Consider the following 55,480-nt stretch of genomic DNA (forward strand, 5'->3'; position numbering starts at 1 on the left):
GGAGCTGACCCTCGACCCCACCCGGGACTACCAACCACAACCGCGACCGTGAACGATGTCGCGCGACACCCGTGCACGGTGTCCCGCGACATCACAGATGTGCCCCCGGCAGGATTCGAACCTGCGACACACGGTTTAGGAAACCGATGCTCTATCCCCTGAGCTACGAGGGCGTACCCGGCAGATCCTAGCCGCGCAGCGGGGGGTGCGGCCCCTCGGCCCGGGTCCTGCGGGGTTGCCGGCCGGAGGCCTGTTCTCGGAGCCCGACCCCCCGCCCGCCGAGGTGGGATGATCGTGGGTGTGGCTGCTCAGGCAGGCGGCACGGGAAGGTCGGAACGCACGTGGATGTCAAGACGCTCGCCGAGGTCGCGCCCCGCGACCGGTTCACCCGGGTCTGCGCGCTGACGGGAGCGGGGATCAGTGTGGCCGCGGGTCTCGGCACGTTCCGCGGGCCGGACGGCCTCTGGCGGCTGTCGCCGGAGATGGAACGCGCGATGCACGTCCAGCTGCTGCCCGGCAACGTCGACGCCCTGTGGTCGGTCTGGGGTGGCATGTACGAGAAGGCCAGCCGCTCCGGGCCCACGGTGGCCCACCGGGCACTCGCGGACGCGGGGGCGTCGGTGATCACCCAGAACGTCGACGAGCTGCACCAGCAGGCCGGGTCGGAGAACGTCGTGGAGATCCACGGGTCGGCGGGCCGGGCGCGGTGTCTCGACGAGGCGTTCTGCGGCTGGACGGGCCGGGCGGACGAGGTGGTGCGGACCGATCCGCCGCAGTGCCCGCAGTGCGGGGAGCCGGCTCGTCCGGCCGTCGTGCTGTTCGGCGAGATGCTCGACCCGGACGACCTCGGCACGGCGCGGGATCTCGCGGCGGAGTGCGACCTCTTCCTCGCCATCGGCACCTCGGGGCGGGTTGCGCCGGCGTCCTGGCTCGCTCCCACCGCCCGCGCGGCCGGCGCCTACTGCGTGAACGTCGACCTCTACCCCGACGGCGAGCTCGACCCGGCGTTCCACGTCCGCGTGGTGGGCGACGCACAGGACGTGCTCACGGACTGGGTGCGCTGACCGTCGGCGAGGTGCGGGCGGCGAGGACGCCTGCCAGCCCGTCCAGGAACAGTGTGAGGCCGTAGTCGAAGTCGGCATCCGCGTCCTGCTCCTCGATCAGGGAGTCGACGTCGAACACCCCGGCCGCCAGCACCCTGCCGAGTGCCGGCATCCGGTGGGGGTCCACCACGCGCGTGAGGACGGCGGCGTACTGGCGGCTGAACGCGTCCGGGTTCTTCGCGTGTCCCGCGGCCAGCGCCGAGCTGAGCCGGACCTGACCGTGCACGTACGTCAGCAGGCCCATCACGACTCCGACCTTCTCGTGCTCCTCGAGCGCGGTGCGGGACAGGGCGGTGAGTGCGCACTCGAACCACGCGAGGTTCTGCGGCCCGACGGGCGGGCCGCCGAGCGGTAGCTGGGCGTACCACGGGTGCTGCTTGATCGCGGCCAGCACGCCGTGGGTCCAGAGCGTCAACCCCGATCGCCAGTCCGCGTCGCCGGGCAGGGCCGGCGGCTCCTCCAGCGCGGCGTCCAGCATCAGGGTGAGCAGCTCGTCCTTGCTCCTCACGTGGCGGTAGAGCGCCATCGTGGAGTTGCCGAGCTGCGCCGCGACCCGGGACATCGACACCGCCGCAAGCCCTTCGGCGTCCGCGAGCTCGATGGCCGCGCGGGTGATGTCCCCGGCGGTGAGGGAGGGCTTGGGTCCCTTCCGCGGCGCCTCGCGCAGGCCCCACAGCAGGGCGACCCCGTCCGGTAGGTCCGTCTGGTCGGCCATCCTCGCCCTCTCGTCGTCGACGGGAACCAGTTTAGGAAGGGGGCCTTCCGCTCCTTACTGCGTAGGCTATACGCTTTATAGCGTAGATCATACGCAGTAGGGAGGAGAGGCAGTGATCGTCGAAGCATCGGGCCTGCGCAAGGCCTACGGATCGACCGTGGTTCTGGACGGGGTGGACCTGCAGGTCGAGGAGGGGTCCGTACTCGCACTGCTCGGACCGAACGGGGCAGGGAAGACGACCACCGTCCGCATCCTCACCACGCTGTCCCGGGCGGATGGCGGCCGCGCGACGGTCGCGGGGCACGACGTCCTGCACGAGCCGGCGAAGGTGCGCGCGGCGATCAGCCTGACCGGCCAGTACGCCGCGGTCGACGACGAGCAGACGGGCCGGGAGAACCTCGTCATGGTGGGCCGGTTGATGCACCTGGGCCGGTCGGGCGCACGCAGGCGGGCGCTGGAGCTGGTGGAGCGGTTCGACCTCGTCGAGGCGATGGACCGGCGGGTGAAGGGCTACTCCGGCGGGATGCGCCGCCGGCTCGACCTGGCGATGAGCCTGGTGGCCGCGCCGCGGGTGATCTTCCTCGACGAGCCGACCACCGGCCTCGACCCCGCCAGCCGCGTCACGATGTGGGCGGCGATCACCGAGCTGGTCCGGGGCGGGACGACGATCATCCTCACCACCCAGTACCTGGAGGAGGCCGACCGGCTCGCCGACCGGATCGTGCTGCTCGACCACGGGCGGATCGCTGCGTCGGGCACGGCGGACGCGCTGAAGGCGCAGGTCGGCGGGGAGCGGCTGGACCTGCAGTTCACCGACCCCGTCGAGCTCTCCCGCGCTGCCGGTCTGCTCGCGGGGCGTGGCTGCGTGGCCGATCCGGAACGGCTCGTGCTCGGCGTCGCGTCCGACGGGAGCGCGGACCACCTGCACCAGGTGCTCGACCACCTGCGGAGTGCGGGGGTCCGGGTCGGGCGGGTGACGTCCCACCGACCGACGCTCGACGACGTGTTCCTCACCGTGACCGCCCCGACCGGTGGGCGGGTCCCCGCCGCCGTCCCCGCATGACCACCATCGACCCCGACCGGAGGACCGCCATGACCACCGCCACCGCCGCCCTGGAGCGCACCCACGGCGGTCTCGGAAACGCCGTGGGCGACGCTCTGACCATGATCGGGCGCAGCGTCCGCCTGTCGCGGCGCAACCTCGACACGCTCTTCATGTCGATCGTCCTGCCGCTGCTGATGATGGCTCTGTTCGTCTACGTGTTCGGCGGCGCGATCGACACGGGGACGGCCTACATCAACTACGTGGTGCCCGGGATCATCCTGCTCTGCACGGGCTACGGGGCGTCCTCCACGGCGATGTCCGTGGCCGCCGACATGACCAGCGGCATGATCGATCGACTGCGGTCACTGCCGATCCGCAGTTCCGCGGTCCTCACCGGGCACGTCACGGCCAGCGTCGCGCGCAACGCGCTCTCCACCACGATCGTCGTGCTGACCGCGGTGGCCATGGGCTTCCGCCCGACCGCCTCCTTCGGCGACTGGCTGCTCGCCGCCGGGCTGGTGCTGCTCTACGTGCTCGCGCTGTCCTGGTTCGCGGCGGGGCTCGGGGTCATCGCGAAGAGTGTGGAGTCGGCGAGCGTGCTCGGGTTCGTGATGCTGTTCCTGCCGTATCTCAGCAGCGCGTTCGTGCCGACCGACACCATGCCGTCGTTCCTGCAGGGGATCAGCGAGCACCAGCCGATCACCCCTGTGATCGAGACGGTGCGCGGCCTGCTCACGGGCACGCCGATCGGCGACAGGGGCTGGGTGGCACTGGCCTGGACGGTGGGGATCCTGGTGGTGGCGTTCGCCGGCTCGACCTGGCTCTACCGCCGTCGCAACCACGCCTGACGCCCACCGTGAGCACCGGAAACACATGGTGCTCTGCACAAGTACCTCTCAGGCGCGTCTCAGACGCGCAGGTCACACTAGGTGCCATGCGCATCCTTGTTGTCGACGACGACCGGGCCGTCCGCGACTCGTTGCGCCGTTCGCTCGCGTTCAACGGCTACCAGGTCGAACTCGCCAACGACGGCCAGGCCGCACTCGACGCCGTGCTCACGCAGCGGCCGGACGCGATGGTGCTCGACGTGATGATGCCGCGTGTCGACGGCCTGGAGGTGTGCCGGCGGTTGCGCAGTGGTGGCGACGACCTGCCGATCCTCGTTCTCACCGCCCGCGACGCCGTCTCCGACCGGGTGGCAGGTCTCGACGCGGGCGCCGACGACTACCTGCCCAAGCCGTTCGCCCTCGAGGAGTTGCTCGCGCGGTTGCGGGCGTTGCTGCGCCGCCGGACGCCGGAGGAGACGGACGGGATGGACGGTCCGAGCAGGTCGCTGCAGTTCGGCGACCTGACTCTCGACCCCGACACCCGCGAGGTCCGGCGGGGGGACCGGCCGATCAGCCTCACCCGCACCGAGTTCTCGCTGCTGGAGTTGCTGCTCGCCCACCCCCGCCGGGTCCTCACCCGCGGTCAGATCCTCGAACAGGTGTGGGGCTACGACTTCCCGACCACCGGCAACGCGCTCGAGGTGTACATCGGGTACCTCCGCCGCAAGACAGAGGCGGACGGGGAGTCCCGGTTGATCCACACGGTGCGGGGGGTCGGGTACGTCCTGCGTGACACGCCGCCGTGAGCGAACGGGCGAGAGGGCGCATCGATGCCGGCGGCCGCCGTGTGTGGTCGCGCATCGCTGCGCTGCGTGAGCGCGGCGGCGTCGTCGGCCGGAGAGTGAACGCTCCGGACGAGCCCGAGGGCCCGGCCCCGCATCCCGAGGCCGAGCAGACGAGCCCGGGCATCCCGCCGGCACGGCAGTCGCGGCAGGGTCGCCCGGACGGCTCCACGCCACGCATCGAGGCACTCGACCACGTCTCGCTGCGCGCCCGCATCGGGATCATGGCCGCGCTGGTGGCCGCGCTCGCCGTGGTGCTGGTGTCGGTCGCGGCGTTCGTGACCGTGCGCGTCAACATCCTGCAGACGCTCGACGCCAACCTGCTGCAGCGTGCGTCCGCCGCCGCCCAGAGCGAGCTGGCCGACCCGCGTCAGCTGGCCACCATCCCCACCGAGGTGCTCGGCGCGGGCGACATCCGCCTCGCCCTCCTCCTGGCGGACGGCCGGGCGAGCTCCGCGGAGGGCCAGGCCTCGGCGCCCCCGCTCGGAGTCGACGAGCTGGCCGTGGCCCAGGGTCTCGAGACGTCCTCCACCCGCACCGCGTCCGAGGACGGCGTCCAGTACCGCGTCGTGGCCGTCCAGGCCGGCGCCGACCAGGCCCTGGTGATCGCGCAGCGGCTCGACTCCACCCAGCAGGTGCTCACCAAGCTGGGCGTCGCACTGCCGATCGTCGGGGGGATCGGCGTGGTGCTGGCCGCGCTTGCCGGCGTCGTCATCGCACGAGCGGGGCTGCGCCCGGTGGACCGGCTCACCGCCGCCACCGAGCGGGTCGCCGCCACGGGGGAGCTGCGGCCGATCCCCGTCGACGGGTCGGACGAGCTCGCGCGGCTCACCCGCAGCTTCAACGACATGCTGGGCGCGCTCGCCGCGTCCCAGGAGCAGCAGCGGCGCCTCGTCGCCGACGCCGGACACGAGCTGCGCACCCCATTGACGTCCATGCGCACCAACCTGGAGCTGCTCGCCGCGGCCAGCAGGCCCGGCGCCCCGACACTCCCGGACTCCGACCGCGCCGAGATCCTCGACGACGTGCAGGCGCAGGTGGCGGAGCTGTCGACGTTGGTCGGGGACCTCGTCGAGCTGGCGCGCGACGACGCGCCGCTCGTGGTGCACGAACCGCTGGAGCTGAACGACGTGGTGCTGCGGGCCCTCGAACGGGCCAGACGGCGCGCAGGCGACGTGGAGTTCGTGCCGACGCTCGTGCCGTGGACGCTCCTGGGTGACTCGACGGCGCTGGAGCGTGCCGTGCTCAACCTGCTCGACAACGCGGCGAAGTGGAGCCCGGCCGGCGGCCACGTCCGGGTGCAGCTGCGCCCCCTGGACGAGTGGTCCGTCGTGCTCGAGGTGGCCGACGCCGGGCCCGGGATCGCCGATGAGGACCTCCCGCGGGTGTTCGACCGCTTCTACCGCTCCGCCACCTCCCGGACCATGCCGGGCTCGGGGCTCGGGCTGGCGATCGTGCGGCAGGTGGCGGTGCGCCACGGGGGTGCGGTGTGGGCGGGCCGGGCCCCGGAGGGTGGCGCGTTGCTCGCCATGCGGCTGCCCGGCCGCCAACCACGCTTCTGAACCGGTCCTCACGAACCGCTCCGACTAGGCTCACCTGACTGAATCCCGGCAAATTCGGACACGGTGAATGGCATGGCGAACGAGACCCCTGACGACCCCGACGCGACGCCCACCGGCCCGAACCCGCGGGTGACACCGGACGGGGCTGCCGGTTTCGGGGCCGCGCCCTCCTACCCGGGCGGCCCTTATCCCGGCGCGTACAGCAGCACCGGCTATCCCCTCGGCAACCCGGGGTACGGGCCGCCACCCCCGGCGGCGGCGCCCGGTCGGCGGCGGTCGGCCCGGATGGCGGCGATCGGTCTGGTCGCCGCGGTACTGGCCGGGGGCGTGGGCGGCGCCGTCGGCTACTCGCTCGCCGAGAGCAGGAGCACCACCGGCGGTTCCATGGGCGTGCTCGGCGTCCCGCTCCCGTCGGTCGAGGAGGCCGCGCTGCCTGCCGGCGCGGTGGAGGCGGTCGCCGAGCGCGTGCTGCCCGGCGTGGTGCAGCTGCGCGTCGAGGGCGTCGGTTCGTCAGGGGAGGGGTCGGCGCTGGTGCTGAGCACCGACGGCCTCCTGCTCACCAACAACCACGTGGTCGAGGCGGCGGCGAACCGCGGCCGGGTCACCGCCGTGTTCCAGAACGGCGACACCGCCCCTGCGGCCATCGTGGGCCGCGACCCCAGCTCGGACCTCGCCGTGATCCGGGCGCAGGGCGTGTCCGGGCTGACAGCCCTCGAGCTCGGCAACTCCGACGCGGTGCGCGTCGGTCAGCAGGTGGTCGCGTTCGGCTCCCCGCTGGGCCTGGGGGGCACGGTCACCACCGGCATCATCAGCGCGCTCAACCGTCCGGTCAGCGTGGGAGGCGACCAGGAGGCCAGCGAGGCCACCGTGCTCAACGCGCTGCAGACCGACGCCGCGATCAACCCGGGCAACTCGGGCGGCCCGCTCGTGGACATGCAGGCCCGGGTCATCGGGATCAACTCGGCGATCGCCACCACGGGGCAGCAGGGCGGTTCGATCGGCGTGGGCTTCTCGATCCCGATCAACCAGGCCAAACGGGTGGCCGAGGAGCTCGAACGCACCGGCAAGGCATCCCGGGCCGTCCTGGGGGTCACCGTCGGGGACGACCCGCAGGTCTCGGGAGCGCGGATCCAGGGCGTCACACCGGGCAGCGCGGCCGAGGCCGCCGGGATCAAGGCGGGCGACCTCGTCGTCGCGTTCGACGGGCAGCGCATTCTCGCCGGTGACGGCCTGCAGGCCGCGGTGCGGTCCAGGGCGCCAGGTGAGGTGGTCGACGTCCAGCTCGCCGACCGGTCGGTTTCGGTGACATTGGGCGCGGCGTCCTGACAGTGACCGCTCATGTGCTCGCAGTGGTTGACGAGAGCGGTCTGAAGATGATTCCGTTTCGAACGTCCCGCCTGCGGTGCCCCGCGGGTAGGGACTGATGGATCGCGTCGGCGCCGGCACCCCCTCCCAGCGCCGGCGCGATTCAAGACCGGGCCACCAGCTCCGCGAAGGTGCGCTGCCCGCGGTAGAGCACGGTCGGCCGTAGGGCGGCCCGGCGGGCGATGCCGGGGAGCGCAGCCACGCCGGCGGCTGCCCACGGGAACGGGTTGCTCAGCTCCGTCCGGCCCGCACCATGGTCCCAGCGCAGCCGCACCAGTCCCTGCCACAGCCCGGGCTCGGTGGCATCCAGCTCGACGAGCACGGTGCCGTCCGGTCCGATCAGCGAGGCGGTCCGCCGCAGCAGGGCCACCGGGTCGCCACCGATGCCGAGGTTGCCGTCCGCCAGCAGGACGTGCGACCACGTTCCCTCACCGGGCAGCGGACCGAACAGGTCGGCGTGCAGCACCTCGGCCCCGCGGCGGTGGCACTGGGCAACCGCCTCCGCCGCCACGTCCACGCCGAGCGCGGGAACGCCGCGGGCGGCCAGTCCCTCGATCAGCCTGCCCGGGCCGCAACCCAGGTCGAGCGTCGGCCCGTGGCAGCGTCCGAGCAGCCAGCTGTCCTCGCCCGCCGCCGCGCTCCGCCAGCGATCGGTGTCCAGCGTCGCGCTGCCACCGTCACTGCGTAGCAACTCGACCCCGGGCCTGGCGAGTGCAGGCGCGAACACCGCGGTCGTCATGCCGGGCGCCGCTCTGTCGGCTCGGCCGACGTCCCGCGGGCCAGCAGGCCGGGCGGCAGCCCTGTGACGGCGGCAGCGAAGCGGGTGTGCGGGGCCGCTACGGCCATCGCGAGCGCGTCAGCGGCGGTGTCGACATCGGACAGCTCGGGGAGCAGTGACACGGTGAGGCCCGCGCCGCGCAACGCCATCTCGGTGCGTTCGCCGGTGTCGGCGCGTGAGGTCGGCACCGCGGCCACGAGCGCGGCGTCCGCCGGCCTGCGCAGGCCGAGCCCCCACCAGCCCCCGTCCACGGCGGGGCCGAGCACCGCGTCCACCCCGGGCCGGGCCAGTGCGGCCGCCGCTGCCGCGAGCCGCGGTGCGTCGAGTTGCGGGGTGTCCATTCCGATCTGGAGGGTGGGCTGCCCGGGGAACAGCGCCGCGGCGTCGCAGTGGGCAGCCGCGATCCGTTCGCCGAGCCCGTCGCCGCGTTGCGGGAGCACAGCGACCTCTCGCAGTGCCGTGGCCAGTTCGGTGCCCCGCGCGGCCCGGTGCAGCAGGCCCGTGAGCACGACGACCAGCCGGGCGCCGGGCACGGTCGCCGCGGCCGTGATGGTGTCGAGCAGCGCGGCAGCGGCCAGCTCCGCGGCCTGCTCCGGACACAGGGGCGGGCAGAGCCGCGTCTTCACCCGGCCCGGCTCGGGAGCCTTGGCGAGCACCAGGATCGCGGTCATCGCAGCACCGACGCCATGTCCCGGGCGGCCCGGAGGGTGCCCCGCACCGAACCCGACACCTTCGACCGGCCGCCGGTGCGCGGCCGGTAGCCCACGTCGACCTCGGTGAACCGCCAGCCGGCCGCGCCCGCCCTCAGCAGGAGCTCGAGGGGATAGCCGAACGCACGGTCCGCGATACCCAGATCCAGCAGGGCGGTGCGGCGCGCCACCCGGATCGGGGCGATGTCGTGCACCGGGACGCCACGGCGGCGCAGCAGCGCGGCGATCACGACGTTCCCGGCGCGCGCGTGCCACGGCCAGGCGCCCCGGCCGACGGGACACCGGCGCCCGACCACGAGGTCAGCGCCCGGTCCGTCCACATCGAGCAGCGCGACCATCGCGGGGAGCGCACCGGGGTCGAGGGAGCCGTCGGCGTCGAGGAACGCGACGACCTCAGCGGTGGCCCCCACAAGTCCGGTGTGGACGGCCGCGCCGTACCCGCGGCGCGGCTCATGGAGCACGGTGGCGCCCAGGGCCGCCGCGACCTGCGGCGTACCGTCGGTGGACCCGTTGTCCACCACGATCGGGTGGAAACCCTCCGGTAGCGCGGCGAGCACACCGGGGAGCGCCTGTGCCTCATCGAGACACGGGAGGATGACATCGACCGGACGAGGCATGCCGTTGACGGTAGGGAGAGCCGGTCAGTCAGGCGGGCCGTTCCCGCTTACCGATCGGTGACGTCGTCGTCGTCGCCGTCTGTGCAGGATGTGCGCGGTTAGCCTCGTGAGGTGCGGAGACTGCGATGACAGACCAGCCGTTGGCCCTGGTCGTCGACGACGACGTGACCGTGCGGGACGTGGTGACGCGCTACCTCGACCGCGCGGGCTATCGCATCGAGGTGGCGGGCGACGGCGAGCAGGCGCTGCGCGCCGTGGCGGGGCGCGTCCCGGACGTCGTGATCCTCGACCTCATGCTGCCCCGCCTCGGCGGCCTGGAGGTCTGCCGCCGGCTGCGCCGAGAGCGCACCGACCTGCCGATCGTGATGCTCACCGCTCTCGGCGAGGAGGAGGACCGTGTCCTCGGCCTCGAGCTGGGCGCCGACGACTACGTGACGAAGCCGTTCAGCCCCCGGGAGCTGGTGCTGCGGGTGGCGTCGGTGCTGCGCAGGTCCCGGGAGCTTCCCGGGCGGGAGGCCGGCACCGCGCTCGTGGTGGACGGTGACCTGAGTGTCGACGTCGCGGGCAGGCGTGCCTTCCTCGGCGAGCGTCCGCTGGCGCTGACCGTGCGGGAGTTCGACCTGCTGGCGTTCCTGGTGCGCAGGCCCGGTCAGGTCTTCACCCGCGCGGAGCTGCTGGAGCAGGTCTGGGGCTGGAACTTCGGCGACCAGTCCACGGTCACCGTCCACGTGCGCAGGTTGCGGGAGAAGATCGAGACCGACCCGACGAAGCCCACGCGCATCGCCACCGTGTGGGGGGTCGGCTACCGCTACGACGGGAACACGCCGGCATGACGGAGCAGCTGCACGCGGTGGTTCCGGTGGCACTGGCGTTCTCCGTGCCGGTGGCCGCTCTCGGTGCGCTGCTGTTGCACCGGATGCGCCGCCGCTCGATCACGGCGGCGGTCACCGTGCTCGTGCTCGTGCCGGTGCTCGCCGCACTGGTCGGTGTGATCGGGGTCAGCGGCTTCATGTACTCCCCGCAGCTCGCAGGCGCCGTCGTCGTGTGCGGTGCGGTCGCGGTCGTCACGGTGCCCGCGGCGATGATGCTCGGGCGAGGGATCGCCAGCGACGTCATGTGGCTGCACGAGGCCCGCGACGCCGAGCGGGCCGCCGAGGCGTCCCGCCGCGAGCTGGTCGCCTGGATCAGCCACGACCTGCGCACCCCGCTCGCCGGCATCCGGGCGATGAGCGAGGCGCTGGCCGACGGCGTCGTGGCCGAACCCGACGAGGTGGCCGAGTACGCCCGGCGGATCCGCGGGGAGACCGTGCGCCTCTCCGGGATGGTGGACGACCTGTTCCAGCTCTCCCGGATCACCTCCGGGGCGCTGCAGCTGACGCTGTCGGCGGTGCCGCTGCAGGAGGTCGTGTCCGAGGCCGTGGCCGTCGAAGGGGTGGCCGCAGCCCGCAAGGGCGTCGTCGTGCGGGCCGAGGAGCACGGCATGTGGCCGGTGGTGCTGGGCAGCGACCCCGAACTGGCGCGCGTGGTGCGCAACCTGCTGTCCAACGCGATCCGGCACACACCTCCCGACGGCGCCGTCGTCGTGGCGGCCGGGGTCACCGGCGACAGGGCCTGGCTGCGCGTCGACGACGCCTGCGGCGGCATCCCCGAGGAGGACCTGGAGCGGGTGTTCGACGTCGCCTTCCGCGGCGTCGTCGCCCGTACGCCGGAGGAGCGGTCCGGCGGTGGACTCGGGCTCGCGATCGCCCGCGGGCTCGTCCAGGCGCACGACGGGGTGATCCACGCCCACAACCACGGCCCCGGCTGCCGGTTCGAGGTGCAACTCCCGTTGGCGTCGGTGGGCGGCGGCCGCTGACCGCGGTCGCCCGCCACCGACGGGGTCAGGCCGGAGCGACGGAGCGGCGCAGCGGCTCGCCCGCGAACGCCCGCACGCCGTCGTCGAACGAGACCGCGGCCCGGAAGCCCAGCAGTGCACCGGCGCGGGCGGGGTCGGCCACCACGTGCCGGACGTCGCCTGGTCTGCTGCCCCCCGCGATGATCGGCGGCGGACCGTCCACGGCGGCGGACAGGGTCGTGGCCAGGTCACCGATCGTGTGCGGCTCGCCGGAGCACACGTTGACCGGCACCAGCACGCCGTCGCCCGCCGGGCGTCCGAGAGCCAGCGCGTTGGCCGCCGCCACGTCGGTGACGTGCACGAAGTCGCGGCGCTGGCGGCCGTCCTCCAGCACCCGGGGGGCCTCCCCGCGCGCCAGCGCCGACCGGAAGATCGACGCGACGCCCGCGTAGGGGGTGTCGCGGGGCATCCGGGGGCCGTAGACGTTGTGGTAGCGCAGCGACCACACCGAGCCGCCGGTCTGCCGGGCCCACGCGGCCGCGAGATGCTCCTGGGCGAGCTTGGTGGCCGCGTACGTGGAACGCGGGTCGAGCGGAGCGTCCTCGGGGACGAGGCCGGGCGCGAGCGCTCGCCCGCAGAGCGGGCAGGGGGGCTCGTACCGGCCGGCGTCCAGATCCTCGTTCCGTCGAGGGCCGGGGCGCACCGACCCGTGTTCGGGACACTCGTAGTGCCCCTCGCCGTACACCACCATCGACCCCGCCAGCACCAGCCGGGCGATCCCGGCCGCGTGCATCGCGGCGAGCAGCACCGCGGTGCCGTAGTCGTTGTGACCGGCATAGGCGGGCGCATCCGACGGGTCGACACCGTGCCCCACCATCGCCGCCTGATGACAGACGGCGTCGACGCCGGGCAGCAGGCGGGCCAGCAGGGCGTCGTCGCGCACGTCACCGTGGACGAACTCGTGGTCGCGTGTCCACTCCGGCACCTCCGACCCGCCGTGAGCCTGGGGGAGGAGCGCGTCGAGCAGCACGATGTCGTGCCCCTCGGCGGCGAGCAGGTCGGCGACGTGCGAGCCGATGAACCCGGCTCCGCCCGTGATCAGGATGCGCACCTGACGATGCTAGGCGGCTCGCGCCCCGCTCCCGGCCGTGCGCGACCGCCTGTTCGCGGTCGGTAAGAAGACGTGGTGGCCGGGCACCCCCGCGGGTCCCGCTACGGTGAGCGCCATGGAGATGGCGCCGCCTCAGATCGGTCGAGCTCTCGCGGTGATCGTGGACGACCGGGTGAGCCACGGGGAACGCGAGGATGCCATCGGACCGCTGGTCACCGAACTGCTCGAGGAGGCCAAGCTCGTGGTCGACGCGGTGGTGGTCGTGCCGGGCGACCCGGTGGCGATCCGCAACGCGCTCAACACGGCGGTGATCGGCGGGGTCGACCTGGTGGTCACCGTCGGAGGCACCGGCGTGTCGCCGCGCGACGTCACCGCCGACGCCACCGCAGGCGTGCTCGATCGGCCGATCCCCGGCATCGCCGAGGCCATCCGTGCCTCCGGGCTCGCCGCGGGCGCGGTGGACGCCGGGCTGTCCCGCGGCCTCGTCGGCGTGTCCGGCAGCACCCTCGTGGTGAACCTGGCCCCGTCCCGCGCTGCCGTGCGCGACGGGATGGCCACGCTCACACCGCTCGTGGGACACGTGATCTCGGAGCTGTCCGGGCTCGGCTGACCGCGCCCGCGCGCCGGGAGCCCCGGCAGGCGGTCAGCCGGTCGGGCCGGGGATGGTGCCCGGTCCGCCGGTAGCGGGTCCGCCGCGACCGTCGGCGTCGGTGGCCTCCGGGTTGGTGGCCGCCGGCGTGATCGGCCCGCCCGTCTGCCCGGCGACGTCGCCCGGGACGGGCGGCACGATCACCGGGCCGGCCGGCTCGTCGACGACGGTGCCGGTTGTTGTGGTGCCGGTTGCCGGGGATCCGGGCGCTTCGGTGCCCGGCCGCCTGTCGAGCGACTCGCCCACCTTCGCCGTGACGCCCTCGATCTTCTCGTGGTAGCGGCCGCCCGTGGCCTTGTCCACCTTGGCGGCCGCGGTGTCGACGGCCCGGCCCGCCGCATCGGCGGCGCGGTCGAGGTAGCCGGGGGCCTTCTCCCGTGCCGCATCGGAGAGCTCGGCGGCCTTGACGGCAGCCTTCTCCGAGTACACCCCCGCCTTCTCCAGAGCGACGTCCGCGAACTCCTTGGCTTTCTCCGTGAGTCCCATCCCCCCATGGTGGCATCACCGGTGCAGGATGGTGGGGTGGAAATGTCGGATCGGGCGCGACGCAGGCTCGACGAGGTGTTCGGGGACGTCCTGCCGTCCACCACCGCCGACGAGCGGGACGACCGTGACGAGCCGGCCGCCGCGGTCGCCGACGAGGAACTGATCGTCAACCGGCCGCCGCACCACGACCGGGACTGATCTCAGCTGCTGCGCTGCTGGGCGCGCAGCAGGTCGCGGATCTCGGTGAGCAGTTCGACGTCGGTGGGAGCGGCAGGCCCGGGCTCGATCCCGCGCCTGCGCCGTTCCTGCAGCGCCGTGAGCGGGTAGACGATCACGAAGTACACCACCGCGGCGACGATGACGAAGTTGAGCGCCGCGCTGAGGACGGCCGCGAAGTCGATGTAGGTGCTCTCCTTCCCACCGACCAACTGCACTCCGAAGCCGGGGCTGCTCGGTGGCGTGACCGCGTTGATCAACGGTTGGATGATGCCGCTGGTGAAGGCGGTGACGATCGAGCCGAATGCCGCGCCGATCACCACGGCAACGGCAAGGTCGACGACGTTGCCGCGCAGGACGAAGTCCTTTAAACCCTTGATCACGCTAGCGGAGGGTAACGGCGACCTGCTCGGTGAGCGAGGCGGCTGCCACCCGTGCCGCTTGCCCCGGCGGCGCCCCGACGAGCACCAGCCGCCCGGAGGATCCGCCGTCCTCCGGCAACACGGCCAGCACCGTGGCGCCTGCGGCGAGCACGAGCGGCTCGTCGGTGTGCGCCCCGACGGTGACGACGTCGACGCGGTTGCCCGGCACGAGCACAGCTGCGACGCCGGCGTCGGCCAGCCGGACGGGCACGGCCGCTCCGCCACCGCCGCCCGCGGCGAGGCCCGCACCGGCGAACCGCACGTCGGTGAGGGGCTCGCCGGGACGTGCGGCCCCGACGAGTACTCGACCCTCGGCGTCAGCCACCGCGCGTACCGAACCTGCGGGGGCGAGCGCGGCGGGCCACTCGCGGACGGCGAGATGTTCGGCACGCAACGTGCTGCCCGCCGGGAGGTCGGCCGTGGTGACCACCAGCGGGGTGCCGCCCGCGTCGGTGCGGGGCGCGAGGGCCAGCACGAGCGCGGCGGTGGCGAGCACCGCCGCTGCGGCTCGGCGGAGCAGGGCCAGCCTGCGCCACCCGGGACCGGCCAGCGCTGCGCCGAGGCGATCCCGCAGGCGCGGAGCGAGCCGGGCTCTCGTCATGGCATCGACGTTAGAGCGCGGTCACCGCTGGAACCGGCCGATCACCGGACCTGTGGACAACCGGACCGGGATGTGGACAACCCCCCGGCCGGACCGGTCAGGAGGCTGCGGCGGCCGGAGCGCTGCTGGAGGACGAGCTGCTCGACGAGGAGCTCTCCTTGCTGCTGCTGCTGGAGGAGGAGCCGGAGCCATTGGACTCGGACTTGGCCTCGCTCTTCGTCTCGGTCTTCGTGTCGCTCTTGGCCGACTCGGACGCGGTGGTGCCCGCCCGGCTGTCGGTGCGGTAGAAGCCGCTGCCCTTGAACACGATCCCGACGGACGAGAACACCTTGCGAAGGCGCCCGGAGCACACGGGGCAATCGGTCAGCGACGGGTCGCTGAAGGACTGCACTGCCTCGAACCGGTGGTCGCAGGCGGTGCAGGCGTACTGGTAGGTCGGCACGTGTCCCTCCGGACTGGCACTCGACGAGCTGGCACTCGAACGCACTGAGTGCCAGCATAACTCTCCCGGATCACGCCCTGTTCCCCAGAGGAGCCCCGCCGAGCGGAGTGTGACCAGCGTCGGCGAGGAGCGCGGCCGTCACCAGCCGGTCGTGCGGTTCGGCGGGCAGCTCGGACACCAGCTCCTCGTCGTTGAGCACCACCACGAGCGGGACCCCGGCGGTCGCGAGCGGCAGCGTGCGGTCGTAGTAGCCGCCGCCCCGGCCGAGCCTGCGGCCGCTGCGGTCCGCGGCCAGCGCAGGCACCAGCACCAGGCGGGCCGCGGCGATCGTGGCCGCCCCGCGCCGCGGCCCGGTCGGCTCCCGCAGCCCGAGTGGGCCGGCGCCGACGCTCGCCGCGCCGTCGTACCGGGCCCAGTCGAGCGCTCCCGGTGCCGCGGGTACCACCGGGAGCAGCACCTCGTGGCCTGCCTCGTGCAGGGCGGCCACCAGCTCGGGCGAGCCGGGCTCGAGGCCGACCGGCAGGTAGGCGCAGACCGGCCCACCCGTGGTCGCCGCGAGCCCCACCGCCGCCTCGGCGAGCGCCACCGCCCGGGCGGCGCGCACCTCGGCCGGAAGAGCACGGCGGGCCGCGACGATGCGGGCACGCCAACGGTTCTTCTCCGCGACGACCGCCCGTTCGGTCCGATTCGCGCGTGCCGTCACGCGGCCACGCTACCGGCGCCGATAGGCTCGCCGACCATGAGAGAGGCTACGACCGACCCCTCGGCATCCACCACGCTGCCGTTCCGCTCGGCCGTGGTTCCGGCCGCGGGTCTGGGCACTCGGTTCCTGCCCACGACCAAGACCGTGCCCAAGGAACTGCTGCCCGTCGTCGACACGCCGGGCATCGAGCTGGTGGCCGCCGAAGCCGCCGAAGCCGGAGCCGAGCAGCTGCTGATCGTCATCTCCCCGGGCAAGGACGCGGTCGTCGCGCATTTCGCCGACTCCTCCGAGCTGGAGAAGGAGCTCCACGCGCGGGGCAAGGAGAAGCTGGTCGCCAAGGTCCGCCGCGCCCACGAGCTGATCGCGGTGCGCGCGGTCACCCAGGACGAGCCGAAGGGCCTCGGTCACGCCGTCGGCTGCGCGCGTGACGCCATCGGCCCCGACGAGGAGGCCTTCGCGGTCCTGCTGCCCGACGACCTGGTCCTGCCGACCGGCGTGCTCGCGAAGATGGCGGAGGTGCGTGCGCAGTACGGCGGAAGCGTGCTCTGCGCCTTCGACGTCCCGCGCGAGCAGATCTCGGCGTACGGCGTGTTCGAGGTGACGGACACCGACGACGGCGACGTCAAGCGGGTGCACGGGATGGTGGAGAAGCCCGCGCCGGAGGAGGCGCCCTCCACGTACGCCGCCGCCGGGCGCTACCTGCTGGACCGCGCGATCTTCGACGCACTCGACCGCATCACCCCCGGCGCCGGTGGGGAGCTGCAGCTCACCGACGCGGTCGCACTGCTGATCTCCGAGGGTCACCCCGTGCACGTGGTGGTGCACCGCGGTGGCCGGCACGACCTGGGCAACCCGGGCGGCTACGCGCGGGCGTTCGTCGACTTCGCCCTCGACGACCCGGACTACGGTGCCGACCTCCGCGCCTGGCTGACCAGCCGCCTGAACGGCTGACAACCCGTGCGATCGGTCGACGAGCAGCTCGAGCGGGTGCTGACGAGCGCGGTCAAGCCGGCTCCCGTGCGGGTGGCCATCTCCGAGGCGCACGGGCTGCGGTGTGCGGAGGAGGTGGTGGCGGCACGGCCGCTGCCCGGTTTCGACCAGGCGGCGATCGACGGTTACGCCGTGCGCAGCGTCGACCTCGCCGGAGCGACCGAGCACGAGCCGGTCTCGGTGCCGGTGGTCGGGGAGATCCCGGCCGGGTCGCGGCAGCCGCTGCGGCTGCAGCCGAGGCAGGCGGTACGGGTGGCGGCCGGGGCGCCGCTGCCGACCCTGGCCGACGCCGTCGTCCCGATCGGATACACCGATGCGGGCAGCGCGCGGCTGTCGGTGCACCAGGGCGTGCCGTCGGCCGCGTTCGTGCGGCGGGTCGGCGAGGACGTGCAGCCCGGTGACGTGGTCGTGCGCCGCGACTCGGTGATCGGCGCGGCGCAGGTGGCCATGCTCGCCGCCGCGGGCCGCGACAAGGTGCTCGTCCACCCGAAGCCGCGGGTCTCGGTGATCTCCGTGGGCGACGAGCTCGTGGATCTGGCGCGCACCCCGGGCGCCGGGCAGGTGGCCGACGTCTGCTCCCACGCGCTCACCGCCGCCGCCCGCGAGGCCGGAGCGGAGACGTCGAGGGCCGGTCTCGTCCGCGCCGACGCCCGTGACGTCAGCACCGCGATCCAGGGCAGGCTCCCGTTCAGCGACGTGATCGTGGTGTGCGGATCAGTCGGCGGGGCAGCGGGCGCCGAGGTGCACGCCGCGTTCACCGGGCTCGGCGACCTCGACATCACGCGCGTTGCAATGCATCCGGGATCCACCCAGGGGTTCGGGCGGTTCGGCCCGGACGGCGTCCCGACCTTCCTGTTCCCCTCGTACCCCGCCACGGCCCTGCTCCTGTTCGAGGTGATGGTGCGCCCGCTGGTGCGGCTGGCGCTCGGTCGCACCGACCCGCACCGGCGCACGCTGTCGGCCCGGCTCACCTCGCCGGTCAGCTCCGTCGCGGGCCGACGGGGGTACCTGCGCGGCAGGCTGCTGCGCGAGGAGGCCACCGGTGACTACCTCGTCCAGCCGCTCGGCACGTCCGGTACGCACCTGTTGTCGTCGATCTCCGATGCCAACGGGCTGATCATCTTGCCGGAGCACGTCACCGAGGCCACAGTGGACGAGGTGGTCAGTGTGGCGTTCCTGCCGGCTCCGGCCTGAGCCGGCGATGGCCCATGCCTACCCGGCTCCGATCACCGGACGCCACCCCGGCTGGCCCGCGTCGTTCGGCGCACTCCGGGTCCCGGCCGGTGTGGTGGCGCTGCGGCCGGTACGGCTGCGCGACGCCGGCACGTGGTCGGCCATCCGGATCCGCGACGAGGGCTACCTCGCGCCGTGGGAGCCGACGACGCCGGGGGGCTGGGCACAACGGCATGCCGTGAGCGAGTGGCCGGCCCGCTGGCTGCAGCTGCGGGGGGCCGGGAGGCGAGGAGCCGTGCTGCCGTTCGCGATCACGCTCGACGGGCGCTTCGTCGGGCAGGTGATGGTCGGCAACATCGTGCGCGAACCGCTGCTCTCGGCGTACGTCGGATACTGGGTCGACTCCGCCGTGGCCGGCCACGGCGTGACCACGGCCGCCACGGCGCAGGTGGTGGACCACTGCTTCAGCCGGGTCGGCCTGCACCGGCTGGAGGCCACGGTCCGGCCGGAGAACATCGCGAGCCTCCGGGTGCTGGAGAAGCTCGGGTTCCGCCGGGAGGGTCTCTTCCAGCGCTATCTGGACGTCGACGGCGCTTGGCGGGACCATTGCTGCTTCGCGCTCACGGTCGAGGAACTCGGTCCGGGCGGCCTCACGGGCCGGGTGGTCGCGTCCGGCCGGGCCGAACGGGTCTGACCACGCTCTGCGACCAACGCGTGGTCTTCATGTCCTCACAAGGTTCACATCCGTCACAAGGACACCCTGTTGCACAGGAGTGAACCCGGCCGCCACGGCGCGTCGCCGCCCGTACCCCGCACTTGCTCACTACCGTTGGACGTTGGGGAGCGATCTTGGTTGGGGAGACCGGGATCGTTACCGGACTGCGCCGTGGGGAGGAAGCAGCCGTGCCGAGCTCGATGATCTTCGCGAGCCTGGTTGTGCTCTGGTTGCTGATCCTCGTGCCCGCGGTCGCGCGACACCGCCAGGAGGTGGCTCGGCCCACTGTGGCAGCGCTCTCCGGGCGGGTGCTCGAGCGGCCACGGCAGCGTCACGGTCCGGATGTGAGCCGCGAACTGGAGGTGGACGTGGACGACGTGGACGAGGTGGAGGACGAAGACACCCCGAGCGCCCGGACGGACCACGAGGACGCCGACGAGGACCGGGACGACGAGGCGTACGACGACGACCGCGAGTGGGAGCGCCCGCCGCCGCGGTACCGCCCCGGCCGGGGCGGGTTCGACCCCGAGGCCGCCGCCCTCGCCGCGCGTGCCCGGTACGCGTTCCGGCAGCGGGTCGTGCTCACGATGCTGATCGTCGCGCTCGTCACCGGAGTGGTCGCCGCGATCTCCGTGCCGACGGTCTGGTGGCTGCACGGCGTGGTCGACGTCATGCTCATCGGATACCTCGTCTACCTGCGCCGCCAGGTGCGTCTGGAGGAGGCGATCCGCGAGCGCCGGGCCGCGAGGATGGCGGGCACCCGCCGCGCGCAGTCCGCCGACGACCCCGAGCTGGACGAGTGGGCGCGCCGAGGGCGGGAGGCGATCCGGCGGCCCGCGGCCGACCGGCACGACGACGAGCACGACCGGTACGACGAGGGCAGCGACGGCGACGGGTACCCCGACGAGCACCACGATGCCGATCCCGACGAGACCGGTCCCGGCCACCACGAGGACGGGCCCGTCCGGGACCGGTCGGAGCGGGTGCGCGGGACGGGCGAACTGCTGCGGACCGGGCCGGGCCGCCACGCCGACGCGGCGGACCCGCTGCCCGACCCCCTGGAGGGCGAGCCCGCGCTGCCCCGCCTGCTCCCGGCCCCGCCACCACCCCTCCCGGCGGGAACGGCCCTGGTCGAGGCCAGCGAGGCTGATCTCGAACTGCACGACCTCGCGGGGCCGGCCCGCCCCGACTACCGCCGTGCGGCAGGGGAGTGACCGGCTGATAGGGTTTCTTCGTCCGGCGGAAACGGCGGACACGGGGCTGTGGCGCAGTTGGTAGCGCGACTCGTTCGCATCGAGTAGGTCAGGGGTTCGATTCCCCTCAGCTCCACCGAATCAACCGGACCCGGCAGCGGAAGCTGCCGGGTTTTCTGCATTCGACGGGAGCGGTGAGCGATGGCATCGATCGCGGAGCTCATGCTGGGGAACCTGGGTGAGGTCTTCAACGAGCGGGACGCCGATCGACGGCGAGCGGCCATCGCGCGGATCCACGCTCCCGAGGTCGAGTTCTCCGACCCGGAGGCCACCGTCACCGGGCACGAGGCTCTCGATGCGAAGGCCCGGGCACTCCTCGACGCGTCACCGGGCTTCGTCTTCACGCCGGGTGGGCCGGTCCACGTCGTCCGCGACCTCGGCTACCTCCCTTGGAACTTCGGTCCGGAAGGGCAACAGCCTGTCGTGCAGGGGGCCGACATCGCCCTGGTGAGGGACGGTCTCATCGTGAGCCTCTACACGCTGCTGCTGACGGACTGAGCGGCACGGCATCTGCGAGGAGGCTCTCGAGCACCGTCCGGGAGAATCATCCGGTGCCGAGATTCCGCCGTACCGTCATCCTTGCCGTGCTCGCCCTGATCGTGGGTGGGCTCGCCGCGCTGGCGGTCGCCGATCCGTTCCACCTGCGCCACGCGCGATGGTTCACGGCGGGGCTGGTGCTGCTCGCGCTCCTGCTGCTCACGTCGGCGTTCGCCGTGGCCGTCCGCGGGGGCCTGGCGCGCGTGCTGGTGCTGGCGGTGGGCACGATCGCCGTACTCGGCTGGGCGACCGTGGTGTGGACCGCGTCGCAGGTGGCGGGGATCGACCGGACGGTGTCCGAGGTGGCCGACGGTGGCCGGCGCCTGGTGGTGGTGGAGGGGGCGCCCTACGCCATCGACCCCATCTACGCGGTGGTGATCCGTGCCGGCAACGGGCCGTTCGAGCAGGAGTCGATCGTCTACCAGGGGGTGGAGGAGGCGCCGGCCCCCGCTGAAGTCCGGTTCGTCGACTCCGACACCGTCGAGGTGCGCACGAGCGGCGGCTGCATGTACCGCTCGGAGGTGGAAGGGGTGACGCTCGCCGTCGACCCGGTGCACCGGCCGCTGCGGGCCGACGGCTGCTGATCACGGGAGCGGGATCTCGGCCTCCGCGATGCTCGTGACCGGGACGAGGCCGGCATCGCCGGGTTGCAGGACGACCATGACGAACCGCACCGGGTCGGCGCCGCTGCCGGCGGGCGCGTCGTTGCTGTACCGGTGCGGGGCGTGGGCCTGGAAGAGCACGGAGTCGCCTGCCTCCAGGTGCTGGACGGCGGTGCCCACGCGCACGGTGAGGCGGCCGGACAGCACCGAGAGGACCTCGCGGGTACCCATGGGGTGCGCCTCCCCGTCGAAGCCGTCGCCCGGGTGCAGCGTCCAGTCCCACAGTTCGACGACGTCGGGCGGGTCGGTGCCGATCCGGAAGATGGCGTTGCTGCCCGACGCGCTGCCCCACAGGCGGGCCGCCTCCGCCGCGCGGCGGACGACGACCCGCGGCTCGACGTCCCCGTCGACGAGCGAGGCCACCCCGACCCGCAGCGCCGCGGCCAGCCCGACCAGGGTGGCGATGCTCGGGTTGCCGCGGGCCGTCTCGATCTGGATCACCGTGCCCCGGCTGACGCCCGCTGCGGCGGCGAGCGCGTCGATGGTCATCCGCCGCTGCTGGCGCAGGGAGCGGACGTTGCGGCCGACCGCGGTGGCCACATCCTCGGGAGACTGCACGTCGGTCAGTCTGCCGTACTGCGCCGGATAGTTGGTTGTACTTCCCGCCGCCTCGAACTACCGTCCAGTGTGTTGGCCTTCTGGGTACGTTCTACTGAACTGAGGTCTGATGTCCGTCCCTGTCGCGCTCCCGGCGGCGCTGTCCTACGGCGTGGCCGACTTCGCGGGCGGACTCGCCGCCCGGCGCGCCCCCGTCCTCGTCGTGACGCTGGTGGCGCAGGCCGCCGGGCTGCTGACCCTGCTGCCCGCGGCGTGGCTGCTGCCCGGCCGGCCGTCGGCCGCCGCGATCGGCCTCGGTGCGCTCGCCGCCGTCGGCGGCACCACCGGGCTGCTGCTCTACCTGCGCGCGCTCGCGGTCGGCCCGATGGGGGTGGTCGCGCCGCTGTCCTCGGTGGTCGGCGCCGGGCTCCCGCTCGCGGTCGGCGTGCTCACCGGGGAGCGCCTCGGGACGCTCACGGTGGTGGCGATCGTCGTGGCGCTGGTGGCCATCCTGATGGCCACCGCGGGCACCCGCCGGGACGCCGCGGCGACCACCGGTGTCGTGCTCGGTCTCGCCGCGGGCGTCGGCTTCGGCCTGTTCTTCGTCGGCCTCGCGTCGACACCGGACGACTCCGGGCTCTGGCCGCTGCTCGCGGGCCGGGTCGTCTCGGTGATGGTCGTGGGCGCACTGGTGCTGCGGCACCGGCTGCCGCTGCGCCCGGGGATCCGCCCGGTCGCCCGGAACCGCCAGACCGTCGGCGCGGCCCCGCCGGTGTCCGTGCCGGCGCCCACGCCGCTGCCTGTGCGCTGGATGATCGTCAGTGGCGTCTTCGACAGCGTCGCCAACGTGCTGTTCCTGCTCTCCGCCCGGCTCGGGGACCTGGCAGTGAGCGCCGTGGTGGTGTCGCTCTACCCGGTGGTGGTCGTGCTGCTGGCGCGCGTGGTGCTCCGCGAACGGCTCACCGCGATGCAGTTGGTGAGCGCCGGGCTCGCGCTCGGGGCGAGCGTGCTGCTCGCGGTGGCATGACCGGCGGTCAGGCGCGCCAGGACGGCAGCCACAGCTGTGCGTCCCACATCTCCGCGGTGATCGGCTCGCCGACCAGGATCGGCCACAGCCAGATGAAGTTGGCGACGACCCCGCCCACCCACAGGCCGACGACCAGCAGGCCCGTCTGCCGGCGCTCGCGTGACGCGTTCGCCCTGCCCAGGATCTCGCCCATCACCAGCGCCGTGCCGAGGATCAGGAACGGCACCACGGGGGTCATGTAGAAGAAGTACATCTGGCGGTTGATGTCGGCGAACCACGGCAGGATGCCGGCCGCGTAGCCGACCACCACGGCGCAGTAGCGCCAGTCGAAGCCGGTGAAGATGCGCCACAACGACCAGGCGAACACCCCGAGCGACGGCCACCACAACGCGGGTGTGCCGATCAGCATCACGGCGCTGATGCACGACGAGGCACCGCAGCCGGTGATCTGGCTGCCCGATGAGTAGTAGTAGAGCATCGGACGCAGGCCCATCGGCCAGGTCCAGGGCTTGGACTCCCACGGGTGCACGCCGCTGGCCTGCGTGGTGAGTCCGGTGTGGAACTCCAGCACCTTGCTGCTGTAGTACCAGAGCCCGCGCAGCGCGTCGGGGACGAACGACCAGGCTCCGCCGGTACCCACCTTCACGCCGACGGCGTACCGGTCGATGGAGGTCTCGCTGCCGAACCAGGCCCACCACGCCGCCAGGTAGGCCACCACCGGGATCAGGGCCAGCGCCCAGAGCGCGGGTGCGAGGTCCCGCCGTAGCGTGCCCAGCCACGGCCGCTCGACGCCTGCGGCGCGCCGGGCCGTGAGGTCCCAGAACACGGCGAGCACGGCGAAGGCCGCGAGCCAGTAGACGCCCGACCACTTGACCGCGCACCCCAGCCCGAGCAGCACGCCGGTGGCGAAGCGCCACCACCGCACCCCCAGCCGCGGACCGTACGGCGAGTCGTGGATCCGGCCCTCGGTGATCACGATCGCCAGCCGGGCACGCACGTCGTCGCGGTCGCGGACGAGCGTGGCGAACGCCGCCAGCACGAACAGGGCCGAGAACACGTCGAGCATGCCCATGCGCGACTGCACGTGCGACAGGCCGTCGCAGATCAGCAGCACCCCGGCGATGGCGCCGAGCAGCGTGGAACGGGTGAGCCTGCGCCCGACCCGCACGATCAGCAGCACCATCAGCGTGCCGGACAGTGCCGCGGCCGCGCGCCAGCCGAACCCGTCGTAGCCGAAGAAGAACTCCCCGAGCGCGATGAGCTGCTTGCCCAGCGGCGGGTGCACCACCAACTCATATCCGGGGTTGTCCTCGACCCCGCCGTTGCGCAGCATCTGCCAGGCCTGCGGCACGTAGTGCTTCTCGTCGAAGACGGGGGTGCCGCCGTCGGTGGGGCGGCCCAGCCCGGCGAAACGGACCGCCCCGGCGATGAGCGCCAGGGTGATCGCGACGATCCAGCCGCGGAGCCGGTCGGTCGGTGGCGGGGCGCCCAGCCGGACCGTCGGGTCGGCCGGGTGCAGGCCGGGCGCGGGAGCATCACCGATCGGCCGGTTGCCCGCGGGGGCGTCGGCGGTGGCTCGAGTGGCTGTGACAGCTCGCGAGCGGTCGTCGCTGCGGGTGGCCACGTCGCCGATCGTAGGCTGCCAGCCATGTCTGCTGACCCGGTGTCCGGCCGTCTCGTGCTCGCGGCCACCCCGTTGGGTGACGCCGGGGACGCGTCGGCGCGCCTACTCACTGCGCTGGCCACGGCCGACGTGGTGGCTGCCGAGGACACCAGGCGGCTGCGTTCGCTCGCCGCCGCGCTCGGTGTCACGGTGTCGGGCAAGGTGCTGAGCCACTACGACGCGGTGGAGGCCGCCCGCCTCCCCGGGCTGCTCGACGACGTCCGTGCCGGGCGCACCGTGCTCGTGGTGACCGACGCGGGGATGCCCGCCGTGTCCGACCCCGGTTACCGGCTGGTCGCGGCGGCGGCGGCCGAGGGGCTGCCCGTCACGTGCCTGCCCGGGCCGTCCGCGGTGACCACGGCGCTGGTGCTCTCCGGTCTGCCCTGCGAGCGGTTCTGCTTCGAGGGCTTCGCGCCCCGGCGTGCCGGCGAACGACGCAGGTGGCTCACCACGCTGCTCACGGAGCCGAGGGCGATCGTGTTCTTCGAGTCGCCGCACCGGCTGGCCGAGACGCTCGCCGACGCGGTCGACGTGCTAGGCCCCGAGCGGGGCGCCGCCGTGTGCCGGGAGCTGACCAAGACCTACGAGGAGGTGCTCCGCGGCCCGCTCTCCGAGCTTGCGGAGTGGGCCGCCGAGGGACCTGTGCGCGGGGAGATCACGGTCGTGCTGGCCGGCGCCGCGCCCTCCGCCGCGCCGCCCGTCGAGTCGCTGGTGGGAGCCGTCGAGGAGCGGGTGGCCGACGGCGAGCGCCTCAAGGACGCGGTGGCGGTGGTGGCGCAGGCGGCAGGCGTGCCGAAGCGGGATCTCTACGAGGCCACGCTCGCCGCCCGCTCCTGACCGGCACGCCGCGACATGGCCACATATCGCTGTTCGCAGGGCTCGCGAATCAGCGTCAGGTGACCATGTCGCGAGGTCCGGGTCAGTTGCCGGCCGAGGGGGCGGGCGCGGTGGACGGGCGCTTCGCGCGTGCCCAGCGCACCGCAGGCTCCACCACGCGGGCGGCCACCGGTCCGATCACCGCCATGAGCAGCACGTACGTGGTGGCGAGGGCGGCGAGGCGTTCGTCGACCGCCGCGTAGCCGACGGCCAGCCCGGCGATGACGATCGAGAACTCGCCGCGCGCCACCAGCGCGGCTCCGGCGCGGGCCCGGCCCAGTGACCCGATGCCGACCCGGCGCGCTGCCCACCACCCCGTGGCGAGCTTCGTCAGCGTGGTGGACACCGCGAGGACGACCGCCCAGCCGAGCACCGGCGGGATCGACGCCGGGTCGGTGTTGAGCCCGAACACCACGAAGAACACCGCGGCGAACAGGTCGCGCAGCGGCTCCAGCAGCTTGGTGGCGTTCTCGGCCGTGGAGCCGGAGATCGCGATGCCCAGCAGGAACGCCCCGACGGCCGCCGAGACCTGCATCGCGGAGGCGAAACCGGCCACCAGCAGCGCGGCACCGAGCACCTTGAGCAGGAAGACCTCACGGTCGGGCGAGTCGACGAGTGCGGACACGAACCGCCCGTAGCGCAGCGCCACCACGAGCACGACGGCGAGCACCGCGACCGAGATCCCGACCGCGGTCAGGCCGCCGACGAGGCTCACACCGATCAGCACCGCGGTGAGGATCGGCAGGTAGAGCGCCATCACGAGGTCCTCGAACACGAGGATCGACAGCACCACGGGCGTTTCGCGGTTACCCAGCCGGCCCAGGTCCGAGAGGACCTTCGCGACGATCCCCGACGACGAGATGTAGGTGACACCGGCCATCACCAGCGCCCCGACCGGCCCCCATCCCAGCGCGAGCGCCACGGCAGCGCCCGGCGCGGCATTGAGGACGATGTCGAGAATCCCTGCCGTCCAGGACCGCCGCAGGCCTGTGACGAGCTCGGCCGCCGAGTACTCCAGCCCGAGCAGCAGGAGCAGGAGCACGACGCCGACCTCGCCCGCGAGGCTGGTGAAGCCTTCGATGCCGCTGAGCGGGACGAGTCCGCCTGCGCCGAAGCAGAGGCCGCCGAGCAGGTAGAGCGGGATGGGGGACAACCCGATCCGCCCGGCGAGGCGGCCCAGCAGTCCCAGCCCGAAGAAGACGGCCCCGAGCTCGATCAGTTCCAGCGCGGTGTGATCCACCCGCGGTCAGCCCCGCTTGAGGATCTTGACAGCGTTGTCGAGCCCCTCCGACGTGCCGACGGTGACCATGAGGTCTCCGGCGGTCAGGGTGAAGTCCGGCGTGGGGCTCGGGTGCACCTGGCCGGCGCGCATCACGGCGACGACGGAGACGCCGGTGCGGGTGCGCAGGGCCGTGTCGCCCAGCGTGCGCCCGTCGAACGGGAGGCCGACGGGGATCTGGCGGGTGTGGATGCCGGGCAGGTCGCGGTGCTCCTCGGTGAGCTGGGCGACGAGCTGGGGGGCACCGAGCAGGTTGGCCAGGGCACCGGCCTCGTCGACGGTGAGCGGCACCTCCGCGAGGCAGGCGTCGGGGTCGTCCGACTTGGAGATGATCAGCTCGATCCTTCCGTCCCGGTGCGTGACCACGCCGATCCGTCTGCCGCCACGGATGGCGAACTCCTTGCGCACGCCGATTCCGGGCAGGGGCGTGACCTCAACGTTCACCCTTCCCACGGTAATGGAAAGGCTCGCTACCCTGTGCACATGCGGGTCCTCATGCTCGACGCGCCCCAGGCGATGCTCGACGAGCGCCGCAGGCTCGGGCTGGACCGCCGTGACGAGATGTGGGACGGCCTGCTGCACCTCGTGCCCCCGGCCCTCACCAGCGGTTCGCCACGGAGTTCTTCCTCCTCGCCGGGGCGTCGAAGGCGCCGAGTTCGTCCTCGAGATCCGCTCCGAGGGCGACGAGACCTACGACAAGATTGACTTCTACGGCCGGGTCGGGGTCCGCGAGATGATCGTCGCGCACCCGCACGCGTGCCGCGTCGAGCTGTTCCGGGCCGTCGGCGGCAGGCTCGTGCCCGTGCAGCCGGGCGCCGATGGCGACCTCACGAGCGAAGTGCTCGGGATCGTCCTGCGCACCGTCGACGGGAAGCTGGAGATCTCCTGGTCCGGGGGCTCGGCCACGGTCTGAGCGCCCGCGGAACCCGGTGGCGCCCTGGGCCTAGTCTTGACCCATGAGTTCCCCCGTGCTGACCGCCGTGGCCTGGCCCTACGCCAACGGTCCCCGGCACATCGGCCACGTCTCCGGTATCGGTGTGCCCTCCGACGTCTTCTCGCGCTACCAGCGGATGGTCGGCAACCGGGTTCTCATGGTCTCCGGCAGCGACGAGCACGGCACCCCGATCCTGGTGCAGGCCGAGAAGGAGGGCCTGACGCCGCAGCAGACCGCGGACAAGTACCACCGCGTCATCGCGGAGGACCTGCGCGGGCTCGGCGTCACCTACGACCTCTACACGCGCACCACCACGGGCAACCACGCCGACGTCGTGCAGCAGATCTTCCTGGCGCTGCACCGCAACGGCTACATCGTCCCGAGAACCACCACGGGCGCGATCAGCCCGTCCACCGGGCGCACCCTGCCCGACCGGTACGTCGAGGGCACCTGCCCCATCTGCGGTTACCCGCAGGCCCGGGGCGACCAGTGCGACAACTGCGGCAACCAGCTCGACGCCGCCGAGTTGATCAACCCGCGGTCGCGGATCAACGGCGAGGTGCCGGCGTTCGTCGAGACCGAGCACCTGTTCCTCGACCTGCCCGCGTTCACCGAGGCGCTCGGGAAGTGGCTGTCCACGAAGACGGGGTGGCGACCCAACGTCCTGAACTTCACCAGGAACCTCGTCGACGACATGAGGCCGCGGCCCATCACCCGCGACCTCGACTGGGGCGTCAAGATCCCGCTCGACGGCTGGCGCGACCAGCCGCTCAAGAAGTTCTACGTATGGTTCGACGCGGTGATCGGCTACTTCTCCGCCAGCGTGGAGTGGGCCCGGCGCACCGGCGACGCCGACGCGTGGAAGGCGTGGTGGAACGACCCCGACGCCGAGCACGTCTACTTCATGGGTAAGGACAACATCACCTTCCACGCCCAGATCTGGCCCGCGCTGCTGCTCGGCCACAACGGCCAGGGCGACCACGGCGGCGAGCCCGGGCCCTACGGCGTGCTCGACCTGCCCACGGAGATCGCCTCGAGCGAGTTCCTCACGATGAGCGGTTCGAAGTTCTCCACCTCGCGCGGCACCGTGATCTACCTGGGTGACGTCCTGCGCGACTTCGGTCCCGACAGCCTGCGGTACTTCATCTCGGCGGCCGGGCCGGAGACGCAGGACGTCGACTTCACGTGGGACGAGTTCGTCCGCCGGGTCAACTTCGAGCTGGCCAACGAGTGGGGCAACCTCGTCAACCGGTCGATCTCGATGGCGCACAAGAACAACGGCGCGATCCCGGCGCCGACGCGGCCCGCGGCGGCCGATGCCGAACTGCTGGCGCTGTCGAAGGCCGCGTTCGACACGGTGGGTGGGCACCTGCGGCGCTCGCGCTTCCGGGCCGGCATCAGTGAGGCGATGCGGGTGGTCTCCGCGGCCAACCGCTATCTGTCCGAACAGGAGCCGTGGAAGCTCAAGGACGACCCGGACCGTCGCGACGCGGTGCTGCACACCGCGCTGCAGGTCGTGCAGGACGCCAACACGCTGCTCACGCCGTTCCTGCCGCACTCGGCGCAGAAGGTGCACGAGGCGCTGGGCGGCACCGGCGTGTGGGCCGCCCAGCCGGAGCTGCTGGACGTCCCGGACCTGGACATCCCTGGCCGGATCAACCCGATCCTCACCGGCGACTACACCCGGGAGCAGGCGCGCTGGCAGTCGGTGCCGATCGAGGTGGGCCGGCCGCTGGCCAAGCCCACGCCGATCTTCACCAAGCTCGACCCCGAGCTGGGCGAGACCGGCCCCGAGTGGGCGCCGATCCTGAAGTGAGCGCCGTGCACGGGCGACGCGAGCGGCCGCCCGCCCCCGAGCCGTTGCCCGCGCCGACGGTCGACGCCCACACCCATCTCGACGCCTGCGGGTGCGAGGACGCCGCCGACGTGGCGGCCGCGATGGACCGGGCCGAGGCCGTCGGCGTCACGCGCGCCGTCACGATCGCCGACGACCTCGCGTCCGCGCGCTGGGCGGTGCAGGCGGCCCACTGGGACGAGCGGGTGGCCGCCGCGGTCGCCCTGCACCCGACGCGGACGGCCGCGGTGCCGGAGGAGTGGTTCACGGAGATCGAGCGCCTCGCCCGCGACCCGCGGGTGGTCGCGGTGGGGGAGACGGGGCTCGACTACTACTGGGACCACTCCCCGCCCGCCGCGCAGCAGGAGTGGTTCCGGCGGCACATCGACCTCGCCAAGCGGATCGGCAAGCCGCTGATGATCCACGACCGGGACGCGCACGACGACGTGCTGCGGATCCTGCGCGAGGAGGGGCCGCCGGAGACCGTGGTGTTCCACTGTTTCTCCGGCGACGCGGCGATGGCCCGGGAGTGCGCGGCGGCCGGGTACGTCCTGTCGTTCGCCGGTCCCGTCACCTTCCGAAACGCCCGTGACCCGCAGGAAGCGGCGGTCGTCGTGCCCGAGGAGCAGCTGCTCGTGGAGACCGACGCCCCGTTCCTCACCCCGCACCCGCACCGCGGCCGGGCCAACGAGCCGTACTGCCTCCCGTGGACGGTGCGCGGTATCGCGGCATTGCGCGGGGTCACGGACGAGCGGCTCGCCACGAGCGCTCGACGTAACGCCGAACGGATCTTCCGCTTCGCCGACTTGCCACCCGTCGCGCTCCCGCGGGCGGGCGGCACGGACGGCGCTCGTTCGGCGTAGGCAACGGCCCACTCGGCGCTGGCACCGTATTTCGGTGAGCCATCGACCGTGACTGCCCGTTACGGTTCCGTGATCGCTAAAGCCGGGGTGGGGAACGCTCCCCAGCACAGCGGTCACGGTGGTCCGGGGCGCTCCCCCTGATCCATGCCTCCGGGCCACCGTGACCGGTGATTCCTCCCCTGCCCGGTCCGAACGAGGTCTGGATGCCAGTCAGTGGTCGACGTCTCTACTCGCGCGCGCCACCGTGCCCCGCGTGCTCGTGGGGGTGAAAAGGTCACCGCGCCCCCTGTCGCAGTGCCGACGGAAGACCCCTACGCCGATTGGTACGGCGGCGGGGACACCGGCACGTTCCCCGCATCGCCTGCCGAGTTGCTCGAGCAGTCCCGGAAGCCGGTTGCAGCCCCTGGCGAGTCCGCCACGGAGCGCACCACCAAGATCGTCGCTGCGCGCGCCGCCGGGCGGCATCAGGCGCCCGTGATGACGCGGCCGGCACACGGCACCGGGACGATCGACGCCAGGGCCATCGACGCCAGCGCCGATCCGAAGACCGGCCCGTTCGCCGTGATCCCCGCGCAGGAGGTCACCAGCCGGATCCGGCCGATCGACGACGACGCGACCGGGCCGATCCCGGTGGTCACGGCCGTCGCCTCCCGGGTCGAGGCCGAGCCCCTGACCCAGCCGTTCGCAGCGGTGGTCGCGCCGGAGGCCGCTCCGGCCGCGGCGCCTGCGCCCACCAGGGCCGGTCGGCGCCGGCAGGCAGCCGCCCCCGGGCGGGCCCCGGCCAGGTTGCTGGTCCGCGGCACCGTGTTGGCCGTGCTCGTCGCGCTGGTCGGTGGCAGCGCCACCGCGCTGGCCATGGACAAGACCGTCACGATCACGGTCGACGGCCACGACCGCACCGTCCACACGTTCGGGTCCGACGTCGCCGCGGCACTGGAGTCGGCCGGGCTCACCCCCGCCCCGCAGGACCGCGTGGAGCCCGCGCTGCCCACCGGGCTGAGCAACGGCGACCACGTCATCCTCAGCCGGGCCCGCAAGCTCACCCTGGTGGAGGGCACCTCCGAGCGCGAGGTCTGGACCACGGCGGCGTCGGTGGGCGACGCACTGAAGGTGCTCGGCGTCGACGCCACCCCGATCCAGATGTCGGCCGCTCCCGCCACCAGCATCCCGCTGGCCGGTCTCGCGCTGAAGCTGAACGTGCCGCGCTCCGTGTCGATCACCGACGGCACCGGGGGCCCCGCGGACGTCACCACCACGGCGGGCACCGTGGCCGGTCTGCTCGCCGAGCGCGGCATCCAGCTCGGCCCGGACGACGTCAGCGTGCCGTCCGGCGACACCCCCCTCACCGACGGCGCGTCGGTACAGGTCGTGCGCAACGGTGTCGGTGAGGTCGTCGTGGTCCGCGACATCCCGCCGCCGGAGGAGCTGATCGAGGACCCCGACATGCCCCGGGGCAAGCGCGTGGTCATCGACAAGGGCGAGTCCGGCGAGCAGACGGCGATCATGCGGGTCTACGTGCAGAACGGCAAGGAGGTCCGGCGCGAGCAGGTGCGGGCCGGGAGCAGCACCGAGCCGAAGCCCCGCGTCGTGAAGGTCGGCACCAACGACGACATCGCGCAGGCACCGGCCATCTCCGACGGCAGTGTGTGGGACAGGCTCGCCGACTGCGAGGCCACCGGCAACTGGGAAATCAACACCGGCAACGGCTACTACGGCGGTCTCCAGTTCGACGCAGGCACCTGGCGCGCCTACGGCGGCGACGACTACGCGCAGCTGCCCCACCAGGCCAGCCGCGAGGAACAGATCGCCGTCGGCACCAAGGTCCGCGACGACCGCGGTGGCTACGGCGCCTGGCCGGCCTGCGCGAGCAAGCTCGGCCTGCCCCGATGACACGGGCCATCGCGGCCCGGTGCACCCTCCGAGGGTGACGGACGAACAGTCGCGGTTGCTGGGGCCCGCCGAGGTGCGGGCTCTGGCCGGGGAGCTGGGGCTGCGGCCCACGAAGCGGCTCGGGCAGAACTTCGTGCACGATCCCAACACGGTGCGCCGCATCGTCCGGTCCGCCGACCTCACGCCCGACGACGTCGTGCTCGAGGTCGGGCCGGGCCTCGGGTCGTTGACGCTCGCCCTGCTGCCTGCCGTGCGCGCGGTGCACGCCGTGGAGATCGATCCCGTGCTCGCCGCGCGGTTGCCGACCACCGCTGCCGAGCGGGCCCCGGCGCTGGCCGACCGGCTCACCGTCACCACGGCCGACGCGCTGCACGTGCTGGCCACCGACCTGCCCGGTCCCGTGCCCACCGCGATCGTCGCGAACCTGCCGTACAACGTGGGCGTGCCCGTGGTCCTGCACCTGCTGGCCGAGCTGCCGCAGCTGCGGCGAGGGCTGGTGATGGTGCAGTCCGAGGTGGCTGAACGGCTCGCCGCACCGCCCGGCAGCAAGGCCTACGGGGTGCCGAGCGCGAAGCTGGCCTGGTACGCGTCCGCGCGCCGGGCGGGCCCCGTGCCGCGAGCCGTGTTCTGGCCCGTGCCGAACGTCGACTCCGGGCTGCTGGCCTTCGACCGCCGGGACCCGCCGCCCGGTGACCGCGCCGAGGTGTTCCGGCTGATCGACGCCGCTTTCGCGCAGCGCCGCAAGTCACTCCGGTCGGCCCTCGCCGGTTGGGCCGGCTCTCCCGCTGCGGCCGAGGACGCACTCCGAGCAGCGGGGATCGACCCGTCCGCACGGGCCGAGACGCTGGGTGTGGAGGCGTTCGCAGGCCTCGCCGCCGCCCGTGCCCGATCGTCACAGGGGCACTGACCGCGCGCCGCTGCGGCGCGCACGTAGTGTTGGTGGGTGCTCGCAGCCGTCCCTCCCCCGGTCACCGTGCGCGTACCTGCGAAGATCAATCTTCATCTCGCCGTCGGGCCACTGCGGGACGACGGCTACCACGACCTCGTCACGGTGTTCCACGCTGTGAGCCTCTTCGACGAGGTGTCCCTCGCGCCCAGTGACGCCCCGGGCATCGAGGTGCATGGAGAGGGCGTCGCCGAAGTGCCGGCCGACGAGACGAATCTCGCGTGGCGGGCCGTCCAGCTCCTGGCAGAGCGCGCCGACCGGGATCCGGACGTGCGGCTGGTGCTGCGCAAGGGCATCCCCGTCGCCGGTGGCATGGCGGGCGGCAGCGCCGACGCGGCCGCCGCGCTCGTCGGGTTGTCGTCGCTGTGGAAGCTCGACCTCTCCCGCGACGAGATCTCGGTGCTGGCGGCGGAGCTCGGCAGCGACGTCACCTTCGCCCTCTACGGGGGCACCGCGCTGGGCACCGGCCGTGGCGAGCGGATCGTGCCGGTGCTGTCCCGGCACCCGCAGCACTGGGTGATCGCTCTGCACCGCGGCGGTCTCTCGACGCCGAGCGTCTTCCGGGAGCTCGACCGGCTGCGCGGTGACGAACCGCCGCCGGACCGCCCGGTCGAGCCGGTGCTGGAGGCGCTCGCCGGTGGCGACCCCCGCCAGCTCGCCCTCAGCCTGGGCAACGACCTGCAGGCCGCGGCCGTCAGCATGGCTCCCGACCTGCGGCGGACGCTGCGGGCAGGGGTCACCGCTGGTGCGCTGGCCGGGCTCGTCTCGGGTTCCGGGCCGACGTGCGCGTTCCTGTGTACGGGTCCGGAAGCGGCCATCGACGTGGCCACCGAACTGGCAGGCGTCGGCGTCTGCCGCACCGTCCGGGTGGCACACGGACCGGTCCCCGGCGCCCGCGTGGTCGACCTGCACGAACCGCCGGGCCCGCCCTCGTCCTGGCCTCCGGTGCGCGCCTGATGGCCCCGCGCGTCTCGTCCCAGAACCTGGTGAACCTCGAGTCGGTCACCGCCCACGTCCCCGGCGACGCCTCCCGCGTCCTGCTCGATGCCGTGTCGCTCGGCGTGGAGCGCGGGGAGCGGGTCGGTGTCGTCGGGCTCAACGGTGGCGGCAAGACCACGCTGCTCGACATCATCACCGGCGACCGCGCCCCGGACGGCGGGCGGGTCAGCCGGGTCGGCCACCTGAACCTGGCGCACCTCGCGCAGGGCGACACCCTGCCGAAGGGCGCCCGCGTCCGTGACGTCGTGCTCGCCGCGTGGGACGGGGCAGCCGACCACGAGTGGGCTGCCGACGCCAAGGTCCGCGACGTGCTCGACGGCCTGGGCATCGGCGACCTCGACCGCAGCGTCGAAGGTCTGTCGGGAGGGGAGAAGCGGCGGGTGGCGCTGGCCGCTGCCCTCGTCGGCGACCCCGACCTCGTCGTGCTCGACGAGCCCACCAACCACCTCGACGTCGAGGGCATCGGGTGGCTCGCCGGGCACCTGCTGTCCCGTCGCTGCGGAGTCGTGGTCGTCACGCACGACCGGTGGTTCCTCGACGCCGTCTGCACCCGGACCTGGGAGGTCGCGAACGGGCGCGTGGAGAGCTACCTGGGCGGCTACGCCGACTGGGTCTACGCGCGCGCCGAGCGCTCCCGCCAGGCGGACGCGGCAGAGGCCCGCAGGCAGAACCTCGCCCGCAAGGAGCTGGCCTGGCTGCGCCGCGGCGCGCCCGCGCGCACGTCGAAGCCTCGGTTCCGGATCGAGGCGGCCGAGGCGCTGATCGCCGACGTCCCACCGCCCCGCAACTCCGTGGAGCTGCTCGGGTTCGCCACCAACCGGCTCGGCCGCACGGTGCTGGAACTCGAGGACGCCACGGCCGAGATCGCCGGGCGCACGCTGCTCGACCACGTCACCTGGCGCCTCGGTCCCGGCGACCGCGTCGGCATCGTCGGCGTCAACGGCTCGGGGAAGACCACCCTGCTGCGCACGCTCACCGGCGAGCGTCCCTTGCAGGGCGGAAAGCTGGTCAAGGGCACCACCGTGCAGCTGGCCGAGCTCAGCCAGGAGCTCGTGGACCTGCCGAAGGACATGCGCGTGCTGGAGGCCACCGAGCAGGTGGCGAAGTACGTCCGGCTCGGCAAGCTGGAGCTGACGGCGTCGTCGGTGCTGGAGCGGCTCGGGTTCCCCGCGGCTCGCCAGTGGACGCCGGTCGGGCAGCTGTCCGGTGGCGAGCGGCGCCGTCTGCAGCTCACCCGGCTGCTCATGGCCGAGCCCAACGTCCTGCTCCTCGACGAGCCCACCAACGACCTCGACGTCGACACGCTCTCGCGCCTCGAGGACCTGCTCGACGGCTGGCCGGGCACGCTCGTCGTCGTCAGCCACGACCGTTACCTCGTGGAACGGGCCTGCGACACGGTCGTCGCCCTGTTCGGCGACGGGAAGATCACGCACCTCCCCGGTGGGATCGAGGAGTACCTGCAGCGCCGTGCCGCGGCAGGCAAACAGACCACGGGCCTGTCCGCGGTTCCGGGCGGATCGGCACCTGCGAAGCCCGCGTCGAACGCCGCCGACCAGCGCTCCGCGCGCAAGGAGGCCTCCCGGCTGGAGCGCCGGATGACGACGCTGAGCAAGCGCGAGAAGCAGCTGCACGAGGAGCTGGCCGCTGCCGCCACCGACCCGGCCCGGCTCCTTCAGCTCGACGCCGAGCTCAAGGCGGTGCTCGCCGAGCAGGAGACCGTCGAGCTCGACTGGCTGGCTGCCGCGGAGATCGCCGAGTCGTAGGCCGTGTTGAGAAAGCTACTGATCGCGGTCTTCGCGCCCAGATCGTCCCTGGCGGCGTTGCCGCCCCGACCGGGTACACCAGGTACGACGGCTCGGGGCGGCGCCTTGCCAGAGACAATCTGGATCACGAAGCCCATCGATCAGTACTTCCTCAACACGGCCTAGCGTCCGGTTGATCCGGAGATCCGTCGATCGACTGATTCGGCCCGATGGGCCGCCCCCTAGCGTCTGCTGTGGACCTTGGGGGGACGAAGATGACGACGATCACGAGCCCGGCACCTGCACGGGCGCTACCGGCTCTCGCTCGCGGCCCGGTGCTGCTGGTGGCAGGCGCCGTCGCGGTGCTGCTCACCGCAGTGAGCGGCCGCTACGGCTACTTCGGCGACGAGCTGTACTTCATCGCGGCGGGGCACCATCTGGCCTGGGGGTACGCCGACCAGCCGCCGCTGCTGCCGCTGATCGCGCTCGCGATGGACACCATCGCCCCGGGGTCGGTCGCGGTCCTGCGGATCCCGGCCACCCTCGCGACGGCGGCCGGGGTCGTGCTGGCGGCGCTGCTGGCCCGCGAGTTCGGAGGCGGAAGGCGCGCCCAACTGCTCGCGGCAGGTGCGTACGCACTGTCGCCGAACTTTCTGGGCACCGGGCACCTGCTGGCCACCTCGACGCTCGACCCGGCGTTGTGGACGGCGCTGACCTGGCTGCTCGTGCGGTGGGTGCGCACCAGGGCCGACGGGCTGTTGATCGCCGCGGCACTGGTCACGGCGGTCGCACTGCAGGTGAAGTTCCTCGTCGGGGCGTTCTGGGCCGTCGCGATCGTCGCCGTGCTCGTGTTCGGCCCGCGCGATCTGCTGCGCAGGCCCGCGCTCTGGCTGGGCGGTGCGATCGCGGTGCTCACCACGGTGCCGACGCTCGTCTGGCAGGCGCAGAACGGATGGCCGCAGCTGGGCATGAGCCGTGCGGTGGCCGCCGAGAGCGTCTACGCCGGCGGGATGATCGGCTTCCTGCCGGTGGCGCTGCTCATGGTCGGGTTCCTGGTCGGCTCGGTGCTCGCCGTGCACGGGGTGGGACGGCTGCTGGCCGACCCGGCGTACCGGTTCCTCGGGGTCACGGCGCTCGGCGTCACCCTGATCTTCCTGGTGAGCGGCGGTCGCCCGTACTACATCGCCGGGATGTTCCCGGTGCTCTGGGCGGCGTCGGCGGCCGCGATCGAGCAGCGCAGGCCGGCCGTCTGGTGGCGGTGGGTGCCGACGTGGCCGGTCTACGCGGTGACGGCCGTGCTCGTCCTCGGCGTCCTCCACGTGCTGCCGATCAAGCCGGTCTCGGCCCACGCCGACCAGCCGCTGATGATCGGCAACTTCCAGCTCGACGAGATCGGCTGGCCGCAGATGGTGGACGACGTGGTTGCCGCGCACCGCGCGCTACCGCCGGAGACCGCGCGGAACGCCGTGGTGGTCACGGGGGACTACTGGACGGTGTCGGCGGTCCAGCACTTCGCGCCGGACCTGCCTGCATACAGCGGGGCCAGGGGCGCCGCGTGGTTCGGCGTGCCGCCGGAGGACTCCGGCGCGGTGCTCTTCGTCGGTGACCCGACCTCCCTGGCGCCGGCCTTCGACCGCGTCACGCAGGTGGGCGCCATGGACAACGACGTGCGTGTCACCAACCTCATGCAGGGGAACCCGATCTTCCTGCTCGAGGGACGGAACCGCGCCTGGGCCGAGATCTGGCCGACGATCCGGCGCCTCTGAGCCGTGCGGTCAGGCCGCCGAGAGCGCGGCCACCAGGTCCGGGGTGCGGCCGAGCAGTGCGGCAGTCGCGATCGGGTCCATGTAGTCGTCGTAGCTGACGATCTCGCCGTCGCGCACCCGGATCACGCCGAGTGCGCGGAACCGGTACGGGCTGCCGGTGGCGTGCGAGTGCCCGTGGTGCTCGATCTCGGCCACCACGACCTCGGGGTCGTCGGTCTCGCGGACCACGACGTCGACGCCCTCGATCCGGAACATCTCCCGTCGCCCGGACGCGGCGCCGTGATAGGCCCGGATCGCGTCCCGGCCGCGCAGCTCGCGCGGCATCCCGGGCGGCGCGAAGGGATAGCTGAGCACCCCGTCCGCGGCGAAGAGGTCGGCGAACACGACTCCCTCCCCGGCCACCATGCGACGTACCTGCTCGACGACTTCCCGAGGACTGCGGCTCATGACTCCTCCTAGAATCGGAACGGTGACCCCGCTTCGACGATACGGAACGTGCGCCCCGCTTCGCTACCCACCGGCGGTGAGCGGTCATGGCTGAACGACCACTGCGCGCGGACGCCCGCCGTAACCGGGACCGGGTGCTCGCGGCCGCCGACGCGGCCTTCGGAGAGCGGGGGTTCGGCGTGCCGCTCGACGAGATCGCGGCCGCGGCGGGCGTCGGCCCGGGCACGGTCTACCGGCACTTCCCGACGAAGGAGGCGCTGTTCGAAGCCGTATCGCTGGCCCGGGTGCAGGACCTCGTGGCGGATGCGCAGTCGCACGCCAGTGCCACCGATCCCGGGTCGGCCTTCGAGGGCTTCCTCACCCGGCTCGCCGAGGAGGCGGACCGCAAGCGGGACCTGCCCGACGCGCTCGGCGGCGTCGGGGCGCACGGGATGGCCGACGCGGTCGCCGAACTGCACGGTGCGCTCGAGGTACTGCTGGCGCGGGCCCAGGCGGCTGGAGCGGTGCGCGGCGACGTCACCGTCCCGGACCTGATCGCGCTGCTCAAAGGGCTGTTGCAGGTGGTCAGGGCCGACCCGGACCCAGGGCTGCGGCGGCGCGTCTTCGCCGTGGTGCGTGACGGCTTGAGACCGCTCCCGGGATGAGGATCAACCTTTCGACCGATCCGCACGGAGTGGGTCTGTCCTAACGTGACAGCGGTGCGGCCGGGTCGGGGGACCCGGAGGGGAGCACCGCACAGCACGACCGGCCCACCGCTGATCGACGGCGGCGGCGGGCCGGTCGGCACCCCCGCAGCGCACCGTGACCACGCGACGCGCACCCCACCCCCGCGAGTCGCCCGAAACGAGCCCGCGAGTCGCCCGTTTCGCGCGCGCGAGTCGCCCGCTTTAGGCGCGCGAGTCGCCCAAACCGGCCCGCTGATCGCCCAGATTCCGTCCGCGAGTCGCCCGGATTCCGTCCGCGAGTCGCCCGGAACCGGCCGGCGAGTCGCCCGTTTCGCGTCCGCGAGTCGCCCGGATTCGGGCCGCGAGTCGCCCTGCCGCCGCGAGATCCCTGCAGGCGGTTGGCCTCGGCCCGGAGCAGCCCACCGAGCCGTCGGCGGGTCCCCTCCCCGTCGGCGAAGTCGTTCGGTGACGAGCAGGGCCGCGTGTGCGGAGGGGGCGACTCACGCTCCCGATTCGGGCGACTCGCGGGTTCAGCCGGCGGTGATCGATCTGAGATCCGGGTCTTGGCCCTTCGGAGGGCGGATAGCCGGATCTCGTGACGATCATCGTGACGGCCGCAGGGATCGGGCGACTCGCGGGTGGGGATCGGGCGACTCGCGGGTGGGGGTCGGGCGACTCGCGGGGTGTCAGGGGGGCGTCAGGGTGGTGTGGGGGGTGTGTCAGCGGCCCGGCGCACTGTCACGGCATGGAATCCGTCATCCGGGTCGAGGGCCTGGTCAAGAAGTTCGGGGAGACGACCGCGCTGGCCGGCGTCGACCTCGTGGCGAAACAGGGTGGTGTGCTCGGGCTGCTGGGACCCAACGGCTCCGGCAAGACCACCACCGTGCGGGTGCTGTCCACCCTGCTGCGGCCGGACGCGGGTCGGGCGAGTGTGCTCGGGCACGACGTCGTCGCCGAGGCGGCCGCCGTGCGCAGGCAGATCGGGCTGACGGGGCAGTACGCCGCGGTGGACGAGGCGCTGTCGGGCACGGACAACCTCGTGCTGGTCGCGCGTCTGCTCGACCTGCCCCGGCGGGTCGCCCGTGCCCGTGCCGCCGAACTGGTGGAGCGGTTCGGGCTGATCGAGGCGGCCGGCAGGCGGGTCCGCACCTACTCGGGCGGTATGCGGCGCAGGCTCGACCTCGCCGTGAGCCTGATCGGCAGGCCGCGGGTGCTGTTCCTCGACGAGCCGACCACCGGTCTGGACCCCCGGCACCGCAACGAGGTGTGGGACAGCGTGCGGGGGCTCGCCGCCGAGGGCGTGACGGTGCTGCTGACCACGCAGTACCTCGAGGAGGCCGACCAGCTCGCCGATGACCTCGTCGTCCTCGACCGCGGCCGCGTCATTGCCGCGGGCACGCCGGCCACCTTGAAGGCGGAGGTCGGCGGGCAGCGCTTGCACGTGCGACCGATGCACCGGGCCGACCTGCCTCTCGTGACCGAGTTGGTCGCGGAGCTGGCCCCCGGCCTGGAGCCCACCGTCGATCCCAGCGGGGAGATCATCGTGCCCGCCGGCGACCCCGGCCTGCTGCACCGCGTCGGAGCGCGGCTCGACGAGGCCGGCGTCACCGTCGCCGAGCTGGGTCTGCGGCTGCCCAGCCTCGACGACGTGTTCCTGACCCTGACCGGACGAGCCGCCGCTGACGCGGCCGCCATCACCGAGGAGGCGGCATGAGCACCGCTACCACCGCTACCACTACGCGACCGGCGCGGCCCGACAAGCGTGGCGACGTGGCCGAGACCCCGGTCCGCCACGTCCCGTCGGCGCTGCGCCACGGCGTGACACTCGCCTGGCGCGGTGTCGTCAAGACGATCCACTCACCGGAGGCGCTGATCGACGTCACCCTCCAGCCGATCATCTTCCTGCTGCTGTTCGTCTACGTCTTCGGCGGCGCGATCTCCGGCGACACCAGCACCTACCTGCAGTTCGCACTGCCCGGCGTGCTCGTGCAGACCATCGTGTTCGCCTCGGCGGGCACGGGTGTGGCACTCGCGGAGGACCTGCACACCGGCATCTTCGACCGGTTCCGCAGCCTGCCGATCTCGCGTACCGCGCCGTTGCTGGGCGCGATCGGGGCGGACCTCGTTCGCTACCTGACCTCAGGGGTGATCATGCTGGTCTTCGGCGTGATCCTCGGTTTCCGGTTCGACACCGGGCCGCTTGCCGTCGTGGCCGCGCTCGGCCTCGTGATGGTGTTCGCCTTCGCCCTGTGCTGGGTGTTCACCGCGCTGGCGATGGTGGTCAAGGCGCCCCGGTCGGTGCAGGGACTCGGCGCCTTGGTCATGCTGCCGCTCACCTTCGGCAGCAACGTCTTCGTCCCGGCCTCGACGATGCCCTCCTGGCTGCGCTGGTTCGTCGAGCTCAACCCGGTCTCGAAGATCGCGGACGCCGTGCGCGGGCTGCTCATCGGCGGGCCGGTCGCGGTCCCGGCGACGGCCGGGCTGGTCGCTGCCGCGGTCATCGTCGTGATCTTCGCCCCGCTCGCGGTGTCGCTCTACCAGCGACGGACCTGACCGACACCGGGCCGTTCCGCCACGTCGAGGGGGCGTGGCGGGACGGCCACCGGTCACGGTCGACGCGCGTCGACCTCGAGCCGGGACTCCGGGCGTTCCGGGAGGACGGCGGGCAGGCCCCGGAGCTCGGCCGGCCGGGTGACGACCTCGCTCAGGACCACCAGCCCGTCGGCACGCGGTAGCTCCCGGCCGCGCCGCATCAGCTGGTCCGCGGCCTCCGGGCCCAGCACGGCACGGACGCCGCTCTGCGCGGCCAGCACCTCGGGGTTGCCGCGGTCGATCGCCCCGCGCTGAGCGGCCGCGATCCCGAGCAACAGGCCGGCGCACTCCGCGTCACCATCGGCCAGTACGACCTGCGCGGCGACCTCGGCAACAGCCGCTGCGACGGGGCCGTCGCGGCTCTCCACCGCCACGGCGACCGCCTCGCAGAGCGCGGCCCTGGCCGCCGGTCGGTCGTCTGCCGTGAGCTCGACGGTGGCCCGCGTCATCGCGAGAAACGCCCATCGCTGCGGTGCTCCCGGGCCCTTGGGGCCCAGTCCGGTGGCGGCACCGTCGAGGTAGGCCCGTGCGGCGTCGAGGTCACCTGCCAACCGCTCCACCTGTGCGAACGAGATCGACAGGAGACCCCCCATGCTGAACGGCCCCTTCGTCAGCGCGCTCGCCTGTTGCAGCAGCTCCCGCGCCGTGGCGAGGTCGCCGCGCCGGGCCGCGAGCGACGCGCGCCTGGCCATGAACTGGGGCAGGTCGTCGTCGTTGCCCAGCTCGCCCGCCAGCGCGATGGCCTCCTCATAGGCGCGGGCGGCGGCGTCGTGTTCGCCTGCGACGTCCTCCAGCTCGCCCAGCGAGTGGACGACCATGCCCAGCCCGAAGCGGTCTCCCGTGCGGACGAACAGCTCGTGCGCAGCCCGGACGTACCGGCGCTGGTCGTCGAGCAGGCCATCGTTCTCGGCGACCTGGGCCCGCATCTGCAGTGCGAAGGCGCGCACCCACGGATCGGGGGAGGTGGTGGAGAGCTGTTCGATCGCGGTGGCGTCGGCCCGGGAGAACAGCGAGTAGACCGGTCCGAGCAGCTCCAGCAGGGGTGGCAGTGGGCGGGGGATCCCGGCGGCGAGTGCGAGGGCTGTCTCGACGGCCTGCGCCGCCGCAGGCAGGTCGCCACGGGCCACCCGGACCAGCGCGAGGAACCCGGTGGTCATGGCCCGGGCGCGGGGCGGGGCCGGGCCGGTGAGCAGCTGGACCGCCTCCACCCAGCGCTCGACCTCGTCGAACAGGCCGCGTTCGATCCACGACCACGCCATGGCCGCCACCAGCCGGTGGGCGATGGCCGCGTCGGCCGCGGTCACGGCCCGGCGCAGCACGATGTCGATCTCGTCAGCCTCGGCCCGTAGCCGCACCAGCCAGTGGAGCTGCTCGGCGCCGCGCAGGAGGGGCTCGGCGGCCTCCGCCAGTTCGAGCACGACGGCGGCATGGGTCGCCTGCGCTGCGGCGCGCTCGCCCGCCTCGTCGAGGCGCTCGCTCGCGTACTCCCGGATCGTCTCCAACATCCGGTAGCGCGTGTTCCCCTCCTTCTGCGGGACGGCGACGAGCAGCGACTTGTCGACGAGCGCCGCGAGCAGCTCGAACACCTCGCCCGGAGCAGGGCCGGGCGGCCCGGAGCAGACCCGCTCGGCCGCGGTGACGGTGGCCCCGCCCGCGAAGACGGCCAGCCTGCGGGCCACCGCACGCTCCGGCTCGCTGAGCAGGTCCCAGCTCCAGTCGACCACCGCGCGCAGTGTCTGGTGACGGGGCAGCGCTGTCCGCGAACCGGAGGTGAGCAGCCGGAACCGGTCGTCGAGCCTGGCGGCGATCTCCGCAGGCGTCAGGGAGCGCAGCCGGGCCGCGGCCAGCTCGATGGGAAGCGGCTGCCCGTCGAGCCTGCGGCAGATCTCGACGACGGCCTGCTCGACGTCGGGGGTCAGGTCGAAGCCGGGACGCACCGCGATCGCCCGGTCGACGAAGAGCCGGACGGCGTCGGAGGGGGCCAGCGCCTCGACGGGGTGCAGGACCTCGCCGGACACTCCGAGCGGCTCCCGGCTGGTGGCGAGCACCCGCAACCGCGGGCACGCGTGCAGCAGCGTCTCGGCGAGTACGGCCACGCCGTCCACGAGGTGCTCGCAGTTGTCCAGGACGAGCACGAGGTCGCGGCCACCGAGCGCCGTCACGAGCCGGGCCGTGGTCGGCGGCCCGACCTCGTCCTGCGTGCGCAGCTGCAGCTCGGGGCCACCGACCGCGGTGAGCACGGCGGCCGGGAGCTGGTCCCTGGCGGTGAGGGCAGCGAGCTCGGCGACCATGGAGTCGGAGGGACCAGCGGCGACGGCCTCCCGCGCGAGCCGCGTCTTCCCGGCGCCTCCCGGACCGGTGAGCGTGACCAGCCGTGCGGTGCCGAGCAGGTCGCGGATCCGGTCGACGTCCTGGCTCCGGCCGACGAAGCTGCTGATCGGGGCGGTCCGCACGGGCGGCGGTGGTGCAGTGACCAGCGATTTCCGCGCCGGAGCGGCGTGGCCGCGCAGTACGGCGAGGCGCGCCGCCTCGAGCTCGGCGCCCGGATCGACGCCCAGCTCGTCGGCGAGCCGGGACCGGGTGCCGTCCAGCACGGCGAGGGCGTCGGCCTGCCTCCCGTCGGCGTGCAGCGCGCGGGCCAGCAGCACCGCGGTGCTCTCGCGCAGCGGAGCGGCGTCGAGCTGGACGCGCAGGGCGTCGATCTCGGCGGCCGGGTTCCCGAGGCGGAGCCCGAGCCGCGCCCGGCGTTCGACGGCCACGGCGCGGCGCTCGGTCAGCCGGTGGGCCGCCGGACGCGCGAACGGCAGGTCGAGAACGTCGGCGAGCGCGGGTCCGTCCCACAGCGCGATGGCCTGGCCGAGGAGGGCGTGCGCCTCCGCCTCGCCCGCCGCGTCCGCCGCCGTGAGCAGTGCCGTGAACCGCAGCGCGTCGACCGCGTCGGGCTGCACCCGCAGCCGGTAGCCGCGGGCCGCGGTGTCGACGAGGTCGGTCCCGATCGCGCGCCGCAGCCGGGACACGAGCGCCTGCAGCGCGTTGACCGCCGCGTCGGGCGGGGTGTCACCCCACAGGTCGTCCACGAGCTCGCTCGCCGCGACCGCTCGCCCGGCGTCGAGCGCGAGCCGGGCCAGCAGCCCGCGCAGGCGCGGGCCGCCGAGCGGCACCGGCCCCGGATCGCCTCCGTGGTCGGTGCCGCCCGGCCACACCTCGACGGCGCCGAGCAGCGTGATCCGCACCCGATCAGTGTGCCTGGGCGGTTCCGGCTGGTTCGTTCCCGGTCAGGGGGTGTCGGGGGCGAGCTCGGCCAGCAGGAGGGCCTCGCCGAGCACCCCCTTGCCGAACATCGTCAGGTCCAGGCTCTCGTCGATGCCGTGCCAGCGGCTCGCCGGGTCTCCGACGCCCGTGACCAGCACGGTGGCGCCGGGGAAGGTGCGCGCGAACTCGGCGATGAACGGGATCGAGCCGCCGACGCCGGTCTCGACGACCTCGTTGCCGTACGCCGCCGCGAAGGCGGTGCGGGCGGCGTTGTAGGCGGTGCCGGTGGTGCTCAGCGAGTACGGCTCCGCGATGCCGGCCTCGGGTGTGATGGTGACCTGCGCGCCCCACGGCACGTTCGCCTCGAGGTGCTCGGTCAGCGCCGCCTGTGCCTTGAGGGCGTCGTCCCCCGGCGCGAGCCGCATGCTCACGTAGGCACGGGCGCGGGGGAGCAGCACGTTGGACGCGTCGTCCACGCGCGGCGCGTCGATGCCGAGCACGGCGACCGCGGGCTTGTGCCAGAGGCGCTCCGGGATGGTGCCGGTGCCGAGAAGCTCGACGCCGTCGAGCAGCCCGGCGTCCGAGCGGAAGGTGGCCTCGTCGAGGTCGGGCGCCTCGGAGTTGCCGCGCGCGAGCCCGGGGACGGCCACGTCGCCGTTCTCGTCGTGCAGCGCGGCGAGCGCGTGGCAGAGCGCGGTGAGGGCGTCGCCGACCGCGCCGCCGTACATGCCGGAGTGGCCGGGCCGCTCGAGCATGGCGACCTCGACGGTGACGGCCACGAGGCCGCGCAGGCTCGTGGTGACCGCGGGGACGTCGACGGCCGGGTTGGCGGAGTCGGCGATCACGATCACGTCGCTGGTGAGGAGGTCATGGTGGTCGCGCAGCAGCGCGGCCAGCGTGGGGGAGCCGGACTCCTCCTCGCCCTCGATGAACAACGTGACCCCGACCGGCGGCCTGCCGTCGTAGGCGCGCAGCACCGCGAGGTGGGTCATCACGCCTGCCTTGTCGTCGGCCGCGCCGCGGCCGTAGAGCCGGCCGTTCCGCTCGGTCGGCTCGAACGGCGGGCTCGTCCAGTGCTCGTCGCCGCCGGTGGGCTGGACGTCGTGGTGGGCGTAGAGCAGCACGGTGGGCGCGCCATCGGGGGCGGGCCAGTGCGCGACGACGGCGGGCGCGCCACCGTCGGCCGCGATGATCGTGACGTCGGCGGCGCCTGCGCCTCTCGCGAGCTCGGCGACGGCCTCGGCGCTGCGGCGGGTGTCGTCGGCGTGGGCCGGATCGGCCCAGATGCTCGGGATGCTGACCAGGCGCTCCAGGTCGGCGCGGGCGCCGGGGAGGGCTGCGGTCACAGCGTCGGTGACGGGCGTGGCGGGGAGGGTTACAGGCTGCTCGGGCACGGAGTCCGATGCTAGTTGTGGCGGATGGACCCGGCGAGGTCGACATCAGCGTGGTCACGGCCGAAAACCACCACTCCCACGTCGATCTCGATGGCTCGCGACGCCGTCGGCGTCAGCGGTCGGGTTGCTGACGCAACGCGCCCTTCAGCACCTTTCCCGTTGCGGTGCGCGGCAGCGGCTCCGTTCGCCAGACCACCTGCGACGGCACCGCGAACGCGGGGAGCCGGGCCGCGCTGTGGGCGAGCAGGGCGGCGGTGTCCGCGTCGGCGCCGGGCGCGGCGCGCACCACGGCCGTGACCTCCTCCCCGAGCGTCGGGTGCGGCACTCCCACCACGGCGGCCTCGGCGACGGCCGGGTGTTCGTGCAGCACGTCCTCCACCTCCACGCAGTAGACGTTCTCGCCGCCCCGCACGATCACGTCCTTCAGGCGGTCGACCACGTGCACCCAGCCGTCCCGGCGGAAGCCCAGGTCGCCGGTGCGGAACCAGCCGTCGACGAACGCCGCCGCCGTCGCCTCCGGGTTGTTCCAGTACCCGCGCACGATGTTCGGACCGCGGAACCACAGCTCGCCGATCTCGCCGTCGGGCACCTCGGCTTCCGATGCGGGCTCGACGATCCGCAGGTCCGCTCCCGGTACGGGACGCCCGACGCTGTCGGGGTGTGCGGCGTAGTCGGGGCCGGTGTTGGCGCACACGGCCGACGTGGTCTCGGTGAGGCCGTAGCCGTTGGCGGCCGTGACGCGACCGCGCAGTTCGGTGGCGATCCGGGTGACGAGCACGGGCGGGATCGGGGCCCCGCCCATGCCGATGCGGGTGAGCGAGGCCATGTCCTCGGGGTGGGCGATGGCCAGTTCGGCGACGTCCCGCATCACCGTGGGCACCCCGGCAGCCGTGGTGAGCCGCTCGCGACGGACGAGATCGCGGGCCTCCTCGACGTCCCACCGGTACAGGGTGGCCAGCTTTGCGCCGGTGAGCACCGATCCGTAGAGCGAGTTGAGTCCGGCGATGTGGAACAGCGGGTAGGCCAGCAGCGTGCCCGGCCTGCCCGCGTCCGGCCGCGGGGCGGGGGGCGGCCCGCCGTGGGCGAGCCATGCCGACGCACGGGCCTGGAGCGCGACGTTCAGCGCGTTGGTGCAGTGGTTGCGGTGGCTCGCGACCGCGCCCTTCGACCGGCCGGTGGTCCCCGACGTGTAGAGGATCGTGGCGTCGTCGTCCGGATGCAGCGCGACCTCGGGCAGCGCGGCGGCCGGGTCCAGCCCCGCCACCACGTCAGCCCACTCCTGAACACCGGCAGGTGCCTCGCCCTCCCCACGAACCCGGACGACCGGCGGCCGGTCCGCCTGTTCCAGGGCCCGGACCCGCTGCCCGTCGGCGACGAGCAGCCGGGCGCCCGAGTCGCGCAGCGCCCACGCCAGCTGCGCGCCGGTCCACCAGGCGTTGAGCGGCACGACGACCAGGCCGGAGACCAGGGCGGCCCAGAACACCGGGCTCCACTCCGGGTAGTTGCGCATCGCGACGGCGACGCGGTCGCCCGGCTCCAGGCCGTGCTCGTGGCGCATCCACGCGGCCAGACCCGCGACGAGCCGCAGGTGCTCGGCGTAGCTGCGCCGCTCGTCCCGGTAGACCGAGAAGGTCGCGTCGCCGAACGAGGCGGAGCCGGCGAGCAGGTCGCGGAGGGTGGCGGGCCCGCGCCGGTAGACGCGCATCGGGACGCCGCGAACCACCTCGTCGACCAGTTCGAACTCCGCGCCCGGCGCGGTCAGGGCGGCGATCACCGGGCCCAGCCCGACGTCGTCGGCGTGCTCGGTCATGCCGTGAACTGCAGGGGGAGGCCCGGCCGGTCCCACTCCGCCGCGTACAGCACGCCGCGACCGGACGACGTCACGTACGCGGTGCGCAGGTCGGGGCCGCCGAAGCAGATGTTCGTGACCCAGATGTCGTACTCCGGCGGCCGCACCACCTCGAGCAGCGCGCCGTCGGGGGAGACGACGCTGATCGCGCCGGTGTAGAGCGTGGCCACGCAGACGTTGCCCGCCGCGTCGACGGCGAGCGAGTCGAGCGTCTGGTAGCCGGGGAAGCCGTGCAGCAACGTGCCGCCGTGCAGCGCGAGAGGTGGGTCCGGGTCGCGCCGCACCCGGCCCGGGCCCTCGATCTCCCAGTACCAGAGGCGCCCGGTGGAGGTCTCCGCCACGTACACGCGCGAACCGTCCGGGGACAGCCCGACGCCGTTCGCGGTGACCAGCGGGTGGACGACCTCGACGATCGACGACCCGTCCGCCGTGGCGTAGTAGAGGCCGCCGTGGTCGATCTCACGGGACCGGACCTTGCCCAGGTCGGTGAACCAGAAGCCGCCGTCGGCGTCGAACACGATGTCGTTGGGACCGCGCAGCGGATGCCCGTCGACCTCGGTGTAGAGGTCGGTGACCTCGCCGTCGAGGGTCACCCGCTGGATGCGGCCGCCGATGTAGTCCGACGGCTGGTGCCCGGGGGCCGTGAGACCGCGGCGGGTGCCCCAGGTGAAACCGCCGTTGTTGCAGACGTAGATCGCGCCGTCCGGGCCGACCGCCGCCCCGTTCGGACCGCCCCCGCACTCGGCCACCACGGAGGTGGTGCCGTCAGGGGCGACCCGCGTCAGCGTGCCGCGCTGGATCTCCACGACGAGCACCGAGCCGTCCGACAGCGCGACCGGCCCCTCCGGGAACCGAAGGCCGCTGGTGATCTCCCGAAACCCGACCGCCATCTGTGCGCCCCCTCTTCCGGGCACCGGCGCCCGGGCGAGATCCACCCTGCCACCTCCCGCCCGGCGGGTCCCGGGTCGGCGGCGATGGTCATGACCACATGGTCCTGGTTGCGGAGTTCGCCGTACGCTCCCGACCATGTCCCGGTTCCTGGCGATGTTGTTGGAGTCCGCCACCAGTTCCACGAAGGGGATGACGACCGGGGAGCCCGCAGGCGCTGTCCGGCGCGGCTGGCCCGAGGTGCATGCCTCCGCGCGACGGATCGCGGCCACCCTGCAGGTCGGCACCCCTGACGCGGCCGGACTGCACCGGGGCGCAGCGGTGGGCATCCTCGCGGGCGAGCCCGCGTCGATCGCGCCCGTCGCCCAGGCCGTGTGGTTCACGGGTGGCAGCGTCACGATGCTCCACCAGCCGACGGCGCGCACCGACCTGACGGCCTGGGCCGAGGACACCGTGTCCGTCCTTCGCATGATCGACGCGAAGCTCGTGCTGCTCGGTGCCCCCTTCGACGCGCTCGCACCGGTGCTCTCCGAGCGTGGCATCGCGTTCCGCACCATCGAGTCCCTCCACTCGGACGGTGCGGGCATCGCTGCCGACGCCGCGGTGGCCGACGAGGACGACACCGCGCTGCTGCAGCTCACCAGCGGCTCCACTGCGGAGCCCAAGGCGGTGCGGATCACGCACCGCAACCTGCACGCCAACATCACCGGGATGGTCGTGGCGTCCGCGCTCGACATCGACCGGGACGTGATGGTGTCCTGGCTCCCGCTGTTCCACGACATGGGCATGGTCGGGTTCCTGACGGTGCCGATGACCACCGGGCTCGACCTGGTGAGCGTCACCCCCAGCGACTTCCTCAGCCGCCCGCTGCTGTGGGCCGAGCTGATCTCGAAGTACGGCGGCACCGTCACGGCGGCGCCGAACTTCGCCTACGCCGTGCTGGGCAGGCAGCTCGCGCGCGCCGACGACGGGTCGCTGGACCTCTCGTCGTTGCGGATCGCCATGAACGGCGCCGAGCCCATCGATCCGGACGCCGTGGAGGCGTTCACGGCGGCGGGGGGCCGGTTCGGCCTGCGGCCGGAGTCGGTGGTCGCCGCCTACGGGATGGCCGAGACGGCGCTCGGGGTGTCCTTCGCGCCGGTCGAGACGGGCCTGGAGGTCGACCGGATCGACGCCGAGCAGCTCGAGTCGCACCGGCGCGCGGTACCGGCGGGCGACGGGCCGTTCCGCCGTTTCCCGAAGCTGGGGCCGCCCCTGCCCGGCATCGAGGTCCGGGTGGTCGGTGACGACGGCGCGGTACTGGCCGAGCGCGAGGTCGGCGTGCTGCAGCTGCGCGGCGAGTCGGTGACCCCTGGCTACCTCACCGTCGACGGGCCGGTCTCCACCCTGGACGCCGACGGTTGGCTCGACACCGGCGACGAGGGGTACGTCGTCGACGGAGCCGTGGTGGTCTGCGGCCGTCGCAAGGACGTGATCATCATGGGTGGCCGCAACATCTATCCCACCGACATCGAGCGGGCCGCCGCCCAGGCCGCCGACGTGCGCGCAGGCAACGTGGTGGCCGTCCGGATGCTCAGCGGGACCGACGGCGCCCGGCACCGTGAGACGTTCTTCGTGGTTGTCGAGTCGCGCAAGGCGGGCGACCCGGAGGCCGAGCAGGTGATCCGCAAGGACGTCACCCGGCGGGTGGTCTCCGAGGTGGGGGTGCGCCCCGCCGAGGTCGTGGTGTTCGGTCCCGGCATCCTGCCCAAGACCCCGTCGGGGAAGCTGCGCCGGGCCGCCACGGGTGACCTGCTGCGGGCCCGCGTCTGACGCAGCCCGCGCGCCGCGGTGCGGCGGCTGCCGGTCAGCCGGAGAGGGCGTGGAACTTGTTCTGCGCCGGTTCGAGCCCGTCGGAGAGCAGGGCCTCGGCAGCGTCGGCTGCGAGGTCGACGGCGAACTCCAGCTCCTTCTTCTCCGAGCCGGAGAAGCGCTTCAGCACGAAGTCGGCCGGGTCCTGCCGGCCAGGAGGCCGGCCGATCCCGAACCGGACGCGCAGGTAGTCCTTCGTGCCGACGGCGGAGCTGATGGAGCGCAGCCCGTTGTGGCCGCCCTCGCCCCCGCCCCGCTTCAGCCGGACGACACCGAAGCCGAGGTCGAGGTCGTCGTGGACGACGACGAGATCCTCGACCGGCACCGAGAAGTACTTCGCGAGCCCGGCGACCGGGCCGCCGGAGACGTTCATGTACGTGCGCGGCTTGGCGAGCACGACCCGCCGGCCGGCGAGCCGGCCCTCGAGCACGTCGGCGTTGGTGCGGTGCCGGGAGAAGCGGCCACCGCCGGCCCGCGCCGCGAGAAGCTCGACGACGCGGAAGCCGACGTTGTGCCGGGTCTCGGCGTAGTCCGGGCCCGGGTTGCCGAGCCCGACCACCAGAGCGGGGCCCGGCGCCACGGTCAGTTCTCGGAGGTGGTGGCCGGGGTCTCCGGGGCGTCCTCGACGACGCCGGCGCCCTCGGCGTCGATCTCGGCCTCCATCTGGGCCTCGGTCGGGGAGGCGACGATGTTGACCACGAGGATCTCGGGCTCGGCGCGCAGCGTGGTGCCCTCGGGCAGCGGCACGTCAGCAGCCTGGATCTGGGTGCCGACCGTGAGGCCCTCGACGGACACCTCGATCTGCTCCGGGATGTTCGAGACGTCGGCCTCGACCTCGATGGCGTTGAGCTCCTGCGTCACGAGGGTGCCGGGGGCGGCGTCACCGACGACGACGATCTGGACCTCGACCGCCACCTTCTCGCCGCGGCTGATCACCAGGAGGTCGACGTGCTCGATGTACGGCCGGATCGGGTGCGACACCACGGTCTTGGTCAGGGCGAGCTGTGGGGTGCCGCCGATGTTGAGCGTGAGGACAGCGTTGCGCCCCTGCTCGCGGACGACCCGCTTGAACTCCAGCTCGGGGAGCGAGAGGTGCTGCGGTTCGGTGCCGTGCCCATAGAGCACAGCGGGGATCTTGCCGGCGCGACGGGTGCGGCGGGCGGCGCCCTTGCCGAACTCCGTGCGGGTCTCGGCGTCGATACGGGCCTCGGCCACGGTACTTCTCCTCGATCAAAGCGTGCTGCGACATGGACGCGCGCGACGAGGCAGGCCGGCCGGGCCGGGGCTGCGTCGATCACGGCGGGCTAGAGACAACACCCGCCCTCGCCGCGGAACTGCCGTAGACGATACGCGACGCGTACCGGCGCCTGCGCCAGACCCTCGCCCGTCCGGGGGTCACCCGCCGGAGTGCTCCGTGCCCGGAGGTGTCCTACGCGTTGCCGTCGAAGAGGCTGGTGACCGAACCGTCGTCGAACACCTCGTGAATGGCGCGGGCCAGCAGCGGCGCGATGGAGAGCACCGACATGGTCGGGAACCGCTTCTCGTCCGGGATCGGGAGCGTGTCGGTGAAGATCACCTCGCGGGCCCCGCAGGTGGCGAGGCGCTCGGGTGCCGGTCCCGAGAGCACCCCGTGGGTGGCCGCGACGACCACGTCGGAGGCACCCTCCTTGAGGAGCACCTCGACGGTCTTGGCCACCGTGCCACCGGTGTCGATCATGTCGTCGATCACGACGCAGAGGCGGCCGTCCACCTCACCGACGACGCGGTTGGCGACGGCCTCGTTCGGCTTGCGCGGGTCGCGGGTCTTGTGGATGAACGCCAGCGGCGTGCCACCCAGGATCTCGGCCCAGCGCTCGGCCAGGCGGACCCGGCCGGAGTCGGGGGAGACGACGGCGAGCTCGTGGTCGGCATAGGTGCGCTTGATGTGCTCGGCGAGCACCGGTAGCGCGAAGAGGTGGTCGACGGGGCCGTCGAAGAAGCCCTGGATCTGCGCGGTGTGCAGGTCGACGGTCATGATCCGGTCGGCGCCTGCGACCTTGAACATGTCGGCGACGAGACGGGCCGAGATCGGCTCCCGGCCACGGTGCTTCTTGTCCTGGCGGGCGTAGCCCCAGAACGGCATCACGACGGTGATCCGTTTCGCCGAGGCCCGCTTGAGGGCGTCGACCATGATCAGCTGTTCCATGATCTGGTCGTTGATCGGCGCCGAGTGCGACTGCAGGACGAACGCGTCGCAGCCTCGTACCGACTCCTCGAACCGGACGAAGATCTCCCCGTTGGCGAACGAGTACGCCGACTGCGGGGTGATCGTCACGTCCAGGTGCTTCGCGACCTGCTCGGCCAGCTCGGGATGCGCTCTCCCCGAGAAGAGCATGAGGTTCTTCTTGGGGGTTGCCGACATCGCGCTCACCGTGGTGTGCCTCCATGACCGTCGTTCGCCGGGTCGTTCGCTCGTGCGGCCGCCTCGGCGGCGGGGGTGTCGGGTCGTTTCTTCTCGACCCACCCCTCGATCGTGCGCTGTGCCCCCGCCGACACTGCGAGCGCCCCCGGCGGCACGTCCTCGCGGACGACGGTGCCGGCGCCCGTGTAGGCACCGTCACCGATCTGCACGGGGGCGACGAAGGTGTTGTCCGAGCCGGTCCGGACGTGCGAGCCGATGACGCTGCGCTGCTTGCGCACGCCGTCGTAGTTGACGAAGACCGAGGACGCGCCGATGTTGCTCTGCTCGCCGATCGTGGCGTCACCGACATAGGTGAGGTGCGGCACCTTGCTGCCGGCCCCGATGTCGGCGTTCTTGACCTCGACGAACGTGCCGATCTTGCCGCGTTCACCGAGCCGGGCCCCCGGGCGCAGGTAGGCGAACGGCCCGACCGACGCGCCCGCTCCGATGGTGGCGCCGGTGCCGTGCACCCGGATGACGTTGGCGCCTTCGCCGATCTCGCAGTCGGTGAGCGTGGTGTCGGGGCCGACCTCGGCGCCGCCCGCTACGGACGTGGCGCCGTGCAACTGGGTGCCCGGGTGCAGCACGACGTCGGGCGCCAGCCGGACCTGGACGTCGGTCCAGGTGGTGTTCGGGTCGACGACCGTGACGCCGCTGCGCATCCAGCGCTCGAGCAGCCGCCGGTTCAGCTCCGCGCGGATGGCGGCGAGCTGGACCTGGTCGTTGACGCCGCGGACCTGCCACCCGTCGGTGCAGCGGACGGCGCGCACGTCCACGTCGTCGTCGTGGGCGATCTTGACGAGGTCGGTGAGGTACAGCTCACCCTGGCTGTTGGTGGTGCGCAGCCTGCTGATCGCGGCCATGAGGTACCGGGCGTCGAAGGCGTACACCCCGGAGTTGACCTCGGTGACGGCCCGCTGCTCCGGCGAGGCGTCGGCCTCCTCGACGATCCGGGTGACGGTGCCGTCGGACTCGCGCAGCACGCGGCCGTAGCCGGTGGGGTCGGTGAGCTCGGTGGTGAGCAGCGTGAGCGCGGCCCCGGAGCGGGCGTGGGCGCCGAGCAGCGCCTCGAGGGTCGCCGGTTCGAGCAGGGGGACGTCGCCGTAGGTGACGAGGACGGGGCCGGTGATCGTGGCGGGCACGACGTCCAGCGCGCACCGGACGGCGTGCCCGGTGCCGAGCCGCTGCTCCTGCACGGCCGCGAGCACCGGCCTGGCCAGCTCGTCGCCGAGTGCGGCGACGGCGTCACCCACCTGGCGACGGCCGTGGCCGACGACCACCACGAGGTGCTCGGGAGCCAGTGCGGCCACCGCGTGCACGGCGTGGCCGAGGAGGCTGCGGCCGGCGATCGGGTGCAGCACCTTCGGCAGTGCCGAGCGCATCCGGGTGCCCTCGCCCGCGGCCAGCACGATCGCGGCGGCCGGCCGGACGGGCGCGGCGTCACCGGCGTATCCGGGCTCGTGACTGTCGACCATGGAGCCCACTCCCTGGTTCTACTGCTCGTGGTCAGCTCGGCGAGCGGACGGCGAGGCCGAGCCGGCGCGATACGAACGCGCCGATGTCGGCGTCGGGGACCCCGAAATCCTACGGGGTGCGCAGGTACCTCGCCGTAAGTCCCACTGGGCCGACCCCGTCACCTGCGCCGATCGGGCCGAGCCGCTCCGTCGCGCCGTCGCGGATCGTCGATCCGCGTAACGGCGTCCCGGCGTTCTACGACTTGTTGGCGAAGCAACCCCGGCGGTGGTGAATCCCGGATCGCGGGCAGACCGTTCGCCGTCGATCCGCCACCGGTCGTCTCAGAGGACGCTCCCAGGTGAACGGTTTTCGTGTCTCAGGGGTTGTGCCAGACGGAAGATCACAACCCCGCTCTCCGGAGGCTCAGATGCCCACTCGCACCGCCCGCACGGCCTGGAACGGCACCCTGGAACAGGGAGCCGGGCAGGTCGAGCTCACGAGCAGCGGTGTCGGTACCTACGACGTCAGCTTCCCGAAGCGGACGGCGGAGGACGCGGGCGGCACCACCAGCCCGGAAGAGCTCATCGCGGCAGCGCACTCGTCCTGCTACGCGATGCAGCTGTCCGCGCTCATCGCCCAGGCGGGTGGCACTCCGCAGTCGCTGGACGTCACCGCCGCCGTGACCCTCGGACCGGACCCCAAGGGCGGGTTCGCGATCACGGGCATCACACTCACCGTCCGCGGCGAGGTCGAAGGCCTCGACGCGGAGGGGTTCGAGAAGGCCGCGCAGGCGGCGAAGGAAGGGTGCCCGGTCAGTAAGGCGCTGGCCGGCACGACGATCACTCTGGACGCCGGTCTGGAGTGATCGGGGATCCCGCGAACCCGCGGGATCCGAGGGGGAACGACGAACAGGGGAAAGCATGAGGTGCACGG

General features: G+C 73.1%; 54 protein-coding genes and 2 tRNA genes. 32 read left to right on the forward strand and 24 right to left on the reverse strand.

What is annotated here, in order from left to right:
* Positions 1-100: 100 nt before the first annotated feature.
* A tRNA-Arg gene (locus AC5L35_RS35920) sits at positions 101-173 on the reverse strand.
* Positions 174-341: 168 nt separating this feature from the next.
* Here AC5L35_RS35920 and AC5L35_RS35925 point away from each other — a divergent pair.
* A complete protein-coding gene (locus AC5L35_RS35925) occupies positions 342-1,064 on the forward strand; it encodes an SIR2 family NAD-dependent protein deacylase (protein WP_495064225.1) in 723 nt (240 codons plus the stop codon).
* Here AC5L35_RS35925 and AC5L35_RS35930 read toward each other — a convergent pair.
* Positions 1,045-1,818 (reverse strand): TetR/AcrR family transcriptional regulator, encoded by a 774-nt coding sequence (locus AC5L35_RS35930; protein WP_495064226.1) that lies wholly within the window; start codon positions 1,816-1,818, stop codon positions 1,045-1,047. The genes AC5L35_RS35925 and AC5L35_RS35930 overlap by 20 nt on opposite strands.
* Before the next feature lie 112 nt (positions 1,819-1,930).
* On the opposite strand from AC5L35_RS35930, the gene AC5L35_RS35935 reads away from it, so the two are divergent.
* The 5 genes from AC5L35_RS35935 to AC5L35_RS35955 all read left to right on the forward strand — a co-directional run bounded on the left by AC5L35_RS35935 (position 1,931) and on the right by AC5L35_RS35955 (position 7,420).
* Positions 1,931-2,881 (forward strand): ATP-binding cassette domain-containing protein, encoded by a 951-nt coding sequence (locus AC5L35_RS35935; protein WP_495064227.1) that lies wholly within the window; start codon positions 1,931-1,933, stop codon positions 2,879-2,881.
* A complete protein-coding gene (locus tag AC5L35_RS35940; protein ID WP_495064228.1) occupies positions 2,878-3,711 on the forward strand; it encodes an ABC transporter permease in 834 nt (277 codons plus the stop codon). The genes AC5L35_RS35935 and AC5L35_RS35940 overlap by 4 nt, the downstream gene beginning before the upstream one ends.
* Positions 3,712-3,797: 86 nt before the next feature.
* Positions 3,798-4,496, forward strand: a complete 699-nt coding sequence (locus AC5L35_RS35945) for a response regulator transcription factor (RefSeq protein WP_495064229.1) — start codon at positions 3,798-3,800, stop codon at positions 4,494-4,496.
* Positions 4,497-4,756: 260 nt separating this feature from the next.
* Entirely contained in the window at positions 4,757-6,094 is a 1,338-nt protein-coding gene (locus AC5L35_RS35950; protein ID WP_495064273.1) for a sensor histidine kinase, read from the forward strand.
* A 72-nt stretch (positions 6,095-6,166) separates the two neighbouring features.
* Positions 6,167-7,420 (forward strand): S1C family serine protease, encoded by a 1,254-nt coding sequence (locus AC5L35_RS35955; RefSeq protein ID WP_495064230.1) that lies wholly within the window; start codon positions 6,167-6,169, stop codon positions 7,418-7,420.
* A gap of 142 nt (positions 7,421-7,562) precedes the next feature.
* On the opposite strand, the gene AC5L35_RS35960 is transcribed toward AC5L35_RS35955, so the two are convergent.
* The 3 genes from AC5L35_RS35960 to AC5L35_RS35970 are packed head-to-tail and all read right to left on the reverse strand — an operon-like array spanning position 7,563 to position 9,564.
* On the reverse strand, positions 7,563-8,198 hold the full coding sequence (locus AC5L35_RS35960) for a methyltransferase domain-containing protein (protein WP_495064231.1): 636 nt from the start codon (positions 8,196-8,198) through the stop codon (positions 7,563-7,565).
* Positions 8,195-8,908, reverse strand: a complete 714-nt coding sequence (locus tag AC5L35_RS35965; RefSeq protein ID WP_495064232.1) for a TIGR04282 family arsenosugar biosynthesis glycosyltransferase — start codon at positions 8,906-8,908, stop codon at positions 8,195-8,197. The genes AC5L35_RS35960 and AC5L35_RS35965 overlap by 4 nt, the downstream gene beginning before the upstream one ends.
* The gene (locus AC5L35_RS35970; RefSeq protein ID WP_495064233.1) at positions 8,905-9,564 is read right to left on the reverse strand and encodes a glycosyltransferase family 2 protein; all 660 of its coding nucleotides are present in this window, start codon (positions 9,562-9,564) and stop codon (positions 8,905-8,907) included. Before AC5L35_RS35970 ends, AC5L35_RS35965 begins: the two co-directional genes overlap by 4 nt.
* Before the next feature lie 125 nt (positions 9,565-9,689).
* On the opposite strand from AC5L35_RS35970, the gene AC5L35_RS35975 reads away from it, so the two are divergent.
* A complete protein-coding gene (locus AC5L35_RS35975) occupies positions 9,690-10,397 on the forward strand; it encodes a response regulator transcription factor (RefSeq protein WP_495064234.1) in 708 nt (235 codons plus the stop codon).
* Positions 10,394-11,419 carry a sensor histidine kinase gene (locus tag AC5L35_RS35980; RefSeq protein WP_495064235.1) on the forward strand — a complete coding sequence of 342 codons (1,026 nt, stop codon included), beginning with the start codon at positions 10,394-10,396 and terminating at the stop codon, positions 11,417-11,419. The genes AC5L35_RS35975 and AC5L35_RS35980 overlap by 4 nt, the downstream gene beginning before the upstream one ends.
* A 25-nt stretch (positions 11,420-11,444) precedes the next feature.
* Here AC5L35_RS35980 and AC5L35_RS35985 read toward each other — a convergent pair whose 3' ends face one another.
* A complete protein-coding gene (locus tag AC5L35_RS35985) occupies positions 11,445-12,509 on the reverse strand; it encodes an NAD-dependent epimerase/dehydratase family protein (RefSeq protein ID WP_495064236.1) in 1,065 nt (354 codons plus the stop codon).
* 121 nt (positions 12,510-12,630) lie between these two features.
* Here AC5L35_RS35985 and AC5L35_RS35990 point away from each other — a divergent pair, with 121 nt between their 5' ends.
* On the forward strand, positions 12,631-13,119 hold the full coding sequence (locus tag AC5L35_RS35990) for a MogA/MoaB family molybdenum cofactor biosynthesis protein (RefSeq protein WP_495064274.1): 489 nt from the start codon (positions 12,631-12,633) through the stop codon (positions 13,117-13,119).
* Between the two features lie 33 nt (positions 13,120-13,152).
* On the opposite strand, the gene AC5L35_RS35995 is transcribed toward AC5L35_RS35990, so the two are convergent.
* Positions 13,153-13,644: an Rv0909 family putative TA system antitoxin gene (locus tag AC5L35_RS35995; RefSeq protein ID WP_495064237.1), complete on the reverse strand. Its 492-nt coding sequence runs from the start codon at positions 13,642-13,644 to the stop codon at positions 13,153-13,155.
* Between the two features lie 36 nt (positions 13,645-13,680).
* Between AC5L35_RS35995 and AC5L35_RS36000 the strand changes: the two genes are divergently transcribed.
* Positions 13,681-13,842, forward strand: coding sequence for a hypothetical protein (locus AC5L35_RS36000; protein WP_495064279.1), 162 nt, complete (start codon positions 13,681-13,683; stop codon positions 13,840-13,842).
* A 2-nt stretch (positions 13,843-13,844) separates the two neighbouring features.
* On the opposite strand, the gene mscL is transcribed toward AC5L35_RS36000, so the two are convergent.
* The 4 genes from mscL to AC5L35_RS36020 form a co-directional block, all read right to left on the reverse strand.
* Positions 13,845-14,243: a large conductance mechanosensitive channel protein MscL gene (gene mscL, locus AC5L35_RS36005; protein ID WP_495064238.1), complete on the reverse strand. Its 399-nt coding sequence runs from the start codon at positions 14,241-14,243 to the stop codon at positions 13,845-13,847.
* Position 14,244: 1 nt separating this feature from the next.
* Positions 14,245-14,883, reverse strand: coding sequence for an SAF domain-containing protein (locus AC5L35_RS36010; protein ID WP_495064239.1), 639 nt, complete (start codon positions 14,881-14,883; stop codon positions 14,245-14,247).
* A 97-nt stretch (positions 14,884-14,980) separates the two neighbouring features.
* Positions 14,981-15,325 (reverse strand): FmdB family zinc ribbon protein, encoded by a 345-nt coding sequence (locus tag AC5L35_RS36015; protein WP_495064240.1) that lies wholly within the window; start codon positions 15,323-15,325, stop codon positions 14,981-14,983.
* A 70-nt stretch (positions 15,326-15,395) separates the two neighbouring features.
* Positions 15,396-16,028, reverse strand: a complete 633-nt coding sequence (locus AC5L35_RS36020) for a 5-formyltetrahydrofolate cyclo-ligase (RefSeq protein WP_495064241.1) — start codon at positions 16,026-16,028, stop codon at positions 15,396-15,398.
* A gap of 36 nt (positions 16,029-16,064) precedes the next feature.
* Between AC5L35_RS36020 and AC5L35_RS36025 the strand changes: the two genes are divergently transcribed.
* From AC5L35_RS36025 to AC5L35_RS36055, 7 genes are all read left to right on the forward strand, one after another.
* Positions 16,065-16,979, forward strand: coding sequence for a UTP--glucose-1-phosphate uridylyltransferase (locus AC5L35_RS36025; RefSeq protein ID WP_495064242.1), 915 nt, complete (start codon positions 16,065-16,067; stop codon positions 16,977-16,979).
* A gap of 6 nt (positions 16,980-16,985) precedes the next feature.
* Complete coding sequence (glp, locus tag AC5L35_RS36030; RefSeq protein ID WP_495064243.1) at positions 16,986-18,212, forward strand: molybdotransferase-like divisome protein Glp; 1,227 nt, start codon at positions 16,986-16,988, stop codon at positions 18,210-18,212.
* 7 nt (positions 18,213-18,219) lie between these two features.
* The gene (locus AC5L35_RS36035; protein ID WP_495064244.1) at positions 18,220-18,885 is read left to right on the forward strand and encodes a GNAT family N-acetyltransferase; all 666 of its coding nucleotides are present in this window, start codon (positions 18,220-18,222) and stop codon (positions 18,883-18,885) included.
* Positions 18,886-19,094: 209 nt separating this feature from the next.
* A complete protein-coding gene (locus AC5L35_RS36040) occupies positions 19,095-20,120 on the forward strand; it encodes a SepX/GlpR family protein (protein WP_495064245.1) in 1,026 nt (341 codons plus the stop codon).
* A 42-nt stretch (positions 20,121-20,162) separates the two neighbouring features.
* Positions 20,163-20,235 (forward strand) — tRNA-Ala (locus AC5L35_RS36045).
* A 65-nt stretch (positions 20,236-20,300) separates the two neighbouring features.
* Positions 20,301-20,657 carry a nuclear transport factor 2 family protein gene (locus tag AC5L35_RS36050; RefSeq protein WP_495064246.1) on the forward strand — a complete coding sequence of 119 codons (357 nt, stop codon included), beginning with the start codon at positions 20,301-20,303 and terminating at the stop codon, positions 20,655-20,657.
* A 53-nt stretch (positions 20,658-20,710) separates the two neighbouring features.
* Positions 20,711-21,280, forward strand: a complete 570-nt coding sequence (locus tag AC5L35_RS36055) for a hypothetical protein (RefSeq protein WP_495064247.1) — start codon at positions 20,711-20,713, stop codon at positions 21,278-21,280.
* Here AC5L35_RS36055 and AC5L35_RS36060 read toward each other — a convergent pair whose 3' ends face one another.
* Complete coding sequence (locus tag AC5L35_RS36060; RefSeq protein ID WP_495064248.1) at positions 21,281-21,916, reverse strand: helix-turn-helix domain-containing protein; 636 nt, start codon at positions 21,914-21,916, stop codon at positions 21,281-21,283.
* Positions 21,917-22,025: 109 nt separating this feature from the next.
* Here AC5L35_RS36060 and AC5L35_RS36065 point away from each other — a divergent pair, with 109 nt between their 5' ends.
* Positions 22,026-22,922 carry an EamA family transporter gene (locus AC5L35_RS36065; RefSeq protein WP_495064249.1) on the forward strand — a complete coding sequence of 299 codons (897 nt, stop codon included), beginning with the start codon at positions 22,026-22,028 and terminating at the stop codon, positions 22,920-22,922.
* 7 nt (positions 22,923-22,929) lie between these two features.
* Here AC5L35_RS36065 and AC5L35_RS36070 read toward each other — a convergent pair whose 3' ends face one another.
* Positions 22,930-24,465 carry a dolichyl-phosphate-mannose--protein mannosyltransferase gene (locus AC5L35_RS36070; RefSeq protein ID WP_495064275.1) on the reverse strand — a complete coding sequence of 512 codons (1,536 nt, stop codon included), beginning with the start codon at positions 24,463-24,465 and terminating at the stop codon, positions 22,930-22,932.
* A 105-nt stretch (positions 24,466-24,570) separates the two neighbouring features.
* Between AC5L35_RS36070 and rsmI the strand changes: the two genes are divergently transcribed.
* Positions 24,571-25,422: a 16S rRNA (cytidine(1402)-2'-O)-methyltransferase gene (gene rsmI, locus AC5L35_RS36075; RefSeq protein ID WP_495064250.1), complete on the forward strand. Its 852-nt coding sequence runs from the start codon at positions 24,571-24,573 to the stop codon at positions 25,420-25,422.
* Positions 25,423-25,504: 82 nt separating this feature from the next.
* On the opposite strand, the gene AC5L35_RS36080 is transcribed toward rsmI, so the two are convergent.
* A complete protein-coding gene (locus AC5L35_RS36080) occupies positions 25,505-26,701 on the reverse strand; it encodes a cation:proton antiporter (protein WP_495064251.1) in 1,197 nt (398 codons plus the stop codon).
* A gap of 6 nt (positions 26,702-26,707) precedes the next feature.
* Positions 26,708-27,184 (reverse strand): cation:proton antiporter regulatory subunit, encoded by a 477-nt coding sequence (locus AC5L35_RS36085; RefSeq protein ID WP_495064252.1) that lies wholly within the window; start codon positions 27,182-27,184, stop codon positions 26,708-26,710.
* A gap of 109 nt (positions 27,185-27,293) precedes the next feature.
* Between AC5L35_RS36085 and AC5L35_RS36090 the strand changes: the two genes are divergently transcribed.
* The 8 genes from AC5L35_RS36090 to AC5L35_RS36125 all read left to right on the forward strand — a co-directional run bounded on the left by AC5L35_RS36090 (position 27,294) and on the right by AC5L35_RS36125 (position 37,714).
* Positions 27,294-27,653: a Uma2 family endonuclease gene (locus AC5L35_RS36090; RefSeq protein WP_495064253.1), complete on the forward strand. Its 360-nt coding sequence runs from the start codon at positions 27,294-27,296 to the stop codon at positions 27,651-27,653.
* Positions 27,654-27,696: 43 nt separating this feature from the next.
* The gene (gene metG, locus AC5L35_RS36095) at positions 27,697-29,490 is read left to right on the forward strand and encodes a methionine--tRNA ligase (RefSeq protein WP_495064254.1); all 1,794 of its coding nucleotides are present in this window, start codon (positions 27,697-27,699) and stop codon (positions 29,488-29,490) included.
* Positions 29,491-29,495: 5 nt separating this feature from the next.
* Complete coding sequence (locus tag AC5L35_RS36100) at positions 29,496-30,371, forward strand: TatD family hydrolase (protein ID WP_495064276.1); 876 nt, start codon at positions 29,496-29,498, stop codon at positions 30,369-30,371.
* Positions 30,372-30,665: 294 nt separating this feature from the next.
* Positions 30,666-32,261, forward strand: a complete 1,596-nt coding sequence (locus tag AC5L35_RS36105; protein ID WP_495064255.1) for a resuscitation-promoting factor — start codon at positions 30,666-30,668, stop codon at positions 32,259-32,261.
* A gap of 34 nt (positions 32,262-32,295) precedes the next feature.
* Positions 32,296-33,168: a 16S rRNA (adenine(1518)-N(6)/adenine(1519)-N(6))-dimethyltransferase RsmA gene (gene rsmA, locus AC5L35_RS36110; RefSeq protein WP_495064256.1), complete on the forward strand. Its 873-nt coding sequence runs from the start codon at positions 32,296-32,298 to the stop codon at positions 33,166-33,168.
* Positions 33,169-33,204: 36 nt separating this feature from the next.
* Entirely contained in the window at positions 33,205-34,164 is a 960-nt protein-coding gene (locus AC5L35_RS36115; RefSeq protein ID WP_495064257.1) for a 4-(cytidine 5'-diphospho)-2-C-methyl-D-erythritol kinase, read from the forward strand.
* Positions 34,164-35,969 carry an ABC-F family ATP-binding cassette domain-containing protein gene (locus AC5L35_RS36120; RefSeq protein ID WP_495064258.1) on the forward strand — a complete coding sequence of 602 codons (1,806 nt, stop codon included), beginning with the start codon at positions 34,164-34,166 and terminating at the stop codon, positions 35,967-35,969. Before AC5L35_RS36115 ends, AC5L35_RS36120 begins: the two co-directional genes overlap by 1 nt.
* Positions 35,970-36,223: 254 nt before the next feature.
* Complete coding sequence (locus AC5L35_RS36125; protein ID WP_495064259.1) at positions 36,224-37,714, forward strand: glycosyltransferase family 39 protein; 1,491 nt, start codon at positions 36,224-36,226, stop codon at positions 37,712-37,714.
* Positions 37,715-37,723: 9 nt separating this feature from the next.
* On the opposite strand, the gene AC5L35_RS36130 is transcribed toward AC5L35_RS36125, so the two are convergent.
* The gene (locus tag AC5L35_RS36130) at positions 37,724-38,161 is read right to left on the reverse strand and encodes a nuclear transport factor 2 family protein (protein WP_495064260.1); all 438 of its coding nucleotides are present in this window, start codon (positions 38,159-38,161) and stop codon (positions 37,724-37,726) included.
* An 86-nt stretch (positions 38,162-38,247) separates the two neighbouring features.
* Between AC5L35_RS36130 and AC5L35_RS36135 the strand changes: the two genes are divergently transcribed.
* The 3 genes from AC5L35_RS36135 (at position 38,248) to AC5L35_RS36145 (ending at position 41,379) form a co-directional block, all read left to right on the forward strand.
* Positions 38,248-38,805: a TetR/AcrR family transcriptional regulator gene (locus AC5L35_RS36135; protein ID WP_495064261.1), complete on the forward strand. Its 558-nt coding sequence runs from the start codon at positions 38,248-38,250 to the stop codon at positions 38,803-38,805.
* 766 nt (positions 38,806-39,571) lie between these two features.
* A complete protein-coding gene (locus AC5L35_RS36140; protein ID WP_495064262.1) occupies positions 39,572-40,540 on the forward strand; it encodes an ATP-binding cassette domain-containing protein in 969 nt (322 codons plus the stop codon).
* Entirely contained in the window at positions 40,537-41,379 is an 843-nt protein-coding gene (locus AC5L35_RS36145) for an ABC transporter permease (RefSeq protein ID WP_495064263.1), read from the forward strand. The genes AC5L35_RS36140 and AC5L35_RS36145 overlap by 4 nt, the downstream gene beginning before the upstream one ends.
* Positions 41,380-41,432: 53 nt before the next feature.
* Here AC5L35_RS36145 and AC5L35_RS36150 read toward each other — a convergent pair whose 3' ends face one another.
* The 4 genes from AC5L35_RS36150 to AC5L35_RS36165 form a co-directional block, all read right to left on the reverse strand.
* On the reverse strand, positions 41,433-44,651 hold the full coding sequence (locus AC5L35_RS36150) for an AfsR/SARP family transcriptional regulator (protein WP_495064264.1): 3,219 nt from the start codon (positions 44,649-44,651) through the stop codon (positions 41,433-41,435).
* Between the two features lie 42 nt (positions 44,652-44,693).
* Positions 44,694-46,064 (reverse strand): dipeptidase, encoded by a 1,371-nt coding sequence (locus AC5L35_RS36155; RefSeq protein ID WP_495064265.1) that lies wholly within the window; start codon positions 46,062-46,064, stop codon positions 44,694-44,696.
* Positions 46,065-46,176: 112 nt separating this feature from the next.
* Complete coding sequence (locus AC5L35_RS36160) at positions 46,177-47,874, reverse strand: class I adenylate-forming enzyme family protein (protein WP_495064266.1); 1,698 nt, start codon at positions 47,872-47,874, stop codon at positions 46,177-46,179.
* The gene (locus AC5L35_RS36165) at positions 47,871-48,803 is read right to left on the reverse strand and encodes an SMP-30/gluconolactonase/LRE family protein (RefSeq protein WP_495064267.1); all 933 of its coding nucleotides are present in this window, start codon (positions 48,801-48,803) and stop codon (positions 47,871-47,873) included. Before AC5L35_RS36165 ends, AC5L35_RS36160 begins: the two co-directional genes overlap by 4 nt.
* Positions 48,804-48,939: 136 nt before the next feature.
* On the opposite strand from AC5L35_RS36165, the gene AC5L35_RS36170 reads away from it, so the two are divergent.
* Complete coding sequence (locus AC5L35_RS36170) at positions 48,940-50,613, forward strand: fatty acyl-AMP ligase (protein WP_495064268.1); 1,674 nt, start codon at positions 48,940-48,942, stop codon at positions 50,611-50,613.
* A gap of 34 nt (positions 50,614-50,647) precedes the next feature.
* Here AC5L35_RS36170 and pth read toward each other — a convergent pair whose 3' ends face one another.
* The 4 genes from pth to glmU all read right to left on the reverse strand — a co-directional run bounded on the left by pth (position 50,648) and on the right by glmU (position 54,567).
* On the reverse strand, positions 50,648-51,238 hold the full coding sequence (gene pth / locus AC5L35_RS36175; RefSeq protein WP_495064277.1) for an aminoacyl-tRNA hydrolase: 591 nt from the start codon (positions 51,236-51,238) through the stop codon (positions 50,648-50,650).
* On the reverse strand, positions 51,235-51,867 hold the full coding sequence (locus AC5L35_RS36180) for a 50S ribosomal protein L25/general stress protein Ctc (RefSeq protein WP_495064269.1): 633 nt from the start codon (positions 51,865-51,867) through the stop codon (positions 51,235-51,237). Before AC5L35_RS36180 ends, pth begins: the two co-directional genes overlap by 4 nt.
* A gap of 214 nt (positions 51,868-52,081) precedes the next feature.
* Positions 52,082-53,062: a ribose-phosphate diphosphokinase gene (locus AC5L35_RS36185; protein WP_495064270.1), complete on the reverse strand. Its 981-nt coding sequence runs from the start codon at positions 53,060-53,062 to the stop codon at positions 52,082-52,084.
* Positions 53,059-54,567 carry a bifunctional UDP-N-acetylglucosamine diphosphorylase/glucosamine-1-phosphate N-acetyltransferase GlmU gene (glmU, locus tag AC5L35_RS36190; protein ID WP_495064271.1) on the reverse strand — a complete coding sequence of 503 codons (1,509 nt, stop codon included), beginning with the start codon at positions 54,565-54,567 and terminating at the stop codon, positions 53,059-53,061. The genes AC5L35_RS36185 and glmU overlap by 4 nt, the downstream gene beginning before the upstream one ends.
* Positions 54,568-54,974: 407 nt before the next feature.
* On the opposite strand from glmU, the gene AC5L35_RS36195 reads away from it, so the two are divergent.
* Entirely contained in the window at positions 54,975-55,412 is a 438-nt protein-coding gene (locus tag AC5L35_RS36195) for an OsmC family protein (protein ID WP_495064272.1), read from the forward strand.
* The last annotated feature ends 68 nt before the right edge of the window (positions 55,413-55,480 follow it).

The sequence above is a fragment of the Pseudonocardia sp. OZ21 genome, from assembly GCF_059359135.1.

What these genes read in the sequence shown, in the direction of transcription:
- AC5L35_RS35930 (WP_495064226.1), bottom strand. Translation starts at nt 1,818, where the DNA reads ATGGCCGACCAGACGGACCTACCGGACGGGGTCGCCCTGCTGTGGGGC.
- AC5L35_RS35940 (WP_495064228.1), top strand. Translation starts at nt 2,878, where the DNA reads ATGACCACCATCGACCCCGACCGGAGGACCGCCATGACCACCGCCACC.
- AC5L35_RS35945 (WP_495064229.1), top strand. Translation starts at nt 3,798, where the DNA reads ATGCGCATCCTTGTTGTCGACGACGACCGGGCCGTCCGCGACTCGTTG.
- AC5L35_RS35950 (WP_495064273.1), top strand. Translation starts at nt 4,757, where the DNA reads ATGGCCGCGCTGGTGGCCGCGCTCGCCGTGGTGCTGGTGTCGGTCGCG.
- AC5L35_RS35955 (WP_495064230.1), top strand. Translation starts at nt 6,167, where the DNA reads ATGGCGAACGAGACCCCTGACGACCCCGACGCGACGCCCACCGGCCCG.
- AC5L35_RS35960 (WP_495064231.1), bottom strand. Translation starts at nt 8,198, where the DNA reads ATGACGACCGCGGTGTTCGCGCCTGCACTCGCCAGGCCCGGGGTCGAG.
- AC5L35_RS35965 (WP_495064232.1), bottom strand. Translation starts at nt 8,908, where the DNA reads ATGACCGCGATCCTGGTGCTCGCCAAGGCTCCCGAGCCGGGCCGGGTG.
- AC5L35_RS35970 (WP_495064233.1), bottom strand. Translation starts at nt 9,564, where the DNA reads ATGCCTCGTCCGGTCGATGTCATCCTCCCGTGTCTCGATGAGGCACAG.
- AC5L35_RS35975 (WP_495064234.1), top strand. Translation starts at nt 9,690, where the DNA reads ATGACAGACCAGCCGTTGGCCCTGGTCGTCGACGACGACGTGACCGTG.
- AC5L35_RS35980 (WP_495064235.1), top strand. Translation starts at nt 10,394, where the DNA reads ATGACGGAGCAGCTGCACGCGGTGGTTCCGGTGGCACTGGCGTTCTCC.
- AC5L35_RS35990 (WP_495064274.1), top strand. Translation starts at nt 12,631, where the DNA reads ATGGCGCCGCCTCAGATCGGTCGAGCTCTCGCGGTGATCGTGGACGAC.
- AC5L35_RS35995 (WP_495064237.1), bottom strand. Translation starts at nt 13,644, where the DNA reads ATGGGACTCACGGAGAAAGCCAAGGAGTTCGCGGACGTCGCTCTGGAG.
- AC5L35_RS36010 (WP_495064239.1), bottom strand. Translation starts at nt 14,883, where the DNA reads ATGACGAGAGCCCGGCTCGCTCCGCGCCTGCGGGATCGCCTCGGCGCA.
- AC5L35_RS36025 (WP_495064242.1), top strand. Translation starts at nt 16,065, where the DNA reads ATGAGAGAGGCTACGACCGACCCCTCGGCATCCACCACGCTGCCGTTC.
- AC5L35_RS36035 (WP_495064244.1), top strand. Translation starts at nt 18,220, where the DNA reads ATGGCCCATGCCTACCCGGCTCCGATCACCGGACGCCACCCCGGCTGG.
- AC5L35_RS36050 (WP_495064246.1), top strand. Translation starts at nt 20,301, where the DNA reads ATGGCATCGATCGCGGAGCTCATGCTGGGGAACCTGGGTGAGGTCTTC.
- AC5L35_RS36065 (WP_495064249.1), top strand. Translation starts at nt 22,026, where the DNA reads ATGTCCGTCCCTGTCGCGCTCCCGGCGGCGCTGTCCTACGGCGTGGCC.
- rsmI (WP_495064250.1), top strand. Translation starts at nt 24,571, where the DNA reads ATGTCTGCTGACCCGGTGTCCGGCCGTCTCGTGCTCGCGGCCACCCCG.
- metG (WP_495064254.1), top strand. Translation starts at nt 27,697, where the DNA reads ATGAGTTCCCCCGTGCTGACCGCCGTGGCCTGGCCCTACGCCAACGGT.
- AC5L35_RS36120 (WP_495064258.1), top strand. Translation starts at nt 34,164, where the DNA reads ATGGCCCCGCGCGTCTCGTCCCAGAACCTGGTGAACCTCGAGTCGGTC.
- AC5L35_RS36125 (WP_495064259.1), top strand. Translation starts at nt 36,224, where the DNA reads ATGACGACGATCACGAGCCCGGCACCTGCACGGGCGCTACCGGCTCTC.
- AC5L35_RS36130 (WP_495064260.1), bottom strand. Translation starts at nt 38,161, where the DNA reads ATGAGCCGCAGTCCTCGGGAAGTCGTCGAGCAGGTACGTCGCATGGTG.
- AC5L35_RS36135 (WP_495064261.1), top strand. Translation starts at nt 38,248, where the DNA reads ATGGCTGAACGACCACTGCGCGCGGACGCCCGCCGTAACCGGGACCGG.
- AC5L35_RS36140 (WP_495064262.1), top strand. Translation starts at nt 39,572, where the DNA reads ATGGAATCCGTCATCCGGGTCGAGGGCCTGGTCAAGAAGTTCGGGGAG.
- AC5L35_RS36145 (WP_495064263.1), top strand. Translation starts at nt 40,537, where the DNA reads ATGAGCACCGCTACCACCGCTACCACTACGCGACCGGCGCGGCCCGAC.
- AC5L35_RS36160 (WP_495064266.1), bottom strand. Translation starts at nt 47,874, where the DNA reads ATGACCGAGCACGCCGACGACGTCGGGCTGGGCCCGGTGATCGCCGCC.
- AC5L35_RS36165 (WP_495064267.1), bottom strand. Translation starts at nt 48,803, where the DNA reads ATGGCGGTCGGGTTTCGGGAGATCACCAGCGGCCTTCGGTTCCCGGAG.
- AC5L35_RS36170 (WP_495064268.1), top strand. Translation starts at nt 48,940, where the DNA reads ATGTCCCGGTTCCTGGCGATGTTGTTGGAGTCCGCCACCAGTTCCACG.
- glmU (WP_495064271.1), bottom strand. Translation starts at nt 54,567, where the DNA reads ATGGTCGACAGTCACGAGCCCGGATACGCCGGTGACGCCGCGCCCGTC.
- AC5L35_RS36195 (WP_495064272.1), top strand. Translation starts at nt 54,975, where the DNA reads ATGCCCACTCGCACCGCCCGCACGGCCTGGAACGGCACCCTGGAACAG.